The organism is Natranaeroarchaeum sulfidigenes, from assembly GCF_017094485.1.
In the GTDB taxonomy this organism is placed as follows: domain Archaea; phylum Halobacteriota; class Halobacteria; order Halobacteriales; family Natronoarchaeaceae; genus Natranaeroarchaeum; species Natranaeroarchaeum sulfidigenes.
Genome location: NZ_CP064786.1, coordinates 2352986 through 2407814, shown reverse-complemented (window position 1 = coordinate 2407814; position 54829 = coordinate 2352986). Strand labels below are relative to the sequence as shown.

The window sequence follows — 54829 nt, the reverse complement described above, 5'->3', positions numbered from 1 at the left end:
GCACGCGCGGCGAACGCCGAACCGCTCGCACACCGTATCGCGGAGTCGACCGGCGAGTTCGTGGTCGCGACGGCCGGTCCCGAACTGGAAGCCGTACTCGCCGGGCAGGGATCCGGAGCAGCACATCGGGCCACGGAACGCGAAGAAACGGTCGCCAACGTCGACGTCGGGGGCGGAACGACGAACATCGCGGTGTTCGACGCAGCGGGCGTCCGAGATACGCTCTGTCTCGACGTCGGCGGACGGCTCGTGCGATTCGACGAGGACGGCACGGTCAGCGCCGTTGCCGACCCCGTGGAAGGGCTCGCCCAGACGGAGGGGCTGGAACTGGCGGTCGATATGATCCCTGATCGGGAGACGCTGGTCGCGGTAGCCGGTGCGATGGCCGATCGGGTAATCGATGCGCTGATCGGGCCGCCGTACGACGAGTCGACGCTTGACCTTGCGATCGGCTCGCTCCCTGCTGAGTCGATTCCACTCGATGCCGTGGCATTCAGCGGTGGGGTCGGACGGCTGCTAGTGGCGGAGAGCGATACCGTCGGACCAGCCACGAGCGATTCGGACTTGGCGACTGGCGACTGGCTCGCGTATGCGGATCTGGGTCCCCTGCTCGCCGCTGCTCTCGCGGAGCGGGCCGCCGAGAAACTCCCGGTCGTCACGCTGGAGGAGGACATCAGGGCGACTGTCGTGGGCGCAGGCACCCGGACGACGCGATTCAGCGGCAACACGGTCCACATAGAGAGCGAGGGACCGCTCCGGAATCTTCCGGTGTTCCCGGTCGGCAAACTGGACTGTGAGCGATCGGAACTCGCCGACGTGCTCCGTTCGGCTGTCGAAACGGCTCGGGAGCGCCACGAGGCGGAACTGGGGTTCGCACTCGCTATCTCGGACGTCGGCTCCCTCTCCTACGATCGGATCGAGTCGCTTGCGGCAGCGCTCGCGGAGGCGTACGCGCCACTTCCGCCCGAACTACCGCTCGTCGTGGTGACGAGGCAGAACTGCGCGAAAGTGCTCGGGCAGGGACTCGCCCGGCGGGTGGAGGGGCGGACGGTGGTGGCTATCGATGAACTGACGGTCGACGTGGGCGATTATCTGGACATTGGAACGCCGATGCGGCGCGGCGGCGCAGTCCCGGTTGCAATAAAAACGCTAGCGTTCGACGAGTGATTCAGAGACGCTCGACCTCGACCGGGTCAGGGACGCTCGAACTCGATCGCCGCACCCTGACCGAAGCCCACACAGAGCGTCGCCAGTCCGCGCTCTGCGTCACGCTTTTGCATCTCGTGGATGAGCGTCACGGGCAGGCGTGCACCGCTCGCACCGAGTGGATGCCCGATCGCGATTGCGCCGCCGTTAACGTTGAACTGCTCGGGATCGATCCCCAGCTCGTCCCGGGAGTAGACGGCCTGGCTGGCGAAGGCCTCGTTGAGTTCGACGAGGTCGTAGTCCTCGATGTCCCGGTCAGCACGGTCGAGCAAGCCACGGGTCGCCGGGACCGGGCCGATTCCCATCACCGTTGGATCGACGCCCGCGACGTTGTTCGCGCCGACTTCCGCGAGGACATCGAGGTCGTGCTCATCGGCGAAGGCTTTACTCGTCACGAGCGTCGCCGCTGCGCCGTCGCTGACCTGTGAGGCGTTCCCTGGCGTCACCGTCCCGTCGGATTTGAACACGGTCGGCAGTCCCGCGAGTTTCTCCAGAGAGGTGTCCGGGCGGATCCCCTCGTCCTCGGTCACGGTTCCCTCGTCCGTGTCGATCGGTACGATCTCGTCGTCGAACCGTCCCGACTCGGTCGCCTCGTGGGCCCGTTGCTGGCTCTGCAGGGCGTACTCGTCCTGTTCCTCGCGGGAGACGCCGTGTTCTTCCGAGACCTTCTCGGCGGTCATTCCCATCTGTAGTTCGCCGATGTTGTACAGTTCGGCGAGTCGTGGATGGACGTTGTGCGTGTTCTCCCCCATTGGGACGCGGCTCATGGACTCGACACCGCCCGCAATCACTGCGTCGCGGTTTCCAGCCGCGACGGCGTCGGCTGCCGAGATGACCGACTGCATGGAGGAGGCACACCAGCGGTTGATCGTCGACGCGGGGACCGATTCCCCCAGCTCGGAGAGCAAGGCGATCACGCGCGCCATGTTGTTACCCTGCTCGTCGCGCTGCTGTGCACAGCCCCAGAGCAGGTCGTCGATCTCCGCGCCGCTGAGGCCAGTTTCTTCGAGTATGTGGTCGATCAGCGGAACCGAAAGGTCTTCACTCCGCAGATCGGCGAAAACGCCGTCTTCTTTGCCCTGTGGTGTGCGATACGCCGCAGCAATGACCGGAGTCGTCTCGTCGGACATGTATCTTGAATCGTCGTTCATGAACTTAAAACCGGTTAGAACTGGAAGGGGTTGGTCGGCGAGTTCACTCACTCTGACGTGATCACCATCCTTATATTCGATACGGGAGGAATATGATTTATGAGACGATCCGCCCTCCATGCGATCGCATCAACCTGTGCTCTCGTGCTGTTTTCCGGAGTTACGAGTGCGACCCAACAGAACCCCGAAGAGATCGCCGTGGCATTCGACGAACTATCGACGACGGCGATGCTCGCAGGACTCGCCGCCTCGTTCGTATTCTTCGGGCTGATCGCCGCCGTCCTTATCCACCTCACCCCGGAGTACACCCGATCGACGAACCAGCATATGCGTGACGAGCCCATAACGACTGCCCTGATCGGGTTCGGGACCGTTATCGGTGTCTTCATCGTCAGCCTCGTGCTCATACTGACGTTTATTGGCGCTCTCGTCGGGATTCCACTCCTGCTCGCGCTCGTTCTGGTCTCTTTCGTCGGTGCAGTGCTCGTCGACATCCTGATCGGGCGCTTCCTGCTTGCGGAGTTCGCCGGTCGAACCGAACGCCCGCCATCCACGAAGACGCTCTGGCTTGCGTTTCTTGTCGGCTTCGTCGTGACGGCGATTGGCACCTCGATCCCGGTTGCGGGCGGGCTCATCGCGTTGATCGTCTCTTCGCTCGGTATCGGAGCGATGGTCCAGCAGTTCCGAAAGGGATCGGCGCTTTCGGACGGGACGCCGGAAGACGAAACGTGGGAGTCGAGTTCGACGTCGAGCAGCTGGGACGACCCGGAACCGGGCGGCGACGCGGGCTGGGGACAGCAGGGGGAAGAACTGAATAACTGGGAGTCAGACGACACGGCATCCGACAACGAGTGGGGAGCCGACGACGAGAGCGTCGACGACAGGCAGGACGACGAGAGCGTCGACGACAGGCAGGACGACGACCGGTCCTGGTAGATCGGTCGGGGGTCTTCGACGCGCTTAACATCCGGCCACACGAACCTCTCCTAGAATGAGCGATGCGTCGATAGACGTCGTCGAGTTCCTGCTGACGACGCGGCTGTACACCGACAACCGATCCCTTGACGAGAACGACCTGCCACCCCGGTATCGACAGGTGTTCTGGAGCGATGGCGAGATAGAGCGACCGCTGTCGGCGACGAATAGCACCGCACGAACGGCAACGGGCATTGACCAGCCCTGGGACGCCGTCTCGGAGCTGATGTTCACCGAGCGCGACGAGTTCTCGGGCTCGATCTCGCTGACCGACCGCCAGATGGCGGAGAACTGGTTCCGTGACCGCGTCGATGCCGGACGGATTCAGTCGAACCCAACCCTCGCGTACGCGTTCGAGGGCGACTTCGAGGATGTTGATTACGATCGGGCGCGGAAGGCCAACCGACCCATCCAGGCCGATCGGGTCTGGATCGACAGCCTGCTAGAGGAGTTCTTCGACGAGGACGAAGAGGAGCTGCTCGATCTCGTCGATGTCCGGGCTCCCGAGGAGATCGAGATGACACTCGACGATCTCGTGTTGACGCCCGATCAGGAAAACGAGATTCACAAGGTCGTCAAGGCGATCGAGCACCGTGAGTACCTCGCGGAGATCGGATTACGCGAGATCGGAAAACTCCTCTTTGTCGGCCCGCCGGGAACCGGGAAGACGACCGCGGCACGCGGGTTGTCCCACGAACTCGACCTGCCCTTCGTCGAGGTGAAGCTATCGATGATTACGAGCCAGTATCTCGGCGAGACGGCGAAAAACGTCGAGAAGGTCTTCGAGGTGGCAAAGCGGCTCTCGCCGTGTATCCTCTTTATGGACGAGTTCGACTTCGTCGCCAAGACGCGCTCGTCGGACGAGCACGCTGCAATCAAGCGCGCGGTCAACACCCTGCTCAAGTCGATCGACGAGGTGAGCCTCATCGAGGACGAGGTTCTGCTGATCGGCGCGACGAACCACCCGGACCAGCTCGACGCCGCTGCATGGCGCCGCTTCGACGAAATCGTCAACTTCCCGAAGCCCGATCGTGGGATGCGCTCGGACATCCTCCGCGTGATCACCCACGCGATGGAGATCAACGAGTTCGATCCGGACGCCGTCGCCGAGATCACCGAGGGGCTAACCGGGAGCGATCTCCGGATGGTGCTGCGCGAGGCTGTCCTCGATGCGCTGACCGAGAACCGGACCAATCTGACCCAGCAGGATCTGATCGACGCCGTCGAGGACTTCGAGGAACGGGACAACCTGAAAAACATGGATATGATGGACGGCGATCACGAGGCGCTGGTCGCGGGCGGCGACATCAGCGGCGACGGCGGGAGCACGGACGGACATTCGCACGATCACGACCACAGCCACGATCACTGACAGGATGCAGGTGACCCTCCTCGGAACGGGCGATACGACGGGGACGCCGACGCTCGACTGTCGATGTGATACCTGCGAGTACGCCCGCAAGCACGGCATCGAGCGTACCCGTTTTTCCGTCTACATCCAGAACGAGCGGACCGACGAGTCCCTGCTGATCGACGCCAGCCCCGACTTTCGCCGCCAGTTCGAGCGCGAGGGTGTCGACCTGCCCGACGCCATCGTCATCACGCACGTCCACTTTGATCACCTCGATGGCCTCGGAAACGTCTACCGACTCCTCCGGGACGCACCGGTCTACGCCGCCAACGAGACAGACCCGGTCACCGGCGAGAGCGTCGCCGAAACCGTCGACCGGAAGTACAGCTATCTCGACGCGATCGAGGTCCAGCCAACGGCGCCGTTCGAGCCCGTCCGGACCTGCGGATTCGACGTGACGCTCGTTCCGGTCGATCACCCGCCATTGCTCTGTTACGGCGTCGTGGTCGAGGATCCCGAAACGGGCGCGAAGCTAACGCTTTCGGGCGATACGAACTATGCGATCCCCGACGACTCGCGGGCGGCGATGGCCGATCCCGACCTGTTGCTTGCAGACGGGATCGTCCCCGCACATCTCTGCGAGGGGCATCCTGCGGGCGGCGACCATCACGACGACGAGGGGACCCCCCGGACGTTTGGGAGCAAACACATGACCCGAGAGGGGGCGATCGCGCTGGCCGACGACCTCGATGCCGAGCACACCCGGCTGGTACACGTCGCCCACTACTACCCCGTCGACGAAGCCTTCGAGGAACCGCTGGCGGTCGACGGCGAGCGCTTCTCGCTGTAGGGAAACGCCGATATGCGCTCGGTGGCAACGGTCAGTCGATGACGTGGGCCTCGGATTCGACGCGCTTTCTCGTTTTGCTCGCCGTGGGGGCCGTCTGTTACGCGGTGGCCGCAATCGCTTTTGATGAGTTTATCCACCCGATCGAACTGGCGATCTTTGCGCTCGGACTGGCCGCAGTACTCGGGCTGTTCTGGTACTACGCGGACGAACTGCGCGAGTGAGTGATCAGCCGAACCGGTCCAGTCCTGCCTGTCGTCGCTGTCTTCCGTCGGGCTCAGCGATCCACGGTGATGTCTCGGCGCGCTCGGCGTGGAGATCGACTTCGGGTGGGTCGGCTGCCTCGTAGCCCGGACAGTCCAGCCCGCAGTCGCTTGCAGGGTCGACCAGTCGGTCGTACCACGAGCAGTGGGGGAGGCAGTGGCAGTCCCCACGGGCTGCTGTACTCGCGTTAGCACACTCCGGGAACTCGTAGGTTCGCCAGCCCTTGCCGTACGCGCGCTCGGCGATGCGGCGTCGAGCACGGGCTTTCTCCTCGGGCGAGACGGTCGTGATGTCTGCGCGTCCGGCGTGACGCTCCAGCAGTTCGATTCCCCCAGTGTCGGTCGGAAGCGGCGTCGGTTCGCGGACCACCTCGATCGGGTCGTCGCCGACTGAGTCGGGGTCGAATCGCCAGACACCGACCGGCTCCGGCAGCCGATTCAGGTGTGCGCCGGTGACGTAGCTTTCCGTGGCCAGCACGACCTCGTCGACCAGCCCGAGGCTGACATCCTTCCGTAACTGTGTCTCCAGTGCGCCCGGACGTCCGAGGTCCGGTTTGTTCTCCACCGCGATGATTCGGCCGAACCAGTCGTCGGGATACCGGGCGACCTGTCTGACGTACTCGCGTCCATCCCGGCGCTCTCGCTCGAAAAAGCCCGCCTCGACGGCGCGCTCGACGACCGATTTCACACGGCGTGGCGGCCCGGCGAGCACGCGCCCACGGTCGCGGAAACGACCCAGCCCGGCGTCGCTCTCGATGGCGGCATCGGGAATGGTATTGGGCGTGATCGCCGCGCGAGCGTCGAAGGCCGGACCCTGCTCGACGAGCACGGTATCGAGCACGCGTTTGCCGGGTGCGGCGACGCCGCCGCCGAGCTGTCGAGCGACGATCGAGTCCGTCGTCGTTTCGAGGTGGGCACACAGCGATAGCTCGAACGCAAACTCGCTCACGATCGTGGGTTGGCGCGGTCAAACAAAAAGGTCGCGTGCCAAAATCAGGACGGTCGCGCGTCTATATCATGACGGCGATCGAGATGACGATCGCCCCCATAATGATATAGAACAGTACCGGGATGAGGTTCAGTCGTATCACCCGACCTTCCTGTCCGACGAGCCCGACCGTCGCTAGCGCGGCGATGACGTTGTGGATCGCGATCACGTTCCCGATCGCAGCACCGATCATCTGTCCACCGACGATCAGGTGCTGTGGGAGGCCTGCCTGGGTCGCGACCTCGTACTGGAGGCCGCTGAAGGTGATGTTCGAAACCGTGATCGATCCCGTGATGAACGTGCCAAGGACGCCGATCGGGACGGCGACGACTGTGTATATGTCGCCGAACACCGTGGCGGTCCCGTCGGCCAACACGACCATCATGCTATCGCCGCCAGGTGCATCTGGATACTGTCCGGATTCGAGCATGATGCCGACCATCCCGATGACAAACACCAGCGCGATAGCGGGCGAAACGATCTTCTGTCCGGCCTCGCGCCACGCACCGGCGACTTCCGACCCGTCGAGATCGAACAGAGGGATGGCGATAAGCGCACTCAGCACCAGCCAAGTGCCCGGAACGTAGGCCCAGTCAATGCTGTTCGTGACCTCAGTACCGAGGATACCGTCCCATTCTGGGGTGAAGACGGCGGCCTGTGAGAGGACCTCGCCGATCGGCGTGAAATCACGGGTGATGATCAACAGGACGACCAGGATCAGGTACGGGGCCCACGCTCGGGCAAGCGACATCGACGGGCTATCGCCACCAGTCGCTTCGGAACCCGTGCCGTTGCCTCCTCCGGGTTCGACGGAGCCGACCCAGTGGTCGGGCCACTCGTCACGCTCCGGGAACGTCCACTCTTCCTCTGGGACAAAGTAGCCAGCACGAAGCACCGCAATGGTAACCGTGATCCCCACCATCGAACCGATGATCGAGGGGAGCTCGGGACCGATAAAGAGCGCCGTTAACGCGAAGGGGACGACAAAGGCGACCCCAGCGAACAGACAGAGCGGGACGACGGGTTTGACCGGCGCGAGCGATCGCTCCTCCGGGTCGCCGAAGAAGTACACGACCATACCGACGGCCATAAGCGGCATAAACACACCAATAAGGGACTGATAGACCGCAGCGGAGCCGGCCGCCTGCGCGACGATGTCGGCGGCTTCCGCGGGGGAAACTCCGCTGAGCGCCGAAATCGGATCGAGTGTCCCGGGTCGGACAGGAACCCCGACGGCACCGAACGTCGTCGCGATGGCGTGGCCGATCAGCGCTGCGATCACCGCGGCCATCGCCGGGAAGCCCAGTGCGAGCAAGAGCGGTGCGACGACCGCTGCGGGGGTCCCGAAGCCAGCAACGCCTTCGAGGAACGTGGCCATGAAGAAGCCGAGCAGCACGATCTGAACTCGTCGGTCCTCGCTGATTGCGGCGAACCCCTCGTTGATCCGATCGATCGCACCGGCGCGCATTAGCGTGTACAACAGCACGAGCGCGCCGAAGACGATCCAGAGGATCTCGATGGCGAGCATGACTCCCCAGAGCGTCGTCGCTGCGATCCAGTCCAGCGGCATTCCCCAGAAGACCCCTGCGACGACGGCCGCCGTTGCCCACGCCACGGGCATCGATCTGACCGCTGGCCAGAGCAACCCAACGAGCAAGACTGCGACGACGAGCAGCGGTGCAAGCGCCGCTAGCACGAGCGTCACGTCGGTCATCGGATCACCCGTTTGACCGCTCTCTTACCGTCAAAACTCCTCGCGTCATACCTGACCAGATTGCCACGTTGAGACGACATAATCGTCCCCTTTGCCACGAGATTAAATAAAAGGTTGTAGGTGTTCCCGCTTCACGGGAAATCGGCGCAGGCGTCCGTCAGTCGGGTCGAGAACAGTAGGTTTATCAGGCGTTCGGGGCGAATCACTACCAAGATTACTGTCTCATATGTCAGATAACAAACGACAACCGGAGGTGAACATCGGACTCGTCGGCCACGTCGACCACGGCAAAACGACGCTCGTACAGGCACTGTCCGGCGAGTGGACGGACCAGCACTCCGAGGAGATGAAGCGGGGTATCTCGATCCGTCTCGGTTACGCCGATGCGACCTTCCGGCGGTTCCCGGACCGTGACGAGCCCGAGTGTTATACCGTCGAGGAAACAGGACCGGACGGTGAGGAAAGCGAGATCATGCGCACGGTCTCCTTTGTCGATGCCCCGGGCCACGAAACGCTGATGGCGACGATGCTTTCCGGTGCGTCGATCATGGACGGTGCGGTGCTGGTCGTGAGTGCAAGCGAACCAGTCCCACAGCCACAGACCGAAGAGCACCTGATGGCGCTCGATATCATCGGTATCGATAACATCGTTATTGCCCAGAACAAAATCGATCTGGTCGACGCCGACCGCGCCCGCGAGAACTACGATGAGATTCAGGAGTTCGTTGAGGGGACAGTCGCCGAAGACGCCCCCGTCGTCCCGATCAGCGCCGGTCAGGACGTCAATATGGATGTGCTGATCGGAGCGATCGAGGAGGAGATCCCGACGCCCGAGCGCGATCCCGATGCCGATGCAACGATGCACGTCGCCCGAAGTTTCGATATCAACCGTCCGGGCACCACCTGGGAGGACCTGACCGGCGGCGTCATCGGTGGCAGCCTCTCGAAAGGCGAACTCGAAAACGGCGAAACGATAGAGATCCGTCCCGGCCGTGAGGTCGAAGAGGGAGGTCAATCGGAGTACCAGCCCATCGAAACGGAGATCCGATCGCTACAGGCGGGCGGCGAAACGGTAGATCGTGTCTCGCCGGGTGGACTGCTCGGCGTCGGAACCGGCCTCGACCCCAGTCTCACGAAAGGCGACGCGCTCGCCGGACAGGTCGCCGGTCCCTCCGGAACGCTCCCGCCCACGTGGGAGAGCTTCGAGATGGAAGTCGACCTGCTCGACCGGATCGTCGGGCAGGAAAGCGGCAGTGTCGACGAGATCAGCACCGGTGAACCACTGATGCTGACAGTCGGCACGGCGACCACAGTCGGAGCCGTCACCAGCGCACGCGGCGACGAGTGCGAACTCAAACTCAAACGCCCGGTCTGCGCGGCCGAAGGGGACAAGATCGCGATCAACCGTCGCGTCGGTGCGCGCTGGCGGCTGATCGGCGTTGGAACGCTCAAAGGATAATCGGCGATGGCACCGACAGTCGCTGTCGACACGAACGCATTCATGATGCCAGTTGAACTCGATGTTCGGCTGTTCGACGAGCTCAATCGGTTACTCGATGGGTACGAGCCGGTAACCCCACAGGCAGTCGTCGAGGAGCTTCGAAAGCTCTCCGAGAAGGGCGGCAACGAAGGTATCGCGGCGAGCGTCGGACACGACCTGGCGACAGAACGGTGTCTCATCCTCGACACGGACGCGACGTACGCCGACGATGCGGTCGTCGAACTCGCCCGTGAGGGCACGGCCGAGTACGTCGTCACGAACGACCAGCCTCTTCAACAACGGGCGCTCGACGCGTCCGTTGCAGTAATTGGTTTAAGGGGCAAGAACAAACTCGCAATCACTCAACCATAGCCATGTACAAACGGGTCAGACTAAAGGATACAGTCGAAGTACCGCCGCGGGAGCTGGCAAACGTTACGCCGGATCTCGTGAAGAAACTGCTGCAGGACAAACTCGAAGGCCGGATGGACGAGGAGGTCGGCTCCGTCGTCAGCGTCGTCGATGTCCACGATATCGGCGACGGCGCGGTACTTCCGAACCGTCCGGGCGTCTACTACGAGGCCGAGTTCGACGCCGTCACGTTCGATCCGCAGATGCAGGAGGTCGTCGACGGAACCGTCGTCGAGGTCGTCGAGTTCGGCGCGTTCGTCGGCATCGGGCCGGTCGACGGGCTGCTCCACGTCTCGCAGATCTCCGACGAGTATCTCGCCTACGACGCCGAGAACCAGCGCCTCGCCTCGAACGAGTCGGACCAGGCACTCGCCGTCGACGACGCCGTCCGGGCACGGATCGTCACCAAGAGTATCGACGAGCGCAACCCCCGGGACTCGAAGATCGGACTCACCGCCAAACAGCCGGGACTGGGCAAGCACGGCTGGCTCGAAGACGAGCGGAGCAAGCGACAGGCGCAAGCCGGTGAGAGCTAATGGCCGAGGATCGTCTCGTCTGTCGGGAGTGTCACCGCGTTAACGATCCGGACGAGCAGAACTGCGTTGCCTGTGGCTCCAGCAGCCTCACCGAGGACTGGGCGGGCTACGTGTTTATCGCCCATCCCGAGGAAAGCCAGATCGCAACGGAGATGGAAGTGACCGAGCCGGGCGCGTACGCGCTGAAAGTCCGGTAACGTGTCTCCGGACGACGATCGCGACGATACAGATGTCGTCGTCACACTGCCCGAGGAGCTTCGGTCGGCGTTCAAAGAGCCACTGGGCCCAGTGTACACTGATCCGCAACTCCTTCTCGAAGACGCTGGCTCGCCGCTGATCGCCGTCGGGGATATCGTCACCTATCATTTCGAGCGTGTCGGCGTCCAGCCCGATGTCGTGCTCGTCGACGGGCGAACGAAGCGCCGCGAGGTCGACGACGAGGTTAGGGAGACGGTCGATGCCTTGCCGAATCAGATCGAGGCGGTGAACCCGGCCGGAACGCTCAGCGCGGAGCTGCTCTATGCCCTCGTGAACGCCCTCGACCGTGCGGAGGCGACGACGATCGTCGTCGATGGCGAAGAGGACCTCGCGGCGGTACCGGCGGTGCTCGCCGCCCCGGTTGGGGCATCGGTTGTCTACGGCCAACCGGACGAAGGAATGGTCAATGTACGGGTCACCGAGGAACGGAAAATGGAGTTCCGTGACCTACTATCTCGCATGGACGGCGACCACGAGCGGCTGTGGGCGCTACTGGAGTAATCGACTCACTCCGCCCCGGCGGATAGATGCTCCGAGAGGACGGACCGGACGCCGCGTCGAATCAACTTCGAGAGGGCCTGTTCGGAAATGTCGAATCGATCGGATAGTTCGCCGAGCGTCGTCCGACGAGGAACATCGAAAAACCCCTCCTCGAACGCGGCGGTGACCGCTTCGAGCTGTTTGTCAGTCATTGCACAGCCACGCATCGGGCCGGGAACCGTGTGGAGCTGTTCGATTTCAAACTGGATGTGAGACGATGTACAGTCGTCGTAGAGACGTCGCAGCGACCCATCGTCCGGGCCCCGAAGCCGCAGCGACCACGACCTATGCTCGCCGACAGCTTCAACCACGACAATACCTCGCTCGGAAAGCAGCCGAACGAAGTCAGTGTGAAAGTCGGGCGACCACTCTACGCGAACGAGCGACGAGTTCTCAACTGAACCATACGGCAGTGCACCGACCACCGAGTCCAGCGAACGAATCCGTGAGATCGTCTCGTCAGGGGAGGTACTGGTTATCCAGAGGAACTGTACCGGCTGTGTGCTGAAGTGTACTGCCCGCTCGAACTCGATCCGTGATACGGGCTCCGACGTCAACAAGTCTCCAAGAGGGAGCGCTGTTGGAGCTACTGAGACATCTGCGAGAACAGACATACTGGAAGTAGTCACTATATATATATATATATATATATATATATATATATTAGCTCATTGTTTTAAACACAATTACATGAAATTAACCACATCATCACACGACTTCAATGACATAGTCATTAGAATAGTTATTCTTTTTGACGGCCCCACACGATCGTAACTTCGGGAGATGAATGTGATGCAGACGAACGAGGGCTTTCGACCGAGTCGTCACTTCGACTTCCTCGTATTCGACGACGCGCCGAGCAAGCTCTTCCGGTGTGAGTGGGCCATCTGCTTGGGCGAGTTCGATGAGGACACACTTCCGAAACGGTGAGCTCAGAATAGTGTGTAACTCGGCTGGCGCGTCGAGAAAAGGTGTTATACCATGGCGTTGTAATACTTCGTCGATCGAAACAGGCTGCTCTGCGATACGGTCGCTTTCGCAGCGTCGACCGGAAAGATCGTCACCAGACATCTGTATCACATATCTCCGACGGCCATATTATGCTACAGGGTTGATTAGACAACAGTATTTTAAGTGACGGGAGATACGCTGGATACCTGCCGACCGATACTGTCGCCTCCTGAAAGACAGATCTCAGGAACGGATCGACTGCTACGGCGACGCGTTCGAAATCCTTTTACCCGTTTCAGCGGGAGTAATATGCAACTGAGTACACATGGACGTCGAAATCCTAGACGAAGACGAGAATCCGATGTTGCACCGTACCGACGTGACTTTCCAGATCGTTCACGAAGAAGCCACCCCCGAGCGCCTCTCCGTCCGCGACAGCCTCGCGGCGAAGCTCAACAAGGACGCCAGTGAGGTCGTTGTCCGCAAGCTCGACACCAAGTTCGGGATGCGAAAGACGATCGGCAAGGCGAAAGTTTACGAGAGCGCCGACCACGCACAGGACGTCGAGCAGGACCACATGCTCGAACGCAACAAGATCGAACTCGGCGAGGCCGAAGCCGAAGAAGCGGAGGAAGCCTGAATGCCCCGACACGAACTCTACAACGACGACGGAACGACCGACAACGAGCAGTGTCCGCGGTGTGGCGACGCGTTTCTGGCCGACCACGGCGACCGCCAGCACTGCGGTGCTTGCGGCTACACCGAGTGGGACTGACTCGGTGACCGACGCCTGTTGTGAGTGACCGACCGCGCGTTCTCGGAATCGAAGGCACAGCCTGGGCAGCCAGCGCAGCCGTCTATGATCCCGGGGAGGGTGTTTCTATCGAGACGGACGCCTACCAGCCCGAGAGCGGCGGCATCGATCCGAGCGAGGCCGCCGAGCACATGCACAACGCGATCCCGAAGGTCGTCGGGACGGCGCTCGATCATGCCGCGGGCCTGAGCGACGACGATCCGCCCATCGACGCGGTCGCCTTTTCACGAGGTCCCGGTCTCGGACCGTGTCTCCGGATCGTCGGAACCGCCGCACGTGCGCTTGCCCAGTCGCTCGACGTTCCCCTGATCGGTGTCAACCACATGGTTGCACACCTTGAGATCGGTCGTCATCGATCGGGCTTTGATTCCCCGGTCTGTCTGAACGCCAGCGGCGCGAACGCCCACGTACTGGGTTTTCATAATGGCCGGTATCAGGTCCTCGGCGAGACGATGGATACCGGTGCTGGCAACGCCATCGACAAGTTCACCCGCCACGTCGGCTGGTCCCATCCTGGCGGGCCGAAAGTCGAGGAGGCGGCTCGGGACGGTGAGTACACCGAACTTCCCTACGTTGTGAAGGGGATGGACTTCTCGTTTTCGGGGATCATGAGCGCCGCAAAACAGGAGTACGACGGGGGGACCCCGGTCGAGGACGTCTGTGTCGGCCTGCAGGAGACGATATTCGCCATGCTGACCGAGGTCGCCGAGCGGGCGCTCTCGCTGACCGGTAGCGACGAACTCGTTCTCGGCGGCGGCGTCGGACAGAACGAGCGACTGCGGGAGATGCTTGCGCTGATGTGCGAGCAACGCGGTGCACAGTTTTACGCCCCGGAACCGCGCTTCCTGCGGGACAACGCCGGGATGATCGCTGTCCTCGGCGCGACGATGTACGAAGCGGGTGATACAATCGGGATCGACGAGTCTGGGATCGACTCGGATTTCCGTCCCGACCAGGTGCCGGTAACGTGGCGCGATGAGGAAAGCGTCGCGCGCGGAGCGGTCGAATCGGATCGCCAGCAGGGCGCGGAAGCGACGGTCCGGATCGAGGGCGACCGCGTCTACAAAGAACGAGCTCCCAAGACGTACCGCCACCCGGACCTCGACGCCCGCCTCCGGCGGGAGCGGACGACGCTCGAGGCCCGCCTCACCAGCGAGGCGCGGCGAAATGGCGTGCCGACGCCGCTCGTGCTGGACGTCGACCGGCGGGAGGCGACGATCACCTTCGAGCGCGTGGGGCGATCGGACCTGCAGGCCGACCTGACCGAAGAGCGCGTCAGGACGGTGGGCAAACACCTCGCGGCCCTGCACGCCGCCGGGATCGTCCACGGTGACCCGACGACCCGGAACATTCGCATCGACGACAGGCGCGTCTACATGATCGACTTCGGGCTGGGTTATTACTCCGATCACGTCGAAGACTACGCGATGGATCTGCACGTCTTCGAGCAGAGTCTGGATGGCACCGCAGCGGACCCCTCCGCGATGCGCGCTGCGTTCGAGGACGGCTACGCGGCGGCAGGCGAGCAGCGAGTTCTCGACCAGTTACGCGAGATCGAAGGGCGTGGTCGATACCAGTAGCGCAGGTTGACCGTCGTTACTCGCTTCGACCGATCGCGCGCGCCGGGGCGGCATCCGCCTCGGTCAGTGGAAGCGGCGACACGTCAAGGCGAAACTCCGAGGGTACCACTTCGAGATTGGTGAGGTTCTCGACGATCAGCTTTCCAGTCCCGAGTATCGCATGGTGGGCCGGGACGCCTGCCGAATCCCCCGGCGCTTGCGATTCGCTGCCTGTTGGATCGACGTTTAGTGCGTCGATGCCGGCGTGACAGTCCATGTCGGCGACACGTCGGGCCGTCTCGGGCGCGAGATAGGGATGGTCGAGATACCGCTCGTCGGGCCAGTGGGCGTCCCAGCCGGTATGAAAGACGAGCGCGTCGGCGTCCGGATCGGTCGGCAGGACGGTGGGTGGGATCGGCTCACCGGCTCTATACCCGGTGCAGTCCAGTTTCACTGCGTCCATCGAGAACGTCTCGACGGGGAACGAATCCAGCGTCACCCCGTTCGGTTCGGTGTGGGCGGGCGCGTCGATGTGTGTGCCGCTGTGGCTTCCGAGGGAGAGTGCGGTGACACGGTAGCCGTCGGCATCGTGGCTTGCGTGCGGGTTGAGTGAGACAGTTGGATCGCCAGGGTACACGGGAACGTCCTCGTCGAGGGGCTGGGAGAGATCGAAAATGGTCATAGCCGCTCATTGGGCCCGAGCAGCCTAACGGTTCCCCACTACTCCGATTCGGCGGGGGTCGCCGCGCCGCCGCTGGCGTCCGGATCGGGATCCGCGTAGATCGATTCGATCTCGTCGGCGTACATGTCGAAGATGTTCCGGCGTTTCTTCTTCATCGTCGGCGTCAGCAGGTCGTTATCCTCGGTGAACTCGATCGGCACGAGTCGGAACTGTTTGATCTGCTCGTGGTGCTCGAAGTCCTCGTTGACCGCGTCGACTTCTCGCTGGATTCGCTCGACGACGCGCTCGTCACGACAGAGTTCTCCCGTATCGTCGGGAAGGTCGATCCCCTCGCCGTCCGCCCACTCGCGGACCCGCTCCACGTTCGGCACCAGCAACGCGCCGACGAACTTTCGGCCGTCGCCGACGACGAAACACTGCTCGACCAGCTGGTTCGAGGCGAAGGCGTCCTCGATGGGGGCAGGAGCGACGTTTTTCCCCGTCGAGAGCACGAGTAGCTGTTTCGCGCGCTCGCGGAAGACCAGGTAGTCATCGGGGCGTTGCTGGACGATGTCGCCGGTTCGGAACCAGCGCCCGTCCTCGTCCTCGACGAACGCCTCCTCGGTGGCCTCGGGTTTCTCCCAGTATCCCTCGGCGACGTTCGGTCCCTGCACGAGCAACTCGCCGATCTTACCCATCGCGTCGTCGAACTGCTGGCGGGGGACCACGGAGGTGTCGATCTTGACCTCGACGTCGGGCAGCGGGAGGCCGATCGTGCCGATCTTGGTGTCCTCCGCCGGGTTCGTCGAGACGACCGGGGAGGTCTCGGTCAGCCCATAGCCCTCGTAGATCGGCAAACCCATCCCGTGATAGAGTCGACAGAGATCGGGCGAGAGCGTCCCGCCGCCGGAGTTCATGATCTCGATATTGCCACCGAGGGCGTCACGGACGTCCGAGAACACGAGCGTGTCGGCGATCTTCATCTTCGTCCTGAGGCCGATCCCCGGTGACTGGGCCTGCTGGTAGGATTTGCTTACCTCTGTTGCCCACTCGAAGATCCGCGCTTTGATATCGGACTCCTGGGCCTGCTCGCGGATCGCGTCGTACATCTTTTCGTAGACCCGTGGCACGCTCGTCGAGGCTGTCGGGCGGACCGCCTGAAAGTCGTCTTTGAGCGTGTCGGTGCTTTCCGCGTAGGCGACGGTCGCGCCGACCGCGAACATCAGGAAGTGGCCGACAGTGCGTTCGTAGACGTGTGCAAGTGGGAGGAAGGAGACGGTGTCAGTATCTGTATCGAGCGTCGGCAGGTCCGCGGTCTTGTCTGGCCGGGGAGCGTATCGTCTGTACGTCTGGTTGACGTTCGCCCGGAGGTTCCGGTGGGTGAGCTTGACGCCTTTGGGCTGGCCCGTGGTTCCGGAGGTGTAGATCAGGGTTGCGAGATCATCGACCTCCTGCTCGTCGATCCACCCCTCGAAGACGTCTGGATCGAACGCCCTCTCGCCGAGCGTGTGGACCTCCGCGAGCGTGTATATCCCCTCGTCCGTTCGGTCCTGATACTCCTGATCCAGTTCGTCCATCGACACGATGAACTCCAGATCGAGCCCGTCGGCAACCGAGAGTACGCGTTCGAGGTGATCCTGATTCTCGACGACCACACCCGTCGCGTCGGGATCGTCGAGCAGGTACTCGACCTGTGCCTCCGAGGAGCTTTCATAGATAGTCGTCACGACCGCACCCGCCGAGAGGAGCGCAAAGTCGCTCTGTGCCCACTCCATGCGAGTGTCACCGAAGATGGCGACACGATCACCGGCCTCGACCCCTAGTTCGTGGAACCCCGCGGCGAGTCGTCGAACGACCTTCGCCATCTCGTCGTACGTAATTTCTGTGAACTCACCGTCCGGTGCCGCCTCGACTACCGGCCCAGCCAGCGATCGATCGTAGATACCGCCCTTGTAGCGCTGTGCTGGCCGGTCAGCGTTCCGCTCGACCGTCTCGGCGAACAGCCGAGGGATAGTGGTCATGCCCGTTACATCGTCAGTGTACTCCCGTTCGGCCTGTCGCCAGCTCATGATCTATCTGACAATCCCATTCGATAATAATAAATCGGGTGGGTTATTTCACCGCGCCTCACCCCCAGAGAACACGACACATGTCGAATACGGGGTTACAAAACCGAGTCAGTCCTCGTACATATCCTCGATCTGTGCCTCGAAGCGGTCGATGATGTTCCGTCGCTTCTTCTTCATCGTCGGCGTCATCAGGTCGTTATCCTCGGTGAACTCCTCGGAGACGAGGCGGAACTTCTTGATCGTCTCGTAGGACTCGAAGTTTTCGTTGACCGTGTCTACTTCCTCCTGAATCCGCTCGCGGACGCGGTCGTCCTCGATAAGCGCACTGTGACTGGCGGGTAGGTCAATTCCTTCCTCCTCAGCCCACGAGCGGATCCCATCTACGTTCGGCGCGATCAGCGCGCCAACGAACTTCCGGCTGTCGCCGACGACCATGCACTGCTCGACGACCTCGCTAGAGGCGAAAGCGTCCTCGATCGGGGCTGGCGCGACGTTTTTGCCGGTCGAGAGCACCATGATCTGTTTTGCTCGCTCTTTGAACTCGATGTAGTCGTCCGGACGTAGATGGACGATGTCACCTGTCCGGAACCAGCGGTCGGTCTCGGTGTCCCCGCCATCAGCAGAGGCCGCCTCACTCTCTAGCTCGGTGAACGCACCCGCGGTGGCGTCGGGCTTCTCCCAGTACCCCTCGGTGACGTTGGGCCCCCGAACGAGCAACTCACCGACCTCGCCGGGTAGATCCGCGAACTCGTCGCCTGCGAGACTCTCGTCGATCCGGACGTCGACGTCGACGACCGGAGGACCGATCGTCCCGACCTTCGGCTCCTCGGGCGGGTTGACGGCGACGACGGGCGAGGTCTCGGTCAGGCCGTACCCCTCCATGATCGGCAGGCCCATCCCGTGATACAGTGCACAGAGTTCGGCCGAGAGGCTGCCGCCGCCGCTGATGAAGAATTCGATATTTCCACCAAGCGCCTCCTTGACCGTGCTGAAAACGAGTCTGTCCGCCACGGTCCGCTTCGTCTCGAGGACGAAACCGGGGTCGTCGGTCTCGTGATACGTCTGTCCTACGTCGGTCGCCCACGCGAAGATTCGGGCTTTGATGTCGGATTCCTGGGCCTGCTCGCGGATCGCATCGTACATTTTCTCGTAGACGCGGGGTACACTCGTCGCGGTCGTCGGCCCGACCTGTTCGAAGTCCGCCTGAATGGTGTCGGAGCTCTCGGCGTAGGCGACGCAGGCCCCGACGCCGAACATGAGGAAGTGCCCGGCCATCCGCTCGAAAACGTGTGCGAGCGGCAGGAAGGAAACGGTTCTGGTGTGTTCGTCGATGACCGGCGTATCGCCCTTGTCCGGGCGGGGGCCGTACCGCCTGTACACCTGATTGACGTTCGACCGGAAGTTGGCGTGGGTCAACTGGACGCCCTTGGGCTTGCCCGTGGTACCCGACGTGTATATCAGACTGGCGAGATCCTCCACGTCACGCTCGTCGAGCCACCCCTCGTACTCCTCGGGATCGTAGAGATCCGCGCCGCGGTCGTGGACCTCCGCGAGCGTGTAGATGTCTTCACGGTCGTACGCGTCGTCGCGCTGGTTGAATTCGTCAATCACGACGATGAACTCCAGATCCAACTCGTCCTCGACGGAGAGAACCCGATCGAGCAGTTCCTCGTTCTCGACGACGACACCCGCTGCCCCCGGGTCGTCGAGCAAGTACTGGGCCTGATGTGGTGAGGAGCCTGTGTAGACTGTTGTGACGACGCCGCCCGCCGCGAGCACGGCGAAGTCGGTCTGTGCCCACTCCATGCGGGTGTCGGCAAAGAGACCAACACGAGTGCCGTCCACGACACCGAGATCACGGAACCCTGCTGCGAGATGGTGCACGATATCGCGCAGCTCGGCGTATGGGATGGCCCGGAACTCGTCGTCGGGCGCTTCGGGGAGCACGGTCTCGGTCAGCGAGCGATCGTAGACGCCACCCTTGTACTGCTGGGCGGGTCGATCGGTGTGGCGCTCGGCTGCCGCCTCGAACAGCCGCGGCAACGTGGTCAGCTCGGTCACGTGATCGTCGAACTCCGCTTCGGCGTCCCTCCAGTTCATATCTGTGTGACTGTTGACCATCATAATAAAACAGCATGAACGTAGTCGCAGTTTGGAGTTGTTTTACAGCCGATCAAGATAGCCGAGTACGCCCCGGACGTTCATTGCGGTCTCCGCGCGGGTCTTGTGCTCGCCCCAGACCTGGATCAGATCCTCGTCGACGCCGTCGACGAAGTGGTCCACGACGGCGTCGTCGTTGCCGAGGACTTTGCGCTTCTCCTCGACTTCTTCGACCCACTCGGTGAGGACAGTCTCGTACTCATCGAGCAGGTCGGCGGTCGGCGCTGGTCCGAAGTGGGCAAACAGCAGCGTCTCCGGATCGATCTCCCGGAGCGTCTCGATGTCGTCCAGCGCGGTTTCGAGGTCGAAGTTCGACGGCGGCGAGGTCGGTTCGATCCGTTCCAGTTCAGGTACATAAATCCCGGCAGCGTCGGCGGTAAAGACCGCGTCGTTCGCCGGATCCTCGAAGATGATCTGATGGGGCGCATGACCCGGCGCGTGGTGGACTCGAAGTTCGTGATCGCCCAGATCGATCACGTCGCCATCGGTGAGCGCCCGGAGACGGTCCTCGGGAACCGGTTTCGGATCGGTGTAGTACTGCCACTGATCGCCGACAGCAGCTTTAGTTCCCTCTACCAGCCGTGCTGGGTCGGCGAGATGCGGCACCCCGATCTCGTGAGTGTAGACGTCCGCGTTCGGACAGTCCGCGGCAAGAAAGCCCGCCCCTCCGGCGTGGTCGAGATGAACGTGCGTGGGCGCGATCACCTTAATCTCCTCGGTGGTAATCCCGACCGTGCCGATGGCATCCTTCACGTACTCGTAGTTCGTCCCGATCCCGGTATCGACGACTGCGGGACGTTCGGCGTCGAGAACGTACACCGCGCCGTAGCTCGGCGAGTCGTACATCCCGGTGTCGACGTAATAGAGGTCGGTACACGAACCCATCGTCACTTCGGTGACGTCGCCTGCGGCCATATCGGAAGACCGTGTGGCAGGGTAAAAGAGGTTACTCGACTCACCGAGTTTCTTGCGTGAGAAACGCTTATGGGAATTGGGAGAACATACTCGACCCAATGCGTTATTGTCACGAGTGCGAGGCGGAAGTCGGGCCGAAGGCGACCGAGTGTGGGGACTGTGGCGCGGATCTAATGGGGTCGACGGCGAACTCGCAGGGCTCCGTGGCTGGGAGCAACAGTGGCCCGCTGGCCAGTCTCCGTGGGCTGTTCGACCGCGGTGGCGACGCCGGATCATCCGCAGAGGCGAAGACGGATGGCGGCTCGAACGATTCGGATGGTGGGTCGGACGACTCGGATAATGACTCCGATGACGGCGGCCTTCTCGCATCGATCAGGAATCGGTTCTGATTCACTCGCCGATCTCGGAGTCGGTGCATCGACACGGTTTTGCCGCGCGCACCTGAAGCAACTCGCAAGAATGCTCGATAGAACCATGCTCCGGGAGGACCCCGAACAGGTCCGCCGGGCAGTCGACGTAAAAGGCGTCGACGACGTCGACGTCGACGAGATTATCGCGCTCGACGAAGAGTGGCGCGAGCTGAAAGCACGCGGCGACGACCTTCGTCACGACCGGAACGAGGTCAGTCGCCAGATCGGTGAGTACAAACAGGCCGGTGAAGAGGAGAAAGCGCAAGCAGCGATCGAGCGCTCCCAGGAACTCAAAGACGAACTGGAGAGCGTCGAAGCTCGCGCCGACGAGCTCAAATCCGAGATCGACGAACGGATGCTCGAACTCCCCAACATCCCCCACGAGGACGCGCCGGTCGGCGACGACGAGAGCGACAACGTCGAGGTCGACCGATGGGGCTTCGAGGACCGCCGCGAACTTCCCGACGACCTCGTTCCCCACTACGATCTGGGAGAGGAACTCGACGTACTCGATTTCGAGCGCGGTGCAAAGGTCACTGGTGGCGGCTTCCAGTTCATCAAAGGAGAGGGAGCCATGCTGGAGCATGCCCTCATCCAGTTCATGCTGGACGTCCACCGCGAGCAGGGGTATCTCGATGTGCTTCCACCCATCCCTGTCAACTCCGCGTCGATGGAGGGCACCGGGCAGTTGCCGAAGTTCGCGGAGGACGCCTACCGCGTCGGCGCGCGACAGGACGACGAGTACGACGAGGACGACCTCTGGCTACTACCGACCGCCGAGGTGCCAGTCACCAACATGTACCGCGACGAAATTCTGCTGGACGACGACCTTCCGGTCAAACATCAGGCGTTCTCGCCGAACTTCCGCCGCGAGGCTGGCGAACACGGAACGGAGACGCGGGGATACGTCCGTGTCCACCAGTTCCACAAGGTCGAACTCGTCAATTTCGTTCGCCCGGAGTCGAGTTACGATCGTCTCGACTCGATCGTCGAGGAGGCTACGGCGGTACTCGAACGGCTCGGCCTCCCGTATCGAGTGCTGGAGATGTGTACGGGAGATATGGGCTTCACGCAGGCCAGAAAGTACGACATCGAGGTGTGGGCTCCGGCGGACGACATGGAAGACGGCCCCGCGGAGGGAGGGCGCTGGCTCGAAGTCTCCTCGGCGTCGAACTTCGAGGACTTCCAGGCAAGACGGGCTGGCCTGCGCTACCGGCCAGAACGCCACGAGTCGGCGGAGTATCTCCACACGCTCAACGCCTCCGGGCTCGCCGTCCCACGGGTTATGGTTGCGATCATGGAGTACTACCAGAACGAGGACGGTACCGTCACGGTTCCCGAAGCGTTGCGCCCCTACATGGGCGGCACAGAGCGTATCGAAGGACACGACCCTGTCGGCGAGTCGGCACTCGGTGCGGGCGAGCGCGAGTAGTCCCTCTTCGACCCCTTCTCAGAGATACGAGCCGCTACCAGTTTCAGGATTCGACCCGTTCCGGATGCCCCTGCGTGTACGTCCGGACGCTCTCGATCCGCCCGTCTGTGACGGTGTGGATATCCGCGAACCGAAAGAGCGACTCTCCGTGCGAGTCGAGCAGTTGCCCCTGCACGGCGGCTCCGTTCCCGTTCGTAAACACCCTTTCTATCTCGTGGGTCGTGTCGGTCATCGGTCGGTCCTCGCGCATGAACGAGACGAACGCGTCCCGACCCTCGAAAGTCCGATCGGGTCGATAGTGCGTGAATCCGGGGACGAGCAGGTCGGTGAGATCGTCGTAGCGGTGCTCATCGAGGGCGGCGTAGAACGCGCGGATGGTCGCGTCGGCGTCGGCCATACAGGCGAGTGCGTGCCGAGGGGTAACAAGCGCTGTGGACCGGAACGGTCATCGGCCCGGGGGCGAAAGCGGATATATGATCTATGCGGATCTCCACGCCCACACGACGCGCTCGGACGGCTCGCTAACGCTTGACACGCTCTCTGCCGCCGCACGCGAAGCAGGCGTCTCCGTCGTCGCGGTCACCGATCACGACCGGCTCCACCCCGACATCGAGCCGCCGGTCGACGTCATCGACAATCTCACCGTCGTGAGGGGGATCGAGCTTCGCGTCGAGACGCCGCGCGGCCAGCGCGTCGACCTGCTGGGCTACGGTGCACGGGGGACCACCGAGCTAACTACGGAACTCGATCGGATCCAGCGCGACCGGATCGGGCGCGGGCGGGCGATGGTCGAGCGGTGTGAAGACCGACTCGGTGTGGATCTCGGTCTCACCGTCGAGGAAGGCTTTGGTCGGCCACACCTCGCGCGGGCGATCGAGGCACACCCGGAAACGGGGCTATCCTACGAGGATGCGTTCGACGAGTTGATCGGCAACGATGGGCCGTGTTTCGTCGCCCGGGACGTGACGCCGTTCGAAGAGGGACGGCAGCTTCTGGACGACGCGTGTGGGCTGGTTGGGCTGGCACATCCGCTGCGCTATGCCGAGCCCGAGGCGGCGCTGGCGTTGACAGCCGATCTCGACGCAGTGGAGCGGTTCTATCCGTACGGTCGCCCGGTTGATACTGCACCTGTCGACCGGGTGATCCGCGACCACGATCTGATCGCAACTGGGGGTACCGACGCGCACGAAATGGAACTCGGGCGAGCAGGACTCGACGAGGACGGGTACCGACCGATTGCCACAGCGCTCGGACGTACTGAGGGTTGATTCGTCGGCTCCGATAACGCAGGCTTCAAACGGTGTCGGCCCCTATCGGCAGGTATGCAGTGCCACTACTGTGACGAGACCGCTTCCGTCGCCGCCGAGTCCGACGGTATCAAGGTCGGACTCTGCGAGGATCACTTCCAGGAGCGGCTCGAAGAGCTGGCCGAATCCGACGCGCTTGACGAGCTACGGGAAAGCGTCGACGTGGATCATCAGGAGTAGTTCTCTCGACCCATAGTGCGACCGCAATCCGACGTAGCGACTGCTGTGTTTCGATGGCGATCCGTACCCCTTAGTGAACGCGGCCCTGTCTGGGAGTATGGAACAGATGGACGGCACCACGGTGACTGCCTGCGAACGCTGTCCCGAACTGTGTGACTCCCGTAGCCGGATAGTCAACGGCGTCGGCCCCGAAGATGCTGACATCGTCTTCGTCGGGGAAGCACCCGGTGCAACCGAGGACGAACGCGGCGAACCGTTCGTCGGCCGGAGCGGCGACGTACTCGACGAGGCGCTGCGAGACGTCGGACTTGCACGCGCGGACGTCAGGATCACGAACTGCGTGCGCTGTCGCCCGCCAGAGAACCGCGATCCGACCGACGAGGAACTGAACAACTGCAGGCCGTATCTGGACCGGGAACTCGAACGTATCGATCCACAGATCGTCGTCACGCTCGGGAAAGTCCCCAGCGAGCACGTTCTGGGGCGATCCGTGGGAATCACGTCGGAAGCCGGACGCATCGAGGACGTTCGGATCGGCGGGAGGTCACACCGCGTCCTGCTGTCGGTGCATCCCGCAGCCACGCTGTACGACCGGAGCCAGCGCGACACCTTCGAGGAGACCATCGCTACCGCGGCGGATCTCGGTGGTAGTGGTGGATCGGGTGGGCAGGCGCGACTCGGCGATTACTGACCGGGTCTCTCGTAGAACGTACCGGTTACCGGTACGTACTGGTCTCAGAGAACACCGACGGGAAACTGATCGAGTACTCCCGAACGCACCACAGTTCCCTTTGCGGGGATTGCAAAACCTAAATGCCCGGCCCCCCCAGAGAGAGGTAATGAACGGGAATCGGTTCGGTCGCCTCTTCCAGGTGACCACGTTCGGCGAAAGTCACGGCGAGGCGATGGGCGTCACTATCTCGGGCTGTCCCGCGGGGCTGGAACTCTCCGAGGACGACATTCAGGGCGATCTCGACCGGCGCAAACCCGGTCAGTCGATGATCTCGACGTCCAGGGGCGAACCCGACGCCGTCTCGATCAAAAGCGGGATTCAGGACGGCTATACCACCGGCACGCCCATCGGCATGGTCATCCAGAACAAGGACGCCCGGTCGGGCAAGTACGAACCCTTCATCACCGCGCCCCGTCCGTCTCACGGCGACTTTACCTACTCGGCGAAGTTCGGTACGCGAAACTGGGGCGGGGGCGGGCGTTCCTCGGCGCGAGAGACCGTGAACTGGGTCGCCGCCGGTGCGGTGGCAAAGAAACTGCTCGCGAACGAGGGAATCGAGCTCAAAGCTCACGTCAACCAGATCGGTGACATCGAAGCACCCGAAGTCTCCTTCGAGCAGATGCTCGAACACAGCGAGGACAACGACGTCCGCTGTGCTGATCCCGACGCCGCAGCGGAGATGCAGGAGTTAATCGAGAGCTACCAGGAGGAGGGCGACTCGATCGGGGGCTCGATCTACTTCGAGGCCCGCGGCGTTCCGGTCGGTCTCGGGGCGCCACGCTTTGACTCGCTGTCCGCACGGCTTGGACAGGCCATGATGTCGGTCCCCGCAACGACTGCTTTCGAGTTCGGCCTCGGTACCGAGGCCGCCGAGTGGACCGGCAAGGAGCGAAACGACGACTGGACGTTCGACGACGAGGGCACCCCCGTTCCGGTCGAAAATGACCACGGCGGGATTCAGGGTGGTATCTCCAGCGGCGAGCCGATCTACGGTGAGGTGACGCTTCACGCTCCAACCTCGATTCCGAAGACCCAGCAGACCGCCGACTGGGAAACGGGTGAACTCAAAGACGAGAAAGTGATCGGGCGACACGATCCCGTCCTGCCGCCACGGGGCGTCCCGGTCGTCGAGGCGATGCTGGCGCTGACGCTCGTGGACTTCATGTTGCTCTCCGGTCGGATCAACCCTGACCGTGTCGACGACCAGCCGGGCGAGTACGATACCGACTACCACCCGAGCAACCCGCGCAACGAGTGATGAACGTCGGCGTCGGCAGTACGAATCCGGTCAAGATCAGCGCGGTCGAGGACGCGTTCTCGGATCTTCCGGGTGTCCAGGTCGAGGGGATTGCTGTCGACTCGGGCGTCCCCGAACAGCCCTGGGGTCGTGCGGAGACGATCGAGGGAGCGGAGAACCGTGCCCGACGTGCGCTCGATGCCGGACACTACGATCTCGGGGTCGGCATCGAGGGAGGCGTCGAGGAGATCGACGAGATACCCGGAGTTTCGTTGATCATGTGGGCTGCCGTGACCGACGGCGATCGGCTGGTTCGTGGCGGCGGGCCGACGCTCCCGCTCCCGGGACGTGTCGGTGAGCGACTCCAAACGGGCGAGGAACTGGGTCCGATTCTGGACGACGAACTCGATCGAGAGAACGTCGCCAGACAGGAAGGTGCGGCGGGCGTCCTGACTGGCGACACTATTTCGCGCCAGTCGGCACTGGTCCACGCAGTCGCGGGCGCGATCGGTCCGTTCGTCACCGACGAGTACGTGCGTTAGCCAGACGTACCAACGGGATGTTCCGAAGCGTCAGTTCGTGGCATTCGGTAGACGAAAACCACCAGACTGCATCGGATTAACTGACCGTACCAAACCCGCTAAGTCAGTTCTGTCCCTGTACTGTAGTATGAGCACGACCGCCGCGACGACTGCCGCCGACGGACTGAACCTCGACCTGAACGAGAAACAACACCGGATCCTCGCGTACCTCCGCGAGAAAGGAGCCACAAAAACCTACTTCAAGTCCCGGAACATCGGCAAAGCGCTGGATATGACGGCCAAAGAAGTCGGCGCAAACATGACCGCAATTCAGGAGGGGGAGGCGGATATCGACGTCGAGAAGTGGGGTTACTCGTCGAGTACGACCTGGAAAGTAACAGTCTAGGGATCGAAGCGGATCAGTTCGTCCGCATCGGCAGCCAGCGCCTGAGCATCCGGGCCAAACGAGTCGGCGTACCGAACGACAATAGTCAGTACGGTCTCGGGTTCGACGACCGCATAGCCGTCTTCGCGTGCGAGCAGTCCGGCTTCTTCCAGCTTTTTGGCATACTTGCTCACCGTCGGCTGTGATACCTCGAGCGCTGTGGCAAGCGTACTGCCTGTCGCATCGGGATCGCGGAGCAGTTCGATGATCATGCCCCGAGGCGTTTCTCGCCGGAGAAAGCCCAGTGCTACCTGCTCGAACGTGGAAAACCGGTTGGCGGGGAAGTACCGCCTGTAGTCGCCGTCACGGCGGGTCTCGACACGTCCGGAATCGACGAGTTCGCGGAGATGGTGCTGGGCTTCACCAGTACCTAGCTGGAGGTCGTCACGGATTTTCGAGAAGTGAGCGCCCGGTGTCGTTGAAAGGTAGCCCGCTATCGCGGACCGACGCTCGCTTCGGCCCTCTCGGTCTTCTTCGGACCCCGCTGCCATCCCGGCGAGCGGGCTAGCCGCTCCAAGTGCAGCGAATCGGCGCAACGTTGCGCGCTTGCCCTCGTCGACCGGACGCTCTGGCATCTACTGCGGTATAGAGGACTGCGTAATAAAACCGCTTCGGGTGGGTTACTGCACTTCGTCTTCGAGTTCGACGTTACCTTCTTCGATCTCCTCGTCCATTTCGTCGATCACTTCGTCGGCGCTTTTGATGCCGGTGCCTGCCTTGCCTTCCTTGATCTTCTGGGCCTCTTCTTCCATCGCTTCGATATCCATCTCGGCTTCCTCGTCGATCTCGCCGAGGATCTCCTCGATGTCGTTCAGGCCGAGCAGTTCGGCCGTGTCGTCGTCGAAGTCCAGACTGTCGAGGGCGCTGGTCTGCTGCTGGACATCACTCCCCGAGAGGTGTTTGCCGTAGCGGCCGATCATGGATGTGAGCTCCTGAGGCATGACGAAGGTCGTCGATTCGCCCTTGCCGATCTCTTCTAACGTCTCCATCCCCTGATCGATAATAGCGCGTTCGCCCATCGATTCGGCGGATTTCGCGCGAAGCACGGTCGAAATCGAGTCACCCTGTGCTTCGAGGATCTGGCTCTGTTTCTCACCCTGCGCGCGGATGATGTTGGACTGCTTGTCACCTTCTGCCTTCTCGACGGCGCTCCGTCGTTCACCCTGTGCTTCCAGAATCATCGCACGGCGACGCCGTTCCGCGGATGTCTGTTTCTCCATTGCCTGCTGGACGTCCTTGGAGGGGTTGACCTCGCGGACCTCGACTGACTCGACGCGGATCCCCCACTCGTCGGTGGGTTCGTCGAGTTCCTTTCGGATCTTCGCGTTGATCTCCTGGCGTTTGTTCAGCGTGTCGTCGAGTTCCATGTCACCCAGCACGGCACGGAGGGTGGTCTGGGCGAGGTTCGAGACGGCCTTCTTGTAGTTGTCCACTTCGAGGAACGCCTTCTTGGCGTCCATCACCTTGATGTAGACGACGGCGTCGGCGGTCACCGGGGAGTTGTCACGGGTGATCGCCTCCTGTCGTGGGACATCAAGCGTCTGTGTACGCATGTCGAACGCGTACGTCCGCGAGACGAACGGCGGGACGAAGTTGATACCGGGCTGGAGGAGTTTTCGGTACTCGCCAAAGACCGTCAGTGCACGCTTTTCGTACGCATCGACGATCTCGACCATGCTTGCAACCGTTACGATCGCGAGCAACAGGACGAGTCCGACCAGCAAGGTTGGACCAAGTCCGATCAGGGCAATTGTGACTGCCATATAAATAATTGCGGATCCGGACGTAAAAATACTTCTCGTTTCGTATCACAGACCAGTCAGGACTGGCAGCGTCTCATTCTGTCGCTCGTTCGGTTTCGGTGCTATCGGACTCTGCCGGAGGCGAGTCGACAGCTTCTGCTTCGTCTTCATCGCCACCTTCCGGTTCGACGTCACTCTCGCCGAGTTCGCGGTCGCGAGCGAGCGCCCGGTCGATCTCGTCTTCGTCGAGATGCTCGAACGAGTCGACGGTGAGCACGTTGCCCCCGCCGGGATCCACGACGATCACTTCCGTTCCCTCCTCGATCTCCTGATCCATACTGCGAGCCTGGTAGAAGGGATTGAACCCCCCTTCTTCGAGTTTGATCTGTCCGTCAGTTTTCGTAACTCGCTCGGTGACGTAGCCAGTTTGGCCGGTAAGCGAGTCCGAGTTACTCGTCTGCCCCGCCTCCGTACCGCCATAGAGATCGAACTCACGATAAATAAACAGGGCGACAGCGCCGGTCACGAGCACCATCCCGGCCAGGGCGAGCGTCGAGACGGGCCCCCCGAGTACGCCACCGATAGCTAGTCCCAGCAATCCCGCCACCAGCAGGGCGACGCCGAGGACGATGAAGTTCGCGCCGGGAGCCATCGCTTCCATCATAAGCAGGATGATCCCTGCGATCACGAGTAGCGTCGGCGCGTCGATAGCCTGCAAGACCATACTCGTCTTTGGGGATGCGGTGGATTAACTGTTTTCACGCGCTAAGTCCCCTCCCTCAAGGAGTCGTTCGAGAGACCTGTGCACTCTTGTGATCACGAAACGTTTCGATTTCCGGAGTGCCCCGTGGCATCCGCCATGTCGATCCGTGAATTCAGGAATATCGAGGCGAATTCGCGGGTTCAGTACGTTCGCGCGAAGTACGCCGTCTCCTCGGCGGGATCGTCACAGATCGCACACTTGTCGTGGACCGGCTCCTCGTCACGATCGAGCGGGCACATGACGATTTCGGCGGCGATCTCGTCTTTGATCACGGTCTCGCAGGCCTCGTCACCACACCAGCCACATTCGACGTAGCCGCCGTGCTGGCCGATGGTCCCGAGGATCTCGGGCGGGCTCTCGGCCTCGCGGACGTTTTCCTCTAAGTTCTCCTCGGCGGCGTCGTACAGTTTGTCGTACACGTCGTCGAAGTGTTCCTCGGCCGTCTCGGCGATATCCTCGCGATCCTCGACGATCGATTCGCCGTCGGGACGGTGGACGATCGTGACTTCTTCGTCCTCGACCTCGTGGGGGCCGATCTCGAAGCGGACCGGGACGCCGTTTAGCTCGTGTTCGTTGAACTTGAAACCGGGATTGCGCTCGTCCCGGTCGTCCAGTTCGACGGAGATGCCTGCCGCCTCGAGCTCGTCGGCGATCTCCTCGGCGTACTCCAGCACGTCGTCTTTCGTGTCTTCCTGCCAGATGGGGACGATCGCGACCTGTGTGGGTGCGATGGTAGGGGGGAGGACGAGCCCCTGATCGTCGCTGTGGGTCATGATCAGCGCGCCCAGCGAGCGCCACGACAGTCCCCACGAGGTGGTGTGAGCGACCTGTTCGTCCTCGTTCTCGTCGGTGTAGGTGAGATCGAACGCTTCGGCAAAGCTCGTTCCGAGGTAGTGACTTGTCGCGCTCTGGACGGACTTCCCGTCGGGCATCAGCGCCTCGACCGTCGTCGTGGTGTGTGCGCCGGGGAACTTGTCGTGTTCGGGCTTGCGGCCGCGCATGACCGGAATCGCGAGGACGTCCTCGAACAGCTGCTCGTACTGATCGAGCCGGAGCATCGTCTCGTCCCAGGCTCCGCCCTCGTCCTCGTGGGCGGTGTGGCCCTCCTGCCAGAGGAACTCCTTGGTGCGGAAGAAGGGTTTGGTCTCGGTGGCTTCCCACCGGACCACGCTACACCACTGGTTCAGGCGCAAGGGGAGGTCCCGATGGCTGCGCGTCCACTCGGCCATGAAAGGGGCGATGATACTCTCGCTGGTCGGGCGGACGGCGAGGCGCTCTTCGAGTTCGTCGTGACCGCCGTGGGTGACCCAGGCGACCTCGGGATCGAACCCTTCGACGATGTCTTTCTCCCGTTCGAGGAAGCTTTCGGGGATGAACATCGGGAAGTAGGCGTTGGTCACGCCGGTCTCTTTGAACCAGCCGTCGAGCCGATCCTGTAGTGCTTCCCAGAGTGCATATCCCCGTGGGCGTGTGACGATAAATCCGCCCATGGGGGCATAATCCGCGAGTTTCGCCTTCTGGACGACTTCGGCGTACCAGTCGCCGGTCGCGTACTCCTTGCTCTCGGTGATACCGAGTTCTTGCTCGCTCATTGTAGGGTGTGTGTCCGCCCGGGGTAATAGACGAACCGATCCGGGCGAACGAGTCTCCCGTTGACCCCCTCGAAACGTCGGCTCGTCCGTCGAGTGGGTGACCGGTCGGGTTGCTCTACCCGCGTAGTTCCTCGGCAACGTCTTTTCCACTCATTATTTCGGGGATGACGACGGTGTCCGCGCCAGCACGGCGTGCTAACTGCTCGTACTCGCCATCACCGATGCGGACGATGAGTTCCGCCCGGGGGGCGAGCTCGCGCGCGACGATAGCGATCTGGATGTTGGCGTTCGTGTCGTCGATACCTGCAACGATCGTTTCGGCGGTGTCGACCGCGGCGCGTCGCTGTACTGCCTCTCGGATCGCGTCGCCGTCGACGACGAGGTGACCGTCCCGCTCGGCGCGAACGACGACGTCTTGCTCGCGTTCGATGACGACGATATCCCGCCCGACGGCCTCCAGTTGTTCGACGACGGTTCGCCCGAACATCCCGTACCCACAGACGACGGTGTGATTTTCCAGGTTTGCGATTGTTCGTTCCTGTTGCACGCGTTTGAGCTCCTCCGTGATCTGTCCGCCAAAGAGCGCCGCGACGACTGTCTGACCGATCCAGAGGCTCGCCACGACGAGGGCGACCCGGCTCGTGACGGCAAAGGCCTTGACGATCGTTTCGGGGCCGGCGTGCTCCCGGAAGTGGATGCCGATGTTCGCCGGACTGATGAGCCAATAGGCGGCCTCGATGGGCCCGACATCTGCGAGGAGGACGAACCCGCCGATCGAGGCAAGTACAACCGCTACGAGCGAACCTACTGGCGGTAGTGCTCGCCGGAGAAACGGTCGGTTCGCGAGCGGTCCCTTGGCGGCAGGCGTCACAGCCCACGTGAAGGACTCATCGATGAAAAATTGCCTGATTTTTGAGGAAGGTTAGAAATCGTCACTGCCGGCTGGACGCTACTGCAAACGGACTTTCCGCCTCCGTCCAGTCCCAGCCTGGCAGGCGCGTCTGGAAGCCCGCTGCGAGCGCGGCGTCGAGATCGTCGCTACCAGCATCGCCGTTCTCGGGATGGTGATGGATGTCCGCGTAATGAAACGTGGCCTCGCAGAGCAGGGAGAACGGCTGGTTACCGGCGATCATGCCAGCGAGCCGCCGGCCGAGTAGTTCGTCGATGACGAACCCGGGGTAGTCGTCCTGTACGTCGAGCTCGCGGAGTATGGCAACGAGCGCGGCGACGTTGACGGCGAGATCACCGTCGGCGAAGACGGCGTCGACTTCCTGACGATACTGCTCGGCGTCGACTGAAGCGACCTCCGTCTCGAAGATCGCTTCCAGATCAGAGCGCGCGTCGTTGATGAGGTCGACGACGATGTCGTCACGCGCACGAACCCACTCGTACTCCCGCTCGACGGTGGCCGGTGTCAGTCGCATGCCTCCCGGTTCGGCCCGGATCGGTTTATGCTCGGTCATCAGCCCTCTGATCCGCGTCACGTCCGGTTACTGTCTCAATTCTCCCCTGTTATTGCGAAGATTTTTATAAGATGCGACGAGTACAGCCGAGTAAGCGGGTTTTTCCTGGATCCTCTTGCGGAGTCCGCGAGAGGAGCCCGACATACCAGGAGCATATCCCCCAGAGACACCGATCATTCAGTATGCATACCCTGTGGCTATCCGACGGCATGGGCCGGTTTCGTCGTACCCATCCGTCACTGGCGCATTTGCGCAGGCCGCCCGAATCCGGTCGCTGCAGGACGTCTCGGCATCGCTTGCCGCGAGATCGGCGTTCACTGGGACGAACCACGCTACTATGACGTTTACACTATGAGTTCCGTTGATCGACAACTCGACGACCTACACGAAACGATTACCAGCGAATTGCCGGCGGATATCACGGTCTCCGATGTCAAATACGAGGGACCGGAGCTCGTCGTCTACACGCGTGATCCAAAGAAGTTCGCGCGTCAGGGTGACCTGATTCGACAGCTCGCCAGCAAGCTGCGTAAACGAATTACCGTTCGACCGGATCCCGATGCCCTCGAACGTCCACGTGACGCCAGAGAGAAGGTGATGAAGGTCATCCCCGACGAGGCGGGCGTCACGGATCTCGACTTCCACGAGGACACCGGCGAGGTCGTGATCGAGGCCGAGAAACCAGGCATGGTGATCGGTCGCCACGGCTCGACGCTCCGGGACATCACCAAGGAAGTCGGCTGGACACCCGAGGTCGTCCGGACGCCGCCGATCGAGTCCTCGACGGTCTCGAACGTCCGGAACTTCCTCAAACAGGAACGTGACGAGCGCCGCGACATCCTCGAACGCGTCGGGCGACAGATCCACCGTGAGGAGATGTCCGACGACGAGTACGTTCGCATTACGACGCTTGGATGCTGTCGTGAGGTCGGCCGTGCGGCGTTCATTCTGAGCACGCCGGAGACCCGCATTCTCATCGACTGTGGCGACAAGCCCGGTGCGGAGGGCGAAGTGCCGTATCTGCAGGTGCCCGAGGCGCTCGGCGCTGGCGCGCAGAACCTCGATGCAGTCGTCCTGACACACGCCCACCTGGACCACTCCGCGCTCATTCCGATCCTGTTCAAGTACGGCTACGACGGGCCGATCTATACGACCGAACCCACTCGCGACCTGATGGGGCTGCTCCAGCTGGACTACCTCGATGTCGCCGCAAAAGAAGGTCGGGCTCCACCGTACGACTCCGAGCAGGTCCGGGAGGCGATCAAACACACCATCCCGCTTGAGTACGGCGACGTCACCGATATCGCGCCGGACGTCAAACTCACTATGCACAACGCGGGCCACATCCTCGGCTCGGCAGTCACCCATTTCCACATCGGCGACGGGCTCTACAACGTCGCGTTTTCGGGCGACATCCACTACGACGACACCCGTCTGTTCAACGGCGCAGTCAACGACTTCCCGCGCGTCGAGACGCTCGTGATGGAGTCGACCTACGGCGGCCGGAACGACTACCAGACCGATCAGGACGACGCCGAGGAGCGGCTCAAACAGGTCATCAACGACACCCACGACCGTGGTGGGAAGGTGTTGATCCCCGCGTTCGCGGTCGGCCGATCGCAGGAGATGATGCTCGTCCTCGAAGAGGCGATGCGCAGCGGCGATATACCCGAAATGCCGGTCCATCTCGACGGGATGATCTGGGAGGCGACGGCGATCCATACGACTTACCCCGAGTACCTGCGTGACGACCTGCGCGATCGGATCTTCCACGAGGACAAGAACCCGTTCCTCGCCGATCAGTTCAACCACATCGACGCCGGCGAGGACGAACGACAGGAGATCGCCGACGGCGGCCCCTGTATCATCCTCACGACCTCCGGTATGGTCACCGGCGGCCCGATCATGTCCTGGCTGCGCCACCTCGCCAGCGAGGAGGAGAGCACGCTCACCTTCGTCGGCTATCAGGCGCAGGGAACGCTCGGCCGTCGCCTCCAGAGTGGCTGGGACGAAGTCCCCATCAACGACGGCGAGAGCGGCCGTGGATCGAAAATCAGCCTCAAGATGGACGTCGAGACGGTCGACGGCTTCTCGGGTCACGCCGACCGACAGGGTCTGATGAACTTCGTGAAGACGATGAACCCGCGTCCCGAGAAGGTGCTCTGTGTCCACGGCGACGAGTCCTCGACACAGGACCTCTCCTCCGCGCTGTATCACGAACACAACATCCGGACGTTCGCGCCGAAGAACCTCGAAACGTTCCGGTTCCTCTAGAGTCGGCAACTACCTTTCCACTAACGCGTACGGATCCGAGTGAATCGGTCCGTTGTTCTCCAACTGTTGGTAGCCGCTGAATACCCGAACGAACCAAATCTTCACAGGAGTACTAACTACGGTCTTTACCGGCGCGGTCAAACCTTTGGATGCAGTCATGTCGACACCCATTACACGACGAACAGTGCTCGCAGGCACCGGCGCCGCGGCACTGCTATCGGCAACCGGCGTATCGCTCGCAGACGAACATGAGGACGACGAGGACAACGACCTCAATGAGGATGATCCGGCGTTCGCTGCCGTAAATACGGTTCATGCCTCGCCCGACGCACCGGAGGTTGATGTGTACGTAAACGGCGCGCGCGTCCTCGAAGGCGTCGCGTTCCGGGACATCAGCGATTACCTGGTCCTACTCGAGGGGGAGTATCAGGTGCAGGTCGTCCCCGTTGAGGACAACGGTGTCGGTGAGGACGACGAAGACGACAACGGCTTTGGTGACGACGATGACGAAGACGACAACGGCTTTGGTGACGACGATGACGAAGACGACAACGGCTTTGGTGACGACGATGACGAAGACGACAACGGCTTTGGTGAGGATGACGAGGATGACGACGTCGGGATATCTGATGACGCCAACGGTGTCGATGTGGATGAAGAGGCAGTCATCGATGAGCAAATCGACGTCCCCGCTGGCGTCGCGACCGCCGCCGTCGTTGGCGAGGTTGATGAAGGGGCCGAACAGGAGCTCGAACTCCTCGTGCTCGACGTCGATCTCGACGATCTGGAGGACGGCGAGAGCCGGGTACGCGCGGTCCACGCCTCACCCGATGCACCGGAAGTCGACATTGTCGCCGACGATGACCCCCTCGTCGAGGGGCTCTCGTTTGGCGACTTCGGAGCCGTCGATGTCGAGGAGGGCGACTACACCCTCGAAGTTCGGGAAGCAGGCGAGGATGAATCGGTTGCGGACTTCGATGTCACACTCGAAGCAGGTGTGATCTACTCGGCGTTCGCTGTCGGCTTCCTCGAAGAGGAGAACGGTGAAACCGAGGACAACGGCGTTGGGATGGACGACGAAGACAACGACGACGACAACGGCGTCGGTGACGACGACAATGGGGTTGGGACGGACGACGACAATGGCGTCGGTGACAACGACGAGAACAACGGTGTCGGGAACGACGTCGATACAGGCTTCGACCTGTTGCTTACCGTCGACGCTCTCACACCCGAGTCGGAGGTCGAGGAGATGCCAGAGGACGAGGAGGACGACAACGGCATCGGTGACGACGACGAAGACGACGATAATGGAATCGGTGACGACGAAGACGACGACAACGGCATCGGTGACGACGACGAAGACGACGATAATGGAATCGGTGACGACGACGATGACAACGGCATCGGTGACGACGATGACGACGAAGACGACGACGGCATCTTCGACAGTATCTAAGACACTGCTCCGGATTCAGTCATTTTTTTGAGCGTCGGTTCACCGCCCTATCCGTGGCGCCCGTTCACAATGGGTAGTATTAACCATGTAGATAAAATGCCTAATATTGCCTTGTATGTAATTATAAAACCATTAGTCATTCAGGAGTAGCGTCTTATGCGAGCGGATGGCTAGTACCGCTAATGTCTGAGCAACGTGAATCGATTACGGACCGGTCGCGGGGTCTCGCCGACCCGACTGACGAGCGGTCCAACTGCGGTGTAGGTGTCGTCATGGATCTCGATGACGGAAGCTCACACGATGTCGTCGCTGACGGCGTCGAACTACTGGAGAACCTCGAACATCGGGGAACAACTGGCGCAGAAGAGAATACTGGAGACGGGGCAGGTGTGATGCTCCAGACGCCCCGGAAGTTCTTCGATGCTGTCGTTGACGTCGAACTACCCGAACGGTATGCGGTCGGCTCGGTCTTCTTTCCGAAGGACGGCGACGCGCAGTCAGCTCTGAAAGCGTTTGTCGAGAGCGAACTCGCGGAATACGACCTCGATGTCGTCCACTGGCGTTCCGTGCCGACGGACAACAGTGAGATCGGCAAAACTGCACTCGACTCCGAGCCAGCAACGTGGCAGTGTTTCGTCACACCGTCGACCGAGATCACGGACGAAGAGTTCGATTCGAGGCTCTACGCCGCCCGACGCCAACTCGAAAACCGGGTCGAAGCGGAATCGCCTGACGGGAGCGACCGATTTTACGTCTGTTCGCTCGATCGCCAGACACTCGTCTACAAGGGACTGCTCAAGGGCGATCAGGTCGGCGAGTACTTCCCAGATCTGCAGGACGAACGCATCGAGTCGACCTTTGCGATGGTTCACGCCCGGTTCTCCACGAACACGCTCGGTGCGTGGCATCTCGCACACCCCTACCGGAACATCATCCACAACGGCGAGTTCAACACCATTCAGGGCAACATCAACTGGATGCGCGCCCGCGAGACCGACCTCGAAAGCGACCGGCTGGGCGAGGAAATCGAGACGCTCAAGCCGATCATCAACGACCCCGAGCAGTCGGATACGGCGAGCGTCGACAACGCGCTCGAACTCCTGCTCGAAGACGGTCGGGATCTCCCCCACGCGCTGCGGATGCTCGTACCCGAGGCCTGGCGTGGGGACGACAGCATGAGTCAGGACCGCAAGGACTGGTACGACTTCCACGCTTCACTGGTCGAGCCGTGGGACGGTCCAGCGCTGGTCTGTGCCACTGACGGCGACCGGATCGGTGCTGTACTCGACCGTAACGGTCTGCGCCCGTGTCGGTACGACGTGACGACCGACAACACGCTGATTATGGCCAGCGAGGCCGGGGCGCTCGAACCGGACTTCGGCGACATCGAGGAGCGTGGACGGCTTCAGCCCGGTCAGCTGTTCCTCGCCGACCCTGCAGAGGGTCGCGTCATCCCGGACGACGAGGTCTTCGACGACCTCACGGACGCAAAGTACGGCGAGTGGGTTGACGACCAGCAGGTCCATATCGGCGATATCGCCGACCTCGACGATCTGGTTCCCCGAAACGATATCGAGGAACTGCGATCGCACCAGGCAACACAGGGGTACAGCCACGACGAACTGGAGAACATGATCGAGCCGATGATGAAAGACGGCAAAGATCCCGTCGGCTCGATGGGCGACGACACGCCGCTGTCCGTCCTCTCGGATTACAACCGCCCACTGTTCTCTTACTTCAAACAGCTGTTCGCGCAGGTGACGAACCCACCGCTGGATTACATCCGCGAGGAGCTGGTGACGAGCCTCGAAAGCCGGATCGGCCACCAGCGCAACCTGCTCGACGAGTCGCCTGCCCATGCACGACAACTGGTCGTCGACTCGCCGATCCTTACCGACGCCGAGACGGCGGCAATCAAGGAAAGCGACCGGGAGGGGCTGTCGACGGCTGTTGTCGACATCACCTACGAACGCGGCACCGACCTCCGTGAGGCCGTCGAGGACGTCCGTGCGGATGCCGAGGCGGCGATCGAGGCGGGCCACGAGATTCTCGTCCTCTCGGATCGCTCGACCGGTCCCGACAGGGTGCCGATCCCGGCGCTGCTGGCGACCGGCGCTGTCCACCATCACCTGGTTCGGAACGGCCTGCGCAACCACGCCGGACTCGTCGTCGAGTCCGCTGGCCCGCGACAGGTTCATCACTTCGCGACGCTGATCGGCTACGGCGCTGACGCGGTCGATCCCTACCTTGCCTACCGCACCATCGACGACATCGTGGCGGGTGAAGATGGCGCGGACATCAGCGAGGCGGTCGACGCCTACGTCGGGGCCGTCGAGGACGGCCTGCTGAAGACGATGGCGAAGATGGGCATCTCGACAGTCGAGAGCTACCAGGGCGCGCAGATTTTCGAGGCCGTCGGGCTGGATTCGGACTTCGTCGCCGAGTACTTCGAGGGCACCGAGGCCCGAACCGAGGGAATCGGCCTCGAGGAGATCGAACAGGACCTGACCGACCGACACACGAACGCCTGGGACGACGAGCCCGAAATCGACCGCTATGGCGAGTTCGAGCACCGCTCGAACGGAATCCACCACCAGTGGAACCCCGATACGGTCGGCAAACTCCAGCAGTCCGTCCGCTCGGGCGACTACGGCCGTTACAAGGAGTTCGCCGCCGAGGTCAACGAACAGCAGGAGACACTCCAGACACTTCGGGGTCTGCTCGAATTCGAGACTGACGAACGTGAGTCGATCCCCGTCGAGGACGTCGAGCCGGTCCACGAGATCGTCCAGCGGTTCTCGACGGCCGCGATGAGTCTCGGATCGCTCTCGCCGGAAGCCCACGAGAACAACTCGATCGCCATGAACCGCATCGGCGGGAAGAGCAACTCGGGCGAGGGCGGCGAGCCGCCAGAACGCTTTGGCACCGAAAAGGAGTGCAATGTAAAGCAGGTCGCCTCGGGTCGCTTCGGCGTCACCTCACATTACCTCTCGGAGGCCGACGAACTGCAGATCAAGATGGCACAGGGGTCGAAACCCGGAGAGGGAGGTCACCTCCCCGGCATGAAGGTCAACGAGATGATCGCACACGTCCGGTATGCGACGCCGGGCGTCGGCCTCATCTCGCCGCCGCCGCTGCACGACATCTACTCCATCGAGGACCTCAAGCAGCTGATCCACGATCTCAAGGCGTCGAGCCCGGACGCCGACATCAACGTCAAACTCGTTTCGGAGGCGGGGATCGGCACCATCGCGGCGGGCGTCGCCAAGGCCAACGCCGACGTGGTCCACATCTCGGGTCACTCCGGCGGCACCGGCGCGAGCCCACGCACCTCGATCAAAAATGCTGGCCTGCCGTGGGAGCTTGGCCTCGCCGAAGCCAATCAGATGCTGGTCGAGACCGACCTCCGGGATCGGATCCGCGTGAGCGCTGACGGGGGCATGAAGACCGGCCGTGACGTGGCAGTTGCTGCCCTGCTTGGTGCCGAGGAGTACATCTTCGGGACCGCCTCGCTCGTCACCTCGGGCTGTGTGATGGCCCGGCAGTGTCACAAGAACACCTGCCCGGTCGGCGTCGCCACCCAGCGCGAGGAGCTCCGGAACCGGTTCCCCGGCGAACCCGAGAACGTCATCAACTACATGACGTTTATCGCCCAGGAGCTACGCGAGATTATGGCCGAGCTCGGCTTCGAGACTGTCGACGAGATGATCGGCCGCGTCGACATGCTCGACCAGCGCACGGATGTCGAGCATCCAAAAGCCAAAAACGTCGACCTCTCGGACATGCTCGTCGAGCCGGCTGGCGACCAGCGCCGCAAGACCCGCGAGCAGACCCACGAGGTCGACGAACAGCTCGATCACGACCTGATCGAGGCCGCGGCACCGGCGCTCGAAACCGGTGAACCGGTCGCCATCGATACGGGGATCTCGAACGCGGACCGCGCGGTCGGCGCGACGCTCTCGAACGCCGTCTCGACCGAATACGGCGGCGAGGGGCTGCCCGAGGACACCATCGATGTCGACCTGCACGGTACCGCCGGGCAGAGCTTCGGTGCGTTCCTCGCGGACGGTATCTCGATGCATTTGACGGGGAGCGCCAACGACTACGTCGGCAAGGGACTCTCGGGTGGAAAAATCGCCGTTTCGACGCCGCCGGAAGTCAGCTACGATCCCGCCGCAAACATGGCGATCGGCAACGTCGCGCTGTACGGCGCGACCCAGGGCGAACTGTACGTTAACGGGATGGCGGGTGAACGGTTCGCTGTACGTAACTCCGGGGTCAAAGCCGTCGTCGAGGGCGTCGGTGACCACGGCTGTGAGTACATGACCGGTGGCGTCGTCGCCGTACTCGGCGACACTGGCCGGAACTTTGCGGCCGGGATGTCCGGCGGTATCGCATACGTCCTCGACGAGGACGGCGAGTTTCCCGAGTCGGTCAACCGCGGGATGGTCTCGGTCGAACACGAGCTCGAGGACGCGGACATCCCGATGCTCCGCCGACTGATCGAGAACCACGCCGCCTACACGGACAGCGAAAAGGCGGAGTGGGTACTGGAGAACTGGGACGACCTGCTCGATTCGTTCGTCAAGATCATGCCCGACGCGTACGCACGGGTGCTCGAAGACGGTGCCAAAGACGTTCGCGAGACGCTGCCGTCCAGCGCGACGCCGGACGCGAGTGCCGCGACCGGCGGGCTCGCGTCGAGCGACGACTAATCTTCGTCGAGCGTATTTTCGATCAGCGTTATCATTCCCCGGCGGAGTCGCTCGGACGCCGACTGACTTGAGACGCCGAGTTCTTCGCCGACACCGGCCAGAGACGTCTCCCGCGGGATCGAGAAGTAGCCAGACTCGGCCGCGGTAACGAGCGCCTCACGCTGTCCGGGCGTGAGACCGTAGGAGTGTTCGGGCGGCTGGCGCTCCTGATCGTAGATCGCTTCGATGTCAACAGTGATCCCAGCGCCCTCGCATCGTTCACACCACTCGTTCAGGGCGTCCCTGTCCGGATACCGTATCCGGCCTGTCCAGCCGTCGCCATCGGTCCGTGCGTCGAGCACCATTCCGTCGAGTTCGACAACCGCCCGGTACGCATCTACCCCCGGAAGGTGATCGGGATAGATCACCCGGTAGTATCGGCTGTCCGGTGCTTCGGTGATCCGTTTCGGATCACGAACTGTCGGGTCGTCCTCGAGCCCGGACTCGAAGGCCTCGAAGTTTCCCCCTCTGGCCCAGAAGAACTTCCGGAGCGCCACGGTATCCGTCGATGTCATGTGGTCCATCTCCACGGTCATCCCTGGACTCTCCGTGAGCGCCGACTGCAACGTAGAAACATCAAACGAGAACTCAACGATCATACGAACAACATGACAGCCAGATGTATAACTATGTTGGTGTTTGTGTCGTCGTGAAAACCACGGGGCATCGCCCCGTGTTGAGGCCATGTCAGAGCCTGCGGGGTTCGGACCGCCCGAACCCATGCAGTAGTAATGTTTATCGCCATTACCTAAAACAACAGGGCCTGAATATACAACCAACCCATCGAATCCGGCCCTTCGGCAGTGTTTTGTGCGATGCGTCGAAGCCAGAGATATGGACGATCACGCACTGGTCATTGGCGGGACGCGCTTTATTGGACGACACACGGTCGAGGAGTTTCTGGCACACGACTACGAGGTCACGGTGTTCAACCGGGGGAACCACGACAACCCGTTTGCCGATACCGAAGCCGTCTCCCACCAGCAGGGCGACCGCACTGACGACGCTGATCTCTCGGAGGCCGCTGCGCTCGATCCGGACGTCGTGATTGACTGCGTGGCGTACAAACCACGCGAGGTCAGGACGGCGACACGCGTGTTCGACGATGTCGATGCCTACGTATATATCTCCAGTGGCTCGGCCTACGGGGACGAGGAGATTCCGAAACGGGAGGGCGAAACCCGGCTCTGTGAGTGCACCGACGAGCAGGCGGTCGATGACTCTCCCGAGAGCTACGGCCCGCGGAAGGCCGAAGGTGACCGCGCCGTCTTTGCCGCCGCAGAACGGGGCGTCAACGCGATGAGCGTCCGGCCATGCATCGTCTACGGCCCCCACGATTACACCGCCCGGACCGACTACTGGATCGATCGCGTGCTGAACCACGAGCGTGTACTCGTTCCGGGCGACGGCTCGAACATCTGGCACCGTGTCTCCGTCTCCGCGGTCGCCGAGGCGCTCCGCGTCGTCGCCGAGAACGGCGAGCCCGGCGAGGCGTACAACGTCGGCGACCGGCGGATGCTCACGCTCGGCGAGACGGTCGAGCTGATCTCGGAAACGCTCGCCGAGGCCGGTGTGGACGATGCTGACATCGAGGTCGTCACCGCGGGCGAGCGCGAGCTGGCCAGCGCCGGGATCGAGATGGAGGAGTTCCCGCTGTACCGATCCTATCCGCACGTCCTCTCGACGGCGAAACTCGCCGATCTGGGCTGGGACCCGATCAGCGTGGAGGAGGGCTATCGTCGGGCCGTCGAGGATCATCTCGACAGCGACCGCACGGGCCGGGAGAACGGCCCGGATCGGGAAGACACCGAGCGGGTGCTGGGCGTACTGGACACGCTCTGAGCGGTCTATATGACAATACTACAGTTTTCGAAGTTTATTACTACAGTCTTTGCAGTGTTCGATCGCGGCAACGGCCCGCGCCGGAGAAACCCCTTTTACGCTGGCCCGAGAGCGTTCGAGTATGTTCGACAAATCGACGTGGATCCGCCTGCCCCGGAACGTCCTCGTCGGCCACGGCGTCCTCGACCAGGCCGCAGAGGCCATCGAGGAGCTCCACCTGCGCGGCCAGCCGCTGATCGTCACCAGCCCGACCCCCTACGAACTCGCGGGCGAGCGGATCGAGGCACAGTTTTCTTCGTGGGACGAAGAGCCCGCGGTCGTCGTCGTCGAGGACGCCAGCTTCGACGCGATCGAGCGAGTGATCCAGCGCGCCCGCGATGTCGATCCGGGCTTTCTGATCGGCCTCGGCGGCGGGAAGGCCATCGATATCGCGAAGATGGCCAGCGACGACGTCGGGCGCGGGTTCGTCTCCGTGCCGACCGTCGCCAGCCACGACGGTATCGTCAGCAACCGCGGCTCGGTCCCCGAGGAGGGAACCCGCCACAGCGTCGCTGCGGAGCCGCCGCTCGCGGTCGTCGCCGACACCGAGATTCTGGCGAACGCCCCCTGGGAGCTGACGACTGCGGGCTGTGCGGACATCATCAGCAACTACACCGCCGTGATGGACTGGCGGCTCGCCTACCGGCTCAAGAACGCACCCTACTCGCAGTACGCCGCTGCGCTCTCGGAGATGACCGCCGAGATGCTGGTGGGGAACGCCGACTCGATCCGTCCCAGCCTCGAAGAGTCCTCGTGGATCGTCGTCAAAGCGCTGGTCTCCTCGGGCGTCGCCATGAGCATCGCCGGCTCCTCGCGGCCCGCCAGCGGCGCGGAACACCTCTTTTCCCACCAGCTCGATCAGATCGCGCCGGGACGTGCGAGCCACGGCCATCAGGTCGGCGTCGGCTCGATTATGACCGCCTATCTACACGGCGGCGAGAACGGGCTCTGGCGCGAGATTCGGAACGCGCTGGCGAGTATCGATGCGCCGACGACAGCCGCGGAACTTGATCTCGAGGACGAGGAGGTTATCGAGGCGCTGACGACGGCTCATGAGATTCGCGATCGGTATACGATCCTCGGCGACGGCATCGACGAGACGGCGGCGCGAGAGGTTGCGCGACAGACTGACGTGATCTGAGAGTACGACACAGAATCGGCGTCCCCGAGAGGCCTCGTCACGCTCTCTGGAGTTCGCTATGACCGCACCTCTGCCAACACTGTGAAAGCCCCCGCCACGGTCGACGCCTCTGCGGCCGTGCGCGCTTCCGCTCACTGCGTTCGCCTGCAGTGCTAGCGGGCAGCGGACGCGTCGACCGCGGCGGCCCCTTTCGATCCACCCACACAGCCTCGTCCTCCCCAACCTTGTCGCTTCACTCCGTTCAGCGACGCCCTCGCACAGTGCTGGCTCGGCCTGAACGCCTCGCCAGCGCGCGCCACCGCATTCGCCAGCGGAGCGGTGAGACTCGTTCCCCACGACCCGATGCGTGCTGCGATGTTACAATGTTACATTGTAAATAATGTGACTACCACAACAATGTGACGCCCCACGGCACGTCCACTCGGCTGACGCGACGGTCCTGGAAGGGCTGCCGAGGCCTACTCCTCGATCTTGCCGTAGCGTTCCTCGACCAGGGCGTTGTACCACGAGAGGAACTCCGCCTGGCTGTGGCTCCCGGCGTCGATCTCGACGAGCAGGCCTTCGAGTTCCTCGCGGGGCTGATGACAGAGATCGTGGTCACAGGCTTTGCAGAGGTGTTCAAACTCTTTTCCCGCGCGCTCCCACCGATCGCCGTACTTGTCGTATTCGCGCGCTTCCGACCGCGGCAGTGAACAGCCACAGGCGATGCAGGTGACTGACTCCTGTGTTGCCTTCCGGGAACCCCACATAGCTCTACGTTAGCGCGACGCATACTTAGCGTTTGCCGGAGTCGTCAACATCCGGGGCGTTTATGCTGGCTCCGGCGTTGGTGTGGAGTATGGAAATCAACTCCCGACACCACCTGCGCAGCGACGGGGTGTCCGAACTGGAGACCGCCGTCTCCGAGGGGCTGGGCGTCGATGTCGATGGCGACACCTACGAACTCGTCGAACTGGCCGACTCGAAGTTCGATCTCGTGCTGGTCGACGGCGAGCCGTCGGTGCTGTACGTCGACGACGAGCCGTTTCTCACCGTCCGTGGTGCGAACCGCTTCGAGCCCGAGACACACGTCGTCACGGTCGACAGCGGCGCGATCTCCTTCGTCAGCGATGGCGCGGACGTGATGCGGCCCGGCATCGTCGAGGCCGACGACGACATCGATCCTGGCGATCTGGTCGCGATCGCCGAAGAGAATCATGGCAAAGTGCTTGCGATCGGGCGCGCGCTCGTAGAGGGCGCGGAGATGGCCGGCGATCAGGGAAAAGTCGTCGAGTCGGTCCACCACGTCGGCGACGATCTCTACGAGTTCGTCGTCTGACCGGCGTAGCCGCGCTTACTCTCGCAACGCGTCCTCGCGTTCGGTCGCTTCGAGCGTCTCCTCCTCGATGTGGGTCGCGACGACCGCGGGCTTGAACGCGCCGCCGTCGATCAGGTCGTGCTCGCTCACTGATGATTCGACGAAGCGCTGGAACGCGCGACGGTTCGCAGGTAGTTCGCCGTAGAGCACTTCCTCTTCGACCAGATCGTAGACCGGAATCCGGGGGGTGAGCAGGGTGTTCTCGCCGACGACGCTGTTCTCGCCGACGACAAAGCCGCTAGTGACGCGACAGCCAGCGCCGAGCGAGACGTTGTCCTCGACGATCACGGGGGCGTCCTCGACGGGTTCGAGCACGCCGCCGATCAGCGTGTTCGCACCGAGTTTGGCGTTCTCGCCGATCTGGGCACAGGAGCCGACGGTGTCGGCGGAGTCGATCAGGGTGCCGTCGCCGACGTGCGCGCCGATGTTGACGAAACTCGGCGACATCATGATGCAGTCCTCGCCGAGATACGCGCCGCGGCGGATCGTCGTCCCGTCCGGGGTGTTTCGGGTCCCGCGGTCGTTCAGGTCGTCAGTCCTGCGCAGGGGGAGGACATCGTGGTAGGTGACCCCGCCATACTCGCGTTCGGCGGTGTGGCGCAGGCCGAAGTTGAGCAGGATGCCCTGCTTGACCCACTCGTTGGCGATCCACTCGCCGCCCTGCTTTTCCGCGGCCCGGACTTCGCCCGCTTCCAGCGCGGCGAGGAACTCGTCGAGCACCGTAAGATCCTCCGCGCTCGCGTCGTCAGCCGTCAGTCCGTCCTGTTTGCGCTGCCAGAGGTCTTCGACGTCTGTCTGCAGACTCATGACTCGTCGATTACCGCTCCGAAGGTATACCAGTCAGGATTTCGACCGGCGACCCACGCCGCGGCGTCGAGTGCCCCTGCCGCGAAGACGCCACGATCCTCGGCGCGATGAGAGAGGCTGAACACCTCGTCGTTGCCCGCCAGCACGAGTTCGTGCTCGCCGCGGATGTCGCCCGCCCGTCGGACGAGGACGCCGATCTCGTCATCCTCGCGGGGGGCGTGTCCCTCGCGGCCGTAGACCGGGTCAACATCCCGCTCTTCCTGAACGGTTTCAAGGATCGTCTTCGCGGTGCCAGAGGGCGCGTCGATCTTCTGGTTGTGATGTGTCTCCATCAGTTCGAGGTCGTAGCCGTCGAGCGCGCCCACCGCCTCACTGACGGTTCTGAGAAGCACCTGGATCCCTCGTGAGAAGTTCGTCGCTTTGAGCACCGGGACGAATTCGCTGGTCCGGCGCAAGTAGGACAGCTGGTCCTCGTTGAATCCGGTCGTCCCCACCACGACGGCGACGCCGTGCTCGACGCAGGCGTCGACGATTCCCAGTGTCGCGTCGGGGACGGTAAAGTCGATCAGCGCGTCCGGTTCGTACTCCGCGAAGGCGTCGACAGCATCGTCCGGGTCGGCGACCGGCACACCGTCGACCGTCTCGGCGTCCGCGACGTCGATGCCGACGACGACCTCCACATTCTCGCGGTCCGTCGCCGTCTCGATGACTGTCTGACCCATTCGGCCTGCCGCACCGTTGACTGCGATCCGCGTGGGGTCGCCGCTCATCGGTCGGCCTCCGCAAGGTCCGCGGCTGGCTCACTGTCCAGATCCGCCAGCACCGCGGCGAGTTCATCACGGTGCTCCTCCGAGAGGCGTGTCAGTGGGGATCGGACGATCGGCTTCGCGTGCCCTCGGATATGCATCGCCTCGGCGACCGGGATCGGGTTCGTTTCGGTAAAGAGTGCCCGTGTCAGCGGCGCGAGTTCGTGATGGAGCGCCCGCGCTCGTTCGTAGTCACCCGAAAGGGCTGCGCCGACCATCGCGCAGGTGCGCTCGGGTTCGACGTTCGCGACGACGCTGACTGCCCCACTGGCCCCGATCGAGAGCATCGGGAGGGTGAGCCCATCGTCACCCGAGACGACGGTGAACTCCTCGTCTCGCGTTCGTTCGATGACCTCCGAGATCTGGTTGAGGTCGCCGCTGGCTGCTTTCAGGCCCGCGATGTTCTCGTGGGATGCGAGTTCGACGACCGTGTCGGCCTCGACGTTTCGGCCCGTCCGCGATGGCACGTTGTACAGGAGCTGTGGCAGGTCGACCGCGTCGGCAACCGCCCGATAGTGCTCGATCAGCCCCTGCTGTTCGGGCTTGTTGTAATACGGCGAAATAAGGAGGAGGCCGTCAGCGCCAGCGTCCGCTGCGCGTTCGGACAGCTCCAGCGCCTCGCGGGTGTTGTTGCTCCCGGTGCCCGCGATGACCGGTACGTCCTCGACGGCGTCGACGACCGTCTCGACGACCTCGACGTGCTCGTCGTGGGACAGGGTCGCGCTTTCACCCGTGGAGCCCACGGGAACCAGCCCGTCGACGCCAGCGGTTTCGAGTCGCTGGGCGTCCGCTCGCAGTTGGTCGTGATCGATGCTTTCGTCCTCGTTGAACGGCGTCACCATCGCAGGTAGAACGCCGTGGAACGGGTTCGGTGTCATGTCTGGTATGTTGTGATCGGTCGGTATCAATCGATCCATCCGCGATCGAGGACCGGCCCGCGACGAACTCGCTACGCTCGCCGGGAGCCGCTATCGACCGCGTTTTTTCAGAAAGACGACGGCGCACCCGCTCGACGTCCGCACGGACGAGTCGAGTCGCCGAACGAGTCCGTACACAGTAAAGAGTGTCCGAGTCCCGAAACTTATTCGTTGTGTTTGTAGCCCGGGGAGTGTGCCGAATGTTGTCACAGTGTGTCGCTGCCATATGACTTATAGGTCGTCGACAGCTACCCGCAGGTATGCGACACATAGGTCTCAAGATCCGGATGGCGATCGTCAGCACCATCCTGTTTGCGTTCTTCTCGCTGGCTGCACTCGTCGCAGTCGTCGCCTTCGGCTGGCCCCTCTGGCTGGTCGCGGTGCTGACGGTCGCGTTCATCGGGTTCCAGTACCTGCTGGGAACGAAGATGGCGTTGCGAAGTGTCGGGGCCGAAGACATGTCCGAAGAGGAGTATCCCCAGATTCACCAGACGGTGGAGTCGCTCTCCCGTGATATGGGGATCAAAAAGCCCAGGCTGATGGTCGCGAGTATGGGCACACCCAACGCCTTCGCAACCGGCCGCAAGGGCAAGGGGACGGTTGTAATCTCGACCGAGCTGATGCAGGTGCTCGACCGCGAGGAGTTAAACGGCGTAATCGCCCACGAGCTTGCCCACATCCGTAACCGCGACGTCGTGACGATGACCATCGGGCAGTCGATCGCCGCGATCGTCGGTATCGCCGCCCAGTGGGTCGTCCTCTTTACCGGTGAGCGATCCATTGCGAACTACGTGCTCGCCTTCGTCGTGGGGATGATCACGCAGATGCTCGTGATGATCTTCGTCATGGCTATCTCGCGGTACCGCGAGTACGTCGCCGACGCCGACGCCGCGGATGCGATCGGGAACGGAGAACCGCTTGCCCGCGCGCTCGAAAAGATCCAGCGGAGCGCAGAACGCACCAACGCCGAAATGGACGATTCCGTCGCCGCACTCTGTATCTCGGGTGGCGCCGCAAAGAAGCTCCTCTCGACGCATCCCTCGACCGAGGAGCGGATATCGCGGCTGCGAAACCGTCGGTAGACGCTACCCGACTCCCGCCGTTTATGTACTGGCCCGCACAAGAACCGCCATGAGCGAGATCCATCCGGGCCAGCGCGTCGCCGTGCTCGTCGACGCCCAGAACCTGTATCACAGCGCACAGAGCCTCTACAGTAACAATATCGACTACTCCTCGCTGCTCGAAAAGAGCGTCCAGGACCGGGAGCTGACACGCGCTATCGCGTACGTCATCCGCGCGGACTCGCCCGAGGAGGAGACTTTTTTCGACGCACTCACTGACATTGGCTTCGAGACCAAAATCAAAGACATCAAGACGTTCAGTGACGGCTCGAAGAAGGCCGACTGGGACGTCGGGATGAGCCTCGACGCCGTCACGCTGGCCGAGCACGTCGATACGATCGTGCTCTGCACCGGTGACGGCGACTTCTCGCGGCTCTGCTCGCACATGCGTCACGAGGGCGTTCGCGTCGAGGTAATGGGCTTTGACTCCTCGACTGCCGAGGAGCTAAAAGAGGCCGCCGACTCCTTCGTCGATCTGAGCGAGCGGACCGAGACGTTTCTGCTCTGAGTAGCGAACCTGAAGAACCGCTCTACCGTCTATACCGCTCGCCCTTCGCCGGACGTCCCGACGAGCAGGGAGCCAGCGGCCATCGCGATCGCGGCCACACCTGCGAGGATCGCGGGAACTCCGGAGTCGAGCGATCCGGTTGCGAGAAGAATAACGCTGCTGATCGCAATGAGGACCGCACCTACCGCCACTTTCGTAGTATCCATTTGTATACCAGCCAGTGAGGGCTTCTAGTTTATAGGTTTCCCCCTTTGGCTGATACGTTGTGGGTTGATAACGACTCGCAGAATCTGCAGGTGTCAGTTCTGATCTGCTATGGAATGTCGAAGCGCTTTCACGCACCGAACTCCTGCACTCGACAATGAGCGAGGACGCGAACACCGGACTCGGCGAGGACGGTGAGCAGCTCCGGACGGTCGCCGACTACCAGTTCGGCGGCGGGGCAGGGCGAGCACTGTTTCCCGAAGACGGACGGTTCACGATCAAACGCAGCAGTTCGGGCAGGCCCCAGCAGGTAATCGGCGAGTCGAACCGGATCGTCTCGCTGAACGTCGACGGGCGGTACACGCTCGGTATCGAAGGGGGTCGACGGCTTCTCACGCTCTCCCCGCCGCGCAATCGCGTAGTCGTCGGCGACGAGAGCGAGCCGTTCGTCCGCGACGGCAAGAACGTCTTCGCCAAATTCATCGACGAGGTGGACGACGACCTCCGCCCGGGCGATGAGGCGCTGGTCGTCCACGAGACCGGTGACCTGCTCGCGGTCGGGCGGGCGGAGCTATCGGCCGACGCGATGTATGATTTCGAGACCGGGATGGCGGTGAAGGTCCGTGAGGGAGCCGGTGACGAGTCCTAGCGAGCGGCGGAACGGTTTTGATGGCCGGCGCGCGTTCGTTTGACCGTGACCGAGCAGATCCAGTACGACTCCGAGTTCGCTTTCGAGCTTCGGGTCTGTTACTGGGCGGAACGCGAGTGGCCGCCAGGTGGCACGCTTGCAGATGACACAGTCGCACTGGTCGCGCGCCAGTTGGGAACGAAACGTCGACGCTGGGATACGATCGTCGTCGAAACGACCCGCGAGGCGCTCGTACGTCGTGCGAATCTCGGTACTGAACGGCTGGACGACGACCTGCGCTTCGTGCTTCGCTCCGCGCCCGAGGAGTGGACGTACTATCGGGACGCGCTTCCGGAGCCCGACTACCCGTGGCGCTACGTCCGCGAGACGATCCATGCGGCCGACGACCGGGGGATTCTGGATGTCCGGAAGTCGGGAAACCGAATCGAGATCCGGCGACGGTATCGCTACCCCGAGTGGGTCGAGCGAATCGTCGCCATCGAGAACAAGCCGGATCTGGACGCGAGCGCGGCGACAGCGTTACAGCCTCAGCTCGAACGAGATGTCGCACTGGGGTTGGCCGACGAGGCGTGGGTGGCAACCCGCGCGACCGACGCCGCGGTCTCACCCGTGCTGTTCGAGGACCTCCCCGTGAAAGCGGGCGTACTGGAAGTCGACCCCACAGCGCTCTCGGCGTCGATCGCCTGGCACGCTCAGGCGCTCGAACCGGCGACACCGGGAACGCGGATCACGGACCGTGGCGGGGGGGACTCGGCGTTCGACCAGTCGGCGGCGACGTTCGAGTACGTCTCGCCCGATCGGAAAGCGACGCTCCGGTATCGGATCGCAGAACGAGCCTACGAACGCGGCTGGCGGTCCTTTGTCGACACGATGCGACCGGATTGTCGGTGGTTTGGCCCGCGCGAGCGCGACGGGCAGGTGCTCCCCTGGTGTGGTTCGCACTGTCGCGTTCAGACTGCAAACGAGTGTTCCGGCTCCTGTCCGGCCTTCGAACCGGAGCCCCCGTCGTGGCGACAGCATGGTTGGCCGATTGACGGAGGGCCGGGGAAGACGGTAACGCGGTTGCTCGCCGCTCGGCGCGCTCGGCTTCGAGGGATCAAAAAATCGTGATACGCCAGCGCGAGGGCCCAGTGACTGCCGTTTACTGGCGAGAAACGTCGGTAAGCGTTGTATTCACACGTCGTTTTCTTCGCCGTTCTCCTCTTCCTCGCCGTTCTCCTCTTCCTCGCCGTTCATCTCGTCGTCTTCCATCCCCTCGTTGTCGACGGTAAGAACGAGGTCGAACTCCTCGTCGGCCGGTGCCTCTTCCGGTTCGAGGTAGCCCACTGCGAACGCGGAGTAGACCATCCCCGACTCGGTTTCGACCGGGAATTCCGCGACGGCCTCCTCTTCGCCCGCCGCTCGGATTTCGAGCGTGTACTCGCCTGCGGGTACTTCGACCGCCCCAGCTTCGCCGAAGTCGACGTCTTCGAGCAGAACATCGCCGTTTGCTGCGATGTCGACTGCTGGAGCATCGGGTGATGCGTGGACTGCCCGGACACGGGCGTCCTCTCCCGGATCTTCGAGGTCGTCCTCGTACGTTTCAACGGCGAACTCCTGTGTCCCTTCCTCGTCGAGTTCGCCGATGGCTGCTGCGGTGAACGCGCCCGCAGGTAGCTCGACGTCCTCGTTGAACACTTCGGTCTCCTCGTCACCGGCTGCCGTGATCCGGATGTTGTAGGTCTCCGGCTCCAGTTCGAGGTAGTCGCTGACCGCGCGGAACGGGACGTCTTCGAGCGTCGGCTCGTCGTCGACGTACACATCGACGTTCGGAGCGTCGGGCGAGAGGTGCGCGACGCGAAGCATAGCCATCTCGTCTTCCTCTTCTTCCTCTTCTTCTTCCTCTTCTTCTTCCTCTTCAGGATCTTCCTCTTCTTCTGGATCTTCCTCTTCTTCTGGATCTTCGTCGTCTGGGTCCGCTTCTGGATCTTCCTCCTCCGGATCGTCCGCCGCATCGGTACACCCTGCAAGGGTTCCGAACACGATCGCACCACCCGTCGCTTTCAGAATCGTCCGCCTTTGTCTGTCTGGTTTCATAACGACGTATACAGGTAGGGAAATCACACGCTTCAACGATTTCCGAACTCTGCCCCTGATCTCTCCAAACTCTCTCCAGTATGTGCATCCTGTGTATACAAATCCGAGCTTACGAGGATAGCGGCCGGACCCACGAGCAAGTACCTGGCGTGTACTTATATCGCTCCATCAGTACGTTGGAACCAGATGAAGGCCGATCTCTGGTACGTCTTCGGCAGTAGTCGCGGGGGTCCAAACCGCCTTCGACTCGTCTACGCCCTCGAACACAGACCGAGAAACGCGAACCAGCTCGCAAAGGCGCTCGATCTCGATTACACGACTGTCAGACACCACCTGGACGTGCTCATGCAACACGGTGTCGTCTCGAAGACTGACGACGAGTACGGCGCAGTTTACGAGCCGAGCGAGTCCGCCAGAGAGCACTGGGGGACAATCGAAGAGATCGAGATACAGCAAAGGGAGGCTGAGACCGCGGAAAACACGGTGTAGCTCAGTCCGAGCGTTCGACATCCAGCTCGTCCCGATCGACGCTCAGACGGAACGTCGGCACGCTACGATACACGACCTCGACGACACCTTTGCGACGGAGACTCTGGAGTGCCGAGCGGACGTCCTCCGTGTCGGGATCGATATCGTGGGCGTCCCGGAGCGCGTGGAGCACGGAGACGACGCTCTGTGAGCGTTCGTCCGGGCCCGCGAGCACGTCGAGGACCTGCGCCTGCAACTCCGGGACACGAACGACACTGGGCACGTCGTTTTCGTCCGATTCGATCCCCGGCTCGACGTCGACCAGATCGTTGGCCTCGCTCGTCGCACGGATCAGGCTGTTGTCGTCCCGATAGTAGTAGTTGCCAAGCTCGGATTCGAGGTAGCTATGCACCTCGCTCCCGCTCTCTACCCCCCACCGATCCTGTAACTCGCTGTTTTTCGTCGGCTGTAACTCCACGACGTCTGCGAGGCGGTCGCGAGCCTCCTCCGAAAGCGTCATCGAGTCGTGCTATCGACACCGGGGTACTTGCCAGTTCTGAATCCCTGCAGACGTGTCACCGAAGCTAGCACATCAACGTATGTCTCTGTCTCACGTACTACCGGTATGGGACGTGAAGTCCGGCTGAGCCACCTGGATGCACTGTTCGGCGAACTCGACTATCCGATCGCACCTGGGGCGGCAGCCGCTGAATTCGACGACGTAACGCTCCGACTCGCAGATGGCGAGGAAAACCTCGGCGAGCTCGTTGCTGACCTCCCGGACGACCAGTACCAGTCTTCGGGCGAGATGATGGCTGACCTTCACAACACGCTGCCGCGAGGGGCAGTCGGCGAGCCGTTCCAGTCGGAGGGCGACGGCTAGTCCCGCAGGGCGTCGACCGGTCGCTCGCTTGCCGCCTTCCAGGCCGGATAGGCACCACTGAGCAGGCTTACGCCGATCCCGAAGGCAAAGGCCAGCGCGAGATAGAAGAAATTCGCCGGATCGAGCAGGATCCACAGCTCAACGGGCGTCGTTAGATACAGCCCGGCGGCCAACAGTACCGAGACGAGGACGCCGCCGACCGCACCGAGCAGCCCCAGCAGTCCTGCCTCGATCAACATCATCCGGAGCACCTCTCCCTTTTTGACGCCCACCGCGCGCATCACGCCGATCTCCTCGCGCCGCTCGACGGTGCTCATTAACATGACGTTCAGGATGCTCACGCCCGCGATCACCAGCGAAATCGAGCCGATCCCGAGCAGAAAGCTCTGCAAGAGCGAAAAGAACTCGTCGATCTCGTCGGTGATCTCCGATAGCTCGAAGACGTCGATGCGCTCCTCCCGGGCATTGAGCTCAGCCCTTACGGCGTCGGCCGCCACAGCCGTCGCTCCCGTCTCCTCGCCGCGCAGGATCACCTGCTCGTACCCGCTGCCCGCAATCGCGTTTTCGGGCAACAGAACGGCGTCATCCGCTGTGAGTGGGCCGAACGACTCGACCGGTTCGAGCACCGCGATCACCCGATAGGTGGTGTCATCGATGGTGACGACGTTACCCTCGCCCGCATCCAGCTGTTCGGCGACGCTACTCCCGAGGATAGCTCCCTGTGTATGCCGGTCCGGCAACCGCCCTTCGTCGGCCTCGTAGATCGCGGCGGGGTCGTCGATCCCATAGAGTGTCGTAGCCCTCGACTCCGTCCCGCGGGTGACTAACCCGGTCTCCGTTCTGATCGGGG

The 54829-nt window shown here is 62.6% G+C and carries 58 protein-coding genes (2 of these 58 cut by a window edge); 33 read left to right on the top strand and 25 right to left on the bottom strand.

The window, feature by feature from the left end; translation table 11 throughout:
• Nucleotides 1-1167: the 3' portion of an ethanolamine ammonia-lyase reactivating factor EutA gene (locus tag AArcS_RS12490; protein WP_238477750.1), read on the top strand. Its footprint begins 297 nt before the window's first position; only the last 1167 of its 1464 coding nucleotides appear in the window; its start codon lies beyond the left edge, outside the window; its stop codon occupies nt 1165-1167.
• Nucleotides 1168-1193: 26 nt separating this feature from the next.
• Here the strand turns inward: AArcS_RS12490 and AArcS_RS12485 are convergent, their stop codons facing one another.
• Complete coding sequence (locus AArcS_RS12485; RefSeq protein ID WP_238477749.1) at nt 1194-2336, bottom strand: thiolase family protein; 1143 nt, start codon at nt 2334-2336, stop codon at nt 1194-1196.
• A gap of 120 nt (nt 2337-2456) precedes the next feature.
• On the opposite strand from AArcS_RS12485, the gene AArcS_RS12480 reads away from it, so the two are divergent.
• The 4 genes from AArcS_RS12480 to AArcS_RS12465 are packed head-to-tail and all read left to right on the top strand — an operon-like array spanning nt 2457 to nt 5754.
• Nucleotides 2457-3293: a DUF8173 domain-containing protein gene (locus AArcS_RS12480; protein WP_238477748.1), complete on the top strand. Its 837-nt coding sequence runs from the start codon at nt 2457-2459 to the stop codon at nt 3291-3293.
• A 55-nt stretch (nt 3294-3348) separates the two neighbouring features.
• Nucleotides 3349-4704, top strand: a complete 1356-nt coding sequence (locus tag AArcS_RS12475; RefSeq protein WP_238477747.1) for an ATP-binding protein — start codon at nt 3349-3351, stop codon at nt 4702-4704.
• Between the two features lie 4 nt (nt 4705-4708).
• Nucleotides 4709-5533: an MBL fold metallo-hydrolase gene (locus tag AArcS_RS12470; RefSeq protein ID WP_238477746.1), complete on the top strand. Its 825-nt coding sequence runs from the start codon at nt 4709-4711 to the stop codon at nt 5531-5533.
• Nucleotides 5534-5571: 38 nt separating this feature from the next.
• A complete protein-coding gene (locus tag AArcS_RS12465; protein WP_238477745.1) occupies nt 5572-5754 on the top strand; it encodes a hypothetical protein in 183 nt (60 codons plus the stop codon).
• Nucleotides 5755-5758: 4 nt separating this feature from the next.
• Here the strand turns inward: AArcS_RS12465 and AArcS_RS12460 are convergent, their stop codons facing one another.
• Both AArcS_RS12460 and AArcS_RS12455 read right to left on the bottom strand, forming a co-directional pair.
• Entirely contained in the window at nt 5759-6742 is a 984-nt protein-coding gene (locus tag AArcS_RS12460) for a DUF5787 family protein (RefSeq protein WP_238477744.1), read from the bottom strand.
• Between the two features lie 61 nt (nt 6743-6803).
• Nucleotides 6804-8495 (bottom strand): L-lactate permease, encoded by a 1692-nt coding sequence (locus AArcS_RS12455; protein WP_238477743.1) that lies wholly within the window; start codon nt 8493-8495, stop codon nt 6804-6806.
• Nucleotides 8496-8721: 226 nt separating this feature from the next.
• Here AArcS_RS12455 and AArcS_RS12450 point away from each other — a divergent pair, with 226 nt between their 5' ends.
• From AArcS_RS12450 to AArcS_RS12430, 5 genes are read left to right on the top strand one after another with little or no spacing between them, the layout of a single operon-like run.
• A complete protein-coding gene (locus AArcS_RS12450; RefSeq protein ID WP_238477742.1) occupies nt 8722-9954 on the top strand; it encodes a translation initiation factor IF-2 subunit gamma in 1233 nt (410 codons plus the stop codon).
• Between the two features lie 6 nt (nt 9955-9960).
• Nucleotides 9961-10347, top strand: a complete 387-nt coding sequence (locus tag AArcS_RS12445; RefSeq protein ID WP_238477741.1) for a type II toxin-antitoxin system VapC family toxin — start codon at nt 9961-9963, stop codon at nt 10345-10347.
• 2 nt (nt 10348-10349) lie between these two features.
• The gene (locus tag AArcS_RS12440) at nt 10350-10922 is read left to right on the top strand and encodes a DNA-directed RNA polymerase (RefSeq protein WP_238477740.1); all 573 of its coding nucleotides are present in this window, start codon (nt 10350-10352) and stop codon (nt 10920-10922) included.
• A complete protein-coding gene (gene spt4, locus AArcS_RS12435) occupies nt 10922-11119 on the top strand; it encodes a transcription elongation factor subunit Spt4 (RefSeq protein ID WP_238477739.1) in 198 nt (65 codons plus the stop codon). Before AArcS_RS12440 ends, spt4 begins: the two co-directional genes overlap by 1 nt.
• A 1-nt stretch (nt 11120) precedes the next feature.
• Complete coding sequence (locus AArcS_RS12430) at nt 11121-11681, top strand: GTP-dependent dephospho-CoA kinase family protein (RefSeq protein WP_238477738.1); 561 nt, start codon at nt 11121-11123, stop codon at nt 11679-11681.
• A 5-nt stretch (nt 11682-11686) separates the two neighbouring features.
• Here the strand turns inward: AArcS_RS12430 and AArcS_RS12425 are convergent, their stop codons facing one another.
• Nucleotides 11687-12334 (bottom strand): helix-turn-helix domain-containing protein, encoded by a 648-nt coding sequence (locus AArcS_RS12425; protein WP_238477737.1) that lies wholly within the window; start codon nt 12332-12334, stop codon nt 11687-11689.
• A 94-nt stretch (nt 12335-12428) separates the two neighbouring features.
• Entirely contained in the window at nt 12429-12791 is a 363-nt protein-coding gene (locus AArcS_RS16015) for a DUF7344 domain-containing protein (RefSeq protein ID WP_445668769.1), read from the bottom strand.
• A 205-nt stretch (nt 12792-12996) separates the two neighbouring features.
• On the opposite strand from AArcS_RS16015, the gene AArcS_RS12415 reads away from it, so the two are divergent.
• The 3 genes from AArcS_RS12415 to AArcS_RS12405 are packed head-to-tail and all read left to right on the top strand — an operon-like array spanning nt 12997 to nt 15065.
• Nucleotides 12997-13311, top strand: a complete 315-nt coding sequence (locus AArcS_RS12415) for a 30S ribosomal protein S24e (protein WP_238477735.1) — start codon at nt 12997-12999, stop codon at nt 13309-13311.
• Nucleotides 13312-13446, top strand: a complete 135-nt coding sequence (locus AArcS_RS12410) for a 30S ribosomal protein S27ae (protein ID WP_238477734.1) — start codon at nt 13312-13314, stop codon at nt 13444-13446.
• Between the two features lie 20 nt (nt 13447-13466).
• Nucleotides 13467-15065, top strand: a complete 1599-nt coding sequence (locus tag AArcS_RS12405) for a bifunctional N(6)-L-threonylcarbamoyladenine synthase/serine/threonine protein kinase (RefSeq protein WP_238477733.1) — start codon at nt 13467-13469, stop codon at nt 15063-15065.
• 16 nt (nt 15066-15081) lie between these two features.
• On the opposite strand, the gene AArcS_RS12400 is transcribed toward AArcS_RS12405, so the two are convergent.
• The 4 genes from AArcS_RS12400 to AArcS_RS12385 form a co-directional block, all read right to left on the bottom strand.
• Complete coding sequence (locus AArcS_RS12400; RefSeq protein ID WP_238477732.1) at nt 15082-15726, bottom strand: cyclase family protein; 645 nt, start codon at nt 15724-15726, stop codon at nt 15082-15084.
• Nucleotides 15727-15764: 38 nt separating this feature from the next.
• Nucleotides 15765-17774: an AMP-dependent synthetase/ligase gene (locus tag AArcS_RS12395; protein WP_238477731.1), complete on the bottom strand. Its 2010-nt coding sequence runs from the start codon at nt 17772-17774 to the stop codon at nt 15765-15767.
• A gap of 108 nt (nt 17775-17882) precedes the next feature.
• The gene (locus tag AArcS_RS12390; protein ID WP_238477730.1) at nt 17883-19874 is read right to left on the bottom strand and encodes an AMP-dependent synthetase/ligase; all 1992 of its coding nucleotides are present in this window, start codon (nt 19872-19874) and stop codon (nt 17883-17885) included.
• 63 nt (nt 19875-19937) lie between these two features.
• A complete protein-coding gene (locus tag AArcS_RS12385; protein WP_238477729.1) occupies nt 19938-20849 on the bottom strand; it encodes an MBL fold metallo-hydrolase in 912 nt (303 codons plus the stop codon).
• A 98-nt stretch (nt 20850-20947) separates the two neighbouring features.
• On the opposite strand from AArcS_RS12385, the gene AArcS_RS12380 reads away from it, so the two are divergent.
• Together AArcS_RS12380 and serS are read left to right on the top strand one after the other, a co-directional pair.
• On the top strand, nt 20948-21238 hold the full coding sequence (locus AArcS_RS12380) for a hypothetical protein (protein ID WP_238477728.1): 291 nt from the start codon (nt 20948-20950) through the stop codon (nt 21236-21238).
• A 70-nt stretch (nt 21239-21308) separates the two neighbouring features.
• A complete protein-coding gene (serS, locus tag AArcS_RS12375) occupies nt 21309-22691 on the top strand; it encodes a serine--tRNA ligase (protein ID WP_238477727.1) in 1383 nt (460 codons plus the stop codon).
• Nucleotides 22692-22734: 43 nt separating this feature from the next.
• Here the strand turns inward: serS and AArcS_RS12370 are convergent, their stop codons facing one another.
• Complete coding sequence (locus AArcS_RS12370) at nt 22735-23088, bottom strand: nuclear transport factor 2 family protein (protein WP_238477726.1); 354 nt, start codon at nt 23086-23088, stop codon at nt 22735-22737.
• A gap of 76 nt (nt 23089-23164) precedes the next feature.
• On the opposite strand from AArcS_RS12370, the gene AArcS_RS12365 reads away from it, so the two are divergent.
• The 6 genes from AArcS_RS12365 (at nt 23165) to AArcS_RS12340 (ending at nt 27075) form a co-directional block, all read left to right on the top strand.
• Entirely contained in the window at nt 23165-23959 is a 795-nt protein-coding gene (locus tag AArcS_RS12365) for a PHP domain-containing protein (RefSeq protein ID WP_238477725.1), read from the top strand.
• Between the two features lie 54 nt (nt 23960-24013).
• Entirely contained in the window at nt 24014-24178 is a 165-nt protein-coding gene (locus AArcS_RS12360) for a DUF6757 family protein (RefSeq protein WP_238477724.1), read from the top strand.
• A gap of 97 nt (nt 24179-24275) precedes the next feature.
• Complete coding sequence (locus tag AArcS_RS12355; RefSeq protein ID WP_238477723.1) at nt 24276-24869, top strand: uracil-DNA glycosylase; 594 nt, start codon at nt 24276-24278, stop codon at nt 24867-24869.
• Nucleotides 24870-25017: 148 nt separating this feature from the next.
• Nucleotides 25018-26169 carry a chorismate synthase gene (aroC, locus tag AArcS_RS12350; protein WP_238477722.1) on the top strand — a complete coding sequence of 384 codons (1152 nt, stop codon included), beginning with the start codon at nt 25018-25020 and terminating at the stop codon, nt 26167-26169.
• A complete protein-coding gene (gene yjjX / locus AArcS_RS12345) occupies nt 26169-26690 on the top strand; it encodes an inosine/xanthosine triphosphatase (protein WP_238477721.1) in 522 nt (173 codons plus the stop codon). Before aroC ends, yjjX begins: the two co-directional genes overlap by 1 nt.
• A gap of 127 nt (nt 26691-26817) precedes the next feature.
• On the top strand, nt 26818-27075 hold the full coding sequence (locus AArcS_RS12340) for a DUF7123 family protein (RefSeq protein ID WP_238477720.1): 258 nt from the start codon (nt 26818-26820) through the stop codon (nt 27073-27075).
• On the opposite strand, the gene AArcS_RS12335 is transcribed toward AArcS_RS12340, so the two are convergent.
• The 6 genes from AArcS_RS12335 to AArcS_RS12310 form a co-directional block, all read right to left on the bottom strand.
• Nucleotides 27072-27689 carry a winged helix-turn-helix transcriptional regulator gene (locus AArcS_RS12335; RefSeq protein WP_238477719.1) on the bottom strand — a complete coding sequence of 206 codons (618 nt, stop codon included), beginning with the start codon at nt 27687-27689 and terminating at the stop codon, nt 27072-27074. The two genes, AArcS_RS12340 and AArcS_RS12335, sit on opposite strands and share 4 nt — an antisense overlap.
• Before the next feature lie 45 nt (nt 27690-27734).
• On the bottom strand, nt 27735-28877 hold the full coding sequence (locus AArcS_RS12330; protein WP_238477718.1) for an SPFH domain-containing protein: 1143 nt from the start codon (nt 28875-28877) through the stop codon (nt 27735-27737).
• A gap of 73 nt (nt 28878-28950) precedes the next feature.
• Nucleotides 28951-29580 (bottom strand): NfeD family protein, encoded by a 630-nt coding sequence (locus AArcS_RS12325; RefSeq protein WP_238477717.1) that lies wholly within the window; start codon nt 29578-29580, stop codon nt 28951-28953.
• Nucleotides 29581-29759: 179 nt separating this feature from the next.
• Complete coding sequence (proS, locus tag AArcS_RS12320; RefSeq protein WP_238477716.1) at nt 29760-31211, bottom strand: proline--tRNA ligase; 1452 nt, start codon at nt 31209-31211, stop codon at nt 29760-29762.
• 115 nt (nt 31212-31326) lie between these two features.
• A complete protein-coding gene (locus AArcS_RS12315) occupies nt 31327-32082 on the bottom strand; it encodes a potassium channel family protein (protein WP_238477715.1) in 756 nt (251 codons plus the stop codon).
• Nucleotides 32083-32143: 61 nt separating this feature from the next.
• Nucleotides 32144-32635 (bottom strand): DUF7984 family protein, encoded by a 492-nt coding sequence (locus tag AArcS_RS12310; RefSeq protein ID WP_238480009.1) that lies wholly within the window; start codon nt 32633-32635, stop codon nt 32144-32146.
• A 390-nt stretch (nt 32636-33025) separates the two neighbouring features.
• Here AArcS_RS12310 and AArcS_RS12305 point away from each other — a divergent pair, with 390 nt between their 5' ends.
• The 3 genes from AArcS_RS12305 (at nt 33026) to gltB (ending at nt 41122) form a co-directional block, all read left to right on the top strand.
• A complete protein-coding gene (locus tag AArcS_RS12305) occupies nt 33026-34948 on the top strand; it encodes a beta-CASP ribonuclease aCPSF1 (protein WP_238477714.1) in 1923 nt (640 codons plus the stop codon).
• Nucleotides 34949-35105: 157 nt separating this feature from the next.
• On the top strand, nt 35106-36407 hold the full coding sequence (locus tag AArcS_RS12300; protein WP_238477713.1) for a DUF4397 domain-containing protein: 1302 nt from the start codon (nt 35106-35108) through the stop codon (nt 36405-36407).
• A gap of 182 nt (nt 36408-36589) precedes the next feature.
• On the top strand, nt 36590-41122 hold the full coding sequence (gltB, locus tag AArcS_RS12295) for a glutamate synthase large subunit (RefSeq protein WP_238477712.1): 4533 nt from the start codon (nt 36590-36592) through the stop codon (nt 41120-41122).
• Here the strand turns inward: gltB and AArcS_RS12290 are convergent.
• Nucleotides 41119-41760 carry a helix-turn-helix domain-containing protein gene (locus tag AArcS_RS12290; protein WP_238477711.1) on the bottom strand — a complete coding sequence of 214 codons (642 nt, stop codon included), beginning with the start codon at nt 41758-41760 and terminating at the stop codon, nt 41119-41121. The two genes, gltB and AArcS_RS12290, sit on opposite strands and share 4 nt — an antisense overlap.
• Before the next feature lie 235 nt (nt 41761-41995).
• On the opposite strand from AArcS_RS12290, the gene AArcS_RS12285 reads away from it, so the two are divergent.
• Both AArcS_RS12285 and AArcS_RS12280 read left to right on the top strand, forming a co-directional pair.
• Nucleotides 41996-43003, top strand: coding sequence for an NAD-dependent epimerase/dehydratase family protein (locus tag AArcS_RS12285; protein ID WP_238477710.1), 1008 nt, complete (start codon nt 41996-41998; stop codon nt 43001-43003).
• A 121-nt stretch (nt 43004-43124) separates the two neighbouring features.
• On the top strand, nt 43125-44183 hold the full coding sequence (locus tag AArcS_RS12280) for an NAD(P)-dependent glycerol-1-phosphate dehydrogenase (RefSeq protein ID WP_238477709.1): 1059 nt from the start codon (nt 43125-43127) through the stop codon (nt 44181-44183).
• A 458-nt stretch (nt 44184-44641) separates the two neighbouring features.
• Here AArcS_RS12280 and AArcS_RS12275 read toward each other — a convergent pair whose 3' ends face one another.
• Nucleotides 44642-44932 carry a DUF7562 family protein gene (locus AArcS_RS12275; RefSeq protein ID WP_238477708.1) on the bottom strand — a complete coding sequence of 97 codons (291 nt, stop codon included), beginning with the start codon at nt 44930-44932 and terminating at the stop codon, nt 44642-44644.
• Nucleotides 44933-45021: 89 nt separating this feature from the next.
• On the opposite strand from AArcS_RS12275, the gene AArcS_RS12270 reads away from it, so the two are divergent.
• Nucleotides 45022-45501, top strand: coding sequence for an RNA-binding protein (locus tag AArcS_RS12270; RefSeq protein ID WP_238477707.1), 480 nt, complete (start codon nt 45022-45024; stop codon nt 45499-45501).
• A 15-nt stretch (nt 45502-45516) separates the two neighbouring features.
• Here the strand turns inward: AArcS_RS12270 and AArcS_RS12265 are convergent, their stop codons facing one another.
• From AArcS_RS12265 to dapA, 3 genes are read right to left on the bottom strand one after another with little or no spacing between them, the layout of a single operon-like run.
• Nucleotides 45517-46347, bottom strand: coding sequence for a 2,3,4,5-tetrahydropyridine-2,6-dicarboxylate N-succinyltransferase (locus tag AArcS_RS12265; protein ID WP_238477706.1), 831 nt, complete (start codon nt 46345-46347; stop codon nt 45517-45519).
• Entirely contained in the window at nt 46344-47117 is a 774-nt protein-coding gene (gene dapB, locus AArcS_RS12260) for a 4-hydroxy-tetrahydrodipicolinate reductase (protein WP_238477705.1), read from the bottom strand. Before dapB ends, AArcS_RS12265 begins: the two co-directional genes overlap by 4 nt.
• Entirely contained in the window at nt 47114-48031 is a 918-nt protein-coding gene (dapA, locus tag AArcS_RS12255; RefSeq protein ID WP_238477704.1) for a 4-hydroxy-tetrahydrodipicolinate synthase, read from the bottom strand. Before dapA ends, dapB begins: the two co-directional genes overlap by 4 nt.
• Nucleotides 48032-48330: 299 nt before the next feature.
• On the opposite strand from dapA, the gene AArcS_RS12250 reads away from it, so the two are divergent.
• The gene (locus tag AArcS_RS12250) at nt 48331-49152 is read left to right on the top strand and encodes a M48 family metalloprotease (RefSeq protein WP_238477703.1); all 822 of its coding nucleotides are present in this window, start codon (nt 48331-48333) and stop codon (nt 49150-49152) included.
• 49 nt (nt 49153-49201) lie between these two features.
• Nucleotides 49202-49699, top strand: coding sequence for a LabA-like NYN domain-containing protein (locus AArcS_RS12245; RefSeq protein ID WP_238477702.1), 498 nt, complete (start codon nt 49202-49204; stop codon nt 49697-49699).
• 29 nt (nt 49700-49728) lie between these two features.
• On the opposite strand, the gene AArcS_RS12240 is transcribed toward AArcS_RS12245, so the two are convergent.
• Complete coding sequence (locus AArcS_RS12240) at nt 49729-49905, bottom strand: hypothetical protein (protein WP_310736970.1); 177 nt, start codon at nt 49903-49905, stop codon at nt 49729-49731.
• 155 nt (nt 49906-50060) lie between these two features.
• On the opposite strand from AArcS_RS12240, the gene AArcS_RS12235 reads away from it, so the two are divergent.
• Nucleotides 50061-50552, top strand: coding sequence for a PUA domain-containing protein (locus tag AArcS_RS12235; protein ID WP_238477701.1), 492 nt, complete (start codon nt 50061-50063; stop codon nt 50550-50552).
• A 45-nt stretch (nt 50553-50597) separates the two neighbouring features.
• Nucleotides 50598-51662, top strand: a complete 1065-nt coding sequence (locus AArcS_RS12230) for a DUF5787 family protein (RefSeq protein WP_238477700.1) — start codon at nt 50598-50600, stop codon at nt 51660-51662.
• A 63-nt stretch (nt 51663-51725) separates the two neighbouring features.
• On the opposite strand, the gene AArcS_RS12225 is transcribed toward AArcS_RS12230, so the two are convergent.
• Nucleotides 51726-52628, bottom strand: coding sequence for a DUF4397 domain-containing protein (locus tag AArcS_RS12225; protein WP_238477699.1), 903 nt, complete (start codon nt 52626-52628; stop codon nt 51726-51728).
• A gap of 186 nt (nt 52629-52814) precedes the next feature.
• Between AArcS_RS12225 and AArcS_RS12220 the strand changes: the two genes are divergently transcribed.
• Nucleotides 52815-53117, top strand: a complete 303-nt coding sequence (locus tag AArcS_RS12220) for a winged helix-turn-helix domain-containing protein (RefSeq protein WP_238477698.1) — start codon at nt 52815-52817, stop codon at nt 53115-53117.
• 1 nt (nt 53118) lies between these two features.
• Here AArcS_RS12220 and AArcS_RS12215 read toward each other — a convergent pair whose 3' ends face one another.
• A complete protein-coding gene (locus AArcS_RS12215; protein ID WP_238477697.1) occupies nt 53119-53616 on the bottom strand; it encodes a DUF5797 family protein in 498 nt (165 codons plus the stop codon).
• 105 nt (nt 53617-53721) lie between these two features.
• Here AArcS_RS12215 and AArcS_RS12210 point away from each other — a divergent pair, with 105 nt between their 5' ends.
• Nucleotides 53722-53979 (top strand): DUF5789 family protein, encoded by a 258-nt coding sequence (locus tag AArcS_RS12210; protein ID WP_238477696.1) that lies wholly within the window; start codon nt 53722-53724, stop codon nt 53977-53979.
• On the opposite strand, the gene AArcS_RS12205 is transcribed toward AArcS_RS12210, so the two are convergent.
• On the bottom strand, nt 53976-54829 hold the 3' portion of the coding sequence (locus AArcS_RS12205; protein ID WP_238477695.1) for an ABC transporter permease. 271 nt of this gene lie beyond the right edge of the window; the window shows 854 of its 1125 coding nt (coding positions 272-1125); the start codon falls outside the window, past its right edge — the gene reads right to left on this strand; the stop codon is at nt 53976-53978. The two genes, AArcS_RS12210 and AArcS_RS12205, sit on opposite strands and share 4 nt — an antisense overlap.

Excerpts from the sequence above, each read along its gene's own strand:
- AArcS_RS12485 (WP_238477749.1), bottom strand. The coding sequence starts at position 2,336 with ATGTCCGACGAGACGACTCCGGTCATTGCTGCGGCGTATCGCACACCA.
- AArcS_RS12480 (WP_238477748.1), top strand. The coding sequence starts at position 2,457 with ATGAGACGATCCGCCCTCCATGCGATCGCATCAACCTGTGCTCTCGTG.
- AArcS_RS12475 (WP_238477747.1), top strand. The coding sequence starts at position 3,349 with ATGAGCGATGCGTCGATAGACGTCGTCGAGTTCCTGCTGACGACGCGG.
- AArcS_RS12470 (WP_238477746.1), top strand. The coding sequence starts at position 4,709 with ATGCAGGTGACCCTCCTCGGAACGGGCGATACGACGGGGACGCCGACG.
- AArcS_RS12465 (WP_238477745.1), top strand. The coding sequence starts at position 5,572 with ATGACGTGGGCCTCGGATTCGACGCGCTTTCTCGTTTTGCTCGCCGTG.
- AArcS_RS12455 (WP_238477743.1), bottom strand. The coding sequence starts at position 8,495 with ATGACCGACGTGACGCTCGTGCTAGCGGCGCTTGCACCGCTGCTCGTC.
- AArcS_RS12450 (WP_238477742.1), top strand. The coding sequence starts at position 8,722 with ATGTCAGATAACAAACGACAACCGGAGGTGAACATCGGACTCGTCGGC.
- AArcS_RS12445 (WP_238477741.1), top strand. The coding sequence starts at position 9,961 with ATGGCACCGACAGTCGCTGTCGACACGAACGCATTCATGATGCCAGTT.
- AArcS_RS12440 (WP_238477740.1), top strand. The coding sequence starts at position 10,350 with ATGTACAAACGGGTCAGACTAAAGGATACAGTCGAAGTACCGCCGCGG.
- spt4 (WP_238477739.1), top strand. The coding sequence starts at position 10,922 with ATGGCCGAGGATCGTCTCGTCTGTCGGGAGTGTCACCGCGTTAACGAT.
- AArcS_RS12425 (WP_238477737.1), bottom strand. The coding sequence starts at position 12,334 with ATGTCTGTTCTCGCAGATGTCTCAGTAGCTCCAACAGCGCTCCCTCTT.
- AArcS_RS16015 (WP_445668769.1), bottom strand. The coding sequence starts at position 12,791 with ATGTCTGGTGACGATCTTTCCGGTCGACGCTGCGAAAGCGACCGTATC.
- AArcS_RS12415 (WP_238477735.1), top strand. The coding sequence starts at position 12,997 with ATGGACGTCGAAATCCTAGACGAAGACGAGAATCCGATGTTGCACCGT.
- AArcS_RS12410 (WP_238477734.1), top strand. The coding sequence starts at position 13,312 with ATGCCCCGACACGAACTCTACAACGACGACGGAACGACCGACAACGAG.
- AArcS_RS12400 (WP_238477732.1), bottom strand. The coding sequence starts at position 15,726 with ATGACCATTTTCGATCTCTCCCAGCCCCTCGACGAGGACGTTCCCGTG.
- AArcS_RS12395 (WP_238477731.1), bottom strand. The coding sequence starts at position 17,774 with ATGAGCTGGCGACAGGCCGAACGGGAGTACACTGACGATGTAACGGGC.
- AArcS_RS12390 (WP_238477730.1), bottom strand. The coding sequence starts at position 19,874 with ATGAACTGGAGGGACGCCGAAGCGGAGTTCGACGATCACGTGACCGAG.
- AArcS_RS12385 (WP_238477729.1), bottom strand. The coding sequence starts at position 20,849 with ATGGCCGCAGGCGACGTCACCGAAGTGACGATGGGTTCGTGTACCGAC.
- AArcS_RS12380 (WP_238477728.1), top strand. The coding sequence starts at position 20,948 with ATGCGTTATTGTCACGAGTGCGAGGCGGAAGTCGGGCCGAAGGCGACC.
- serS (WP_238477727.1), top strand. The coding sequence starts at position 21,309 with ATGCTCGATAGAACCATGCTCCGGGAGGACCCCGAACAGGTCCGCCGG.
- AArcS_RS12370 (WP_238477726.1), bottom strand. The coding sequence starts at position 23,088 with ATGGCCGACGCCGACGCGACCATCCGCGCGTTCTACGCCGCCCTCGAT.
- AArcS_RS12365 (WP_238477725.1), top strand. The coding sequence starts at position 23,165 with ATGATCTATGCGGATCTCCACGCCCACACGACGCGCTCGGACGGCTCG.
- AArcS_RS12360 (WP_238477724.1), top strand. The coding sequence starts at position 24,014 with ATGCAGTGCCACTACTGTGACGAGACCGCTTCCGTCGCCGCCGAGTCC.
- AArcS_RS12355 (WP_238477723.1), top strand. The coding sequence starts at position 24,276 with ATGGAACAGATGGACGGCACCACGGTGACTGCCTGCGAACGCTGTCCC.
- aroC (WP_238477722.1), top strand. The coding sequence starts at position 25,018 with ATGAACGGGAATCGGTTCGGTCGCCTCTTCCAGGTGACCACGTTCGGC.
- yjjX (WP_238477721.1), top strand. The coding sequence starts at position 26,169 with ATGAACGTCGGCGTCGGCAGTACGAATCCGGTCAAGATCAGCGCGGTC.
- AArcS_RS12340 (WP_238477720.1), top strand. The coding sequence starts at position 26,818 with ATGAGCACGACCGCCGCGACGACTGCCGCCGACGGACTGAACCTCGAC.
- AArcS_RS12335 (WP_238477719.1), bottom strand. The coding sequence starts at position 27,689 with ATGCCAGAGCGTCCGGTCGACGAGGGCAAGCGCGCAACGTTGCGCCGA.
- AArcS_RS12330 (WP_238477718.1), bottom strand. The coding sequence starts at position 28,877 with ATGGCAGTCACAATTGCCCTGATCGGACTTGGTCCAACCTTGCTGGTC.
- AArcS_RS12325 (WP_238477717.1), bottom strand. The coding sequence starts at position 29,580 with ATGGTCTTGCAGGCTATCGACGCGCCGACGCTACTCGTGATCGCAGGG.
- proS (WP_238477716.1), bottom strand. The coding sequence starts at position 31,211 with ATGAGCGAGCAAGAACTCGGTATCACCGAGAGCAAGGAGTACGCGACC.
- AArcS_RS12310 (WP_238480009.1), bottom strand. The coding sequence starts at position 32,635 with ATGCGACTGACACCGGCCACCGTCGAGCGGGAGTACGAGTGGGTTCGT.
- AArcS_RS12305 (WP_238477714.1), top strand. The coding sequence starts at position 33,026 with ATGAGTTCCGTTGATCGACAACTCGACGACCTACACGAAACGATTACC.
- AArcS_RS12300 (WP_238477713.1), top strand. The coding sequence starts at position 35,106 with ATGTCGACACCCATTACACGACGAACAGTGCTCGCAGGCACCGGCGCC.
- gltB (WP_238477712.1), top strand. The coding sequence starts at position 36,590 with ATGTCTGAGCAACGTGAATCGATTACGGACCGGTCGCGGGGTCTCGCC.
- AArcS_RS12290 (WP_238477711.1), bottom strand. The coding sequence starts at position 41,760 with ATGATCGTTGAGTTCTCGTTTGATGTTTCTACGTTGCAGTCGGCGCTC.
- AArcS_RS12285 (WP_238477710.1), top strand. The coding sequence starts at position 41,996 with ATGGACGATCACGCACTGGTCATTGGCGGGACGCGCTTTATTGGACGA.
- AArcS_RS12280 (WP_238477709.1), top strand. The coding sequence starts at position 43,125 with ATGTTCGACAAATCGACGTGGATCCGCCTGCCCCGGAACGTCCTCGTC.
- AArcS_RS12275 (WP_238477708.1), bottom strand. The coding sequence starts at position 44,932 with ATGTGGGGTTCCCGGAAGGCAACACAGGAGTCAGTCACCTGCATCGCC.
- AArcS_RS12270 (WP_238477707.1), top strand. The coding sequence starts at position 45,022 with ATGGAAATCAACTCCCGACACCACCTGCGCAGCGACGGGGTGTCCGAA.
- AArcS_RS12265 (WP_238477706.1), bottom strand. The coding sequence starts at position 46,347 with ATGAGTCTGCAGACAGACGTCGAAGACCTCTGGCAGCGCAAACAGGAC.
- dapB (WP_238477705.1), bottom strand. The coding sequence starts at position 47,117 with ATGAGCGGCGACCCCACGCGGATCGCAGTCAACGGTGCGGCAGGCCGA.
- dapA (WP_238477704.1), bottom strand. The coding sequence starts at position 48,031 with ATGACACCGAACCCGTTCCACGGCGTTCTACCTGCGATGGTGACGCCG.
- AArcS_RS12250 (WP_238477703.1), top strand. The coding sequence starts at position 48,331 with ATGCGACACATAGGTCTCAAGATCCGGATGGCGATCGTCAGCACCATC.
- AArcS_RS12245 (WP_238477702.1), top strand. The coding sequence starts at position 49,202 with ATGAGCGAGATCCATCCGGGCCAGCGCGTCGCCGTGCTCGTCGACGCC.
- AArcS_RS12240 (WP_310736970.1), bottom strand. The coding sequence starts at position 49,905 with ATGGATACTACGAAAGTGGCGGTAGGTGCGGTCCTCATTGCGATCAGC.
- AArcS_RS12235 (WP_238477701.1), top strand. The coding sequence starts at position 50,061 with ATGAGCGAGGACGCGAACACCGGACTCGGCGAGGACGGTGAGCAGCTC.
- AArcS_RS12225 (WP_238477699.1), bottom strand. The coding sequence starts at position 52,628 with ATGAAACCAGACAGACAAAGGCGGACGATTCTGAAAGCGACGGGTGGT.
- AArcS_RS12220 (WP_238477698.1), top strand. The coding sequence starts at position 52,815 with ATGAAGGCCGATCTCTGGTACGTCTTCGGCAGTAGTCGCGGGGGTCCA.
- AArcS_RS12215 (WP_238477697.1), bottom strand. The coding sequence starts at position 53,616 with ATGACGCTTTCGGAGGAGGCTCGCGACCGCCTCGCAGACGTCGTGGAG.
- AArcS_RS12210 (WP_238477696.1), top strand. The coding sequence starts at position 53,722 with ATGGGACGTGAAGTCCGGCTGAGCCACCTGGATGCACTGTTCGGCGAA.